The organism is Alkalimonas sp. NCh-2, from assembly GCF_039631345.1.
Classification (GTDB): domain Bacteria; phylum Pseudomonadota; class Gammaproteobacteria; order Enterobacterales; family Alteromonadaceae; genus Alkalimonas; species Alkalimonas mucilaginosa.
Genome location: NZ_JBDIUV010000004.1, coordinates 1 through 57,671, shown reverse-complemented (window position 1 = coordinate 57,671; position 57,671 = coordinate 1). Strand labels below are relative to the sequence as shown.

The 57,671-nt window shown below is 51.4% G+C and carries 52 protein-coding genes, 1 rRNA gene and 1 pseudogene (1 of these 54 running past the window's edge); 26 read left to right on the top strand and 28 right to left on the bottom strand.

Annotated features, from left to right (window positions below; translation table 11 throughout):
* Positions 1-774, top strand: the 3' portion of a protein-coding gene (dbpA, locus tag ABC502_RS11695; RefSeq protein WP_345916012.1) for an ATP-dependent RNA helicase DbpA. The gene continues 606 nt to the left of window position 1, outside the view; the window shows 774 of its 1,380 coding nt (coding positions 607-1,380); its start codon lies beyond the left edge, outside the window; it ends in the stop codon at positions 772-774.
* Between the two features lie 106 nt (positions 775-880).
* Here the strand turns inward: dbpA and ABC502_RS11690 are convergent, their stop codons facing one another.
* A complete protein-coding gene (locus ABC502_RS11690; RefSeq protein WP_345916011.1) occupies positions 881-1,765 on the bottom strand; it encodes a hypothetical protein in 885 nt (294 codons plus the stop codon).
* A 79-nt stretch (positions 1,766-1,844) separates the two neighbouring features.
* Here ABC502_RS11690 and ABC502_RS11685 point away from each other — a divergent pair, with 79 nt between their 5' ends.
* Entirely contained in the window at positions 1,845-2,087 is a 243-nt protein-coding gene (locus tag ABC502_RS11685) for a prolyl oligopeptidase family serine peptidase (protein ID WP_330088807.1), read from the top strand.
* Between the two features lie 45 nt (positions 2,088-2,132).
* Here the strand turns inward: ABC502_RS11685 and ABC502_RS11680 are convergent, their stop codons facing one another.
* On the bottom strand, positions 2,133-3,836 hold the full coding sequence (locus ABC502_RS11680) for a methyl-accepting chemotaxis protein (RefSeq protein WP_330088806.1): 1,704 nt from the start codon (positions 3,834-3,836) through the stop codon (positions 2,133-2,135).
* A gap of 393 nt (positions 3,837-4,229) precedes the next feature.
* Here ABC502_RS11680 and ABC502_RS11675 point away from each other — a divergent pair, with 393 nt between their 5' ends.
* From ABC502_RS11675 to ABC502_RS11665, 3 genes are all read left to right on the top strand, one after another.
* Positions 4,230-4,556 carry an isoamylase early set domain-containing protein gene (locus ABC502_RS11675; RefSeq protein ID WP_330088805.1) on the top strand — a complete coding sequence of 109 codons (327 nt, stop codon included), beginning with the start codon at positions 4,230-4,232 and terminating at the stop codon, positions 4,554-4,556.
* Positions 4,557-4,634: 78 nt separating this feature from the next.
* Entirely contained in the window at positions 4,635-5,540 is a 906-nt protein-coding gene (locus tag ABC502_RS11670) for an alpha/beta hydrolase (protein WP_345916010.1), read from the top strand.
* Positions 5,537-6,670 carry a sigma-70 family RNA polymerase sigma factor gene (locus tag ABC502_RS11665; RefSeq protein WP_330088803.1) on the top strand — a complete coding sequence of 378 codons (1,134 nt, stop codon included), beginning with the start codon at positions 5,537-5,539 and terminating at the stop codon, positions 6,668-6,670. The genes ABC502_RS11670 and ABC502_RS11665 overlap by 4 nt, the downstream gene beginning before the upstream one ends.
* A gap of 18 nt (positions 6,671-6,688) precedes the next feature.
* On the opposite strand, the gene ABC502_RS11660 is transcribed toward ABC502_RS11665, so the two are convergent.
* Positions 6,689-7,810, bottom strand: a complete 1,122-nt coding sequence (locus ABC502_RS11660; RefSeq protein WP_345916009.1) for an HD domain-containing phosphohydrolase — start codon at positions 7,808-7,810, stop codon at positions 6,689-6,691.
* Positions 7,811-7,926: 116 nt separating this feature from the next.
* On the opposite strand from ABC502_RS11660, the gene ABC502_RS11655 reads away from it, so the two are divergent.
* The 4 genes and pseudogenes from ABC502_RS11655 to ABC502_RS11640 form a co-directional block, all read left to right on the top strand.
* Positions 7,927-8,298, top strand: coding sequence for a DUF2237 domain-containing protein (locus ABC502_RS11655; protein ID WP_345916008.1), 372 nt, complete (start codon positions 7,927-7,929; stop codon positions 8,296-8,298).
* 3 nt (positions 8,299-8,301) lie between these two features.
* Complete coding sequence (locus ABC502_RS11650; RefSeq protein WP_345916007.1) at positions 8,302-9,081, top strand: CLCA_X family protein; 780 nt, start codon at positions 8,302-8,304, stop codon at positions 9,079-9,081.
* A 75-nt stretch (positions 9,082-9,156) separates the two neighbouring features.
* Entirely contained in the window at positions 9,157-9,396 is a 240-nt protein-coding gene (locus ABC502_RS11645; RefSeq protein ID WP_330088799.1) for a TIGR02647 family protein, read from the top strand.
* A gap of 288 nt (positions 9,397-9,684) precedes the next feature.
* Positions 9,685-9,828 (top strand): annotated as a pseudogene (locus ABC502_RS11640) (group II intron reverse transcriptase/maturase); the annotation flags it as partial.
* 69 nt (positions 9,829-9,897) lie between these two features.
* Here the strand turns inward: ABC502_RS11640 and fhuF are convergent.
* The 10 genes from fhuF to ABC502_RS11590 form a co-directional block, all read right to left on the bottom strand.
* Positions 9,898-10,728: a siderophore-iron reductase FhuF gene (gene fhuF / locus ABC502_RS11635; protein WP_345916006.1), complete on the bottom strand. Its 831-nt coding sequence runs from the start codon at positions 10,726-10,728 to the stop codon at positions 9,898-9,900.
* Positions 10,719-11,585 carry an ABC transporter ATP-binding protein gene (locus tag ABC502_RS11630; RefSeq protein ID WP_345916005.1) on the bottom strand — a complete coding sequence of 289 codons (867 nt, stop codon included), beginning with the start codon at positions 11,583-11,585 and terminating at the stop codon, positions 10,719-10,721. Before ABC502_RS11630 ends, fhuF begins: the two co-directional genes overlap by 10 nt.
* The gene (locus ABC502_RS11625) at positions 11,585-12,640 is read right to left on the bottom strand and encodes an iron chelate uptake ABC transporter family permease subunit (RefSeq protein ID WP_345916004.1); all 1,056 of its coding nucleotides are present in this window, start codon (positions 12,638-12,640) and stop codon (positions 11,585-11,587) included. The genes ABC502_RS11630 and ABC502_RS11625 overlap by 1 nt, the downstream gene beginning before the upstream one ends.
* Positions 12,637-13,686: an iron ABC transporter permease gene (locus ABC502_RS11620; RefSeq protein WP_345916003.1), complete on the bottom strand. Its 1,050-nt coding sequence runs from the start codon at positions 13,684-13,686 to the stop codon at positions 12,637-12,639. The genes ABC502_RS11625 and ABC502_RS11620 overlap by 4 nt, the downstream gene beginning before the upstream one ends.
* Positions 13,687-13,709: 23 nt before the next feature.
* Positions 13,710-14,765, bottom strand: a complete 1,056-nt coding sequence (locus ABC502_RS11615) for an iron-siderophore ABC transporter substrate-binding protein (RefSeq protein WP_345916002.1) — start codon at positions 14,763-14,765, stop codon at positions 13,710-13,712.
* Positions 14,766-14,830: 65 nt separating this feature from the next.
* Complete coding sequence (locus ABC502_RS11610) at positions 14,831-17,002, bottom strand: TonB-dependent siderophore receptor (RefSeq protein WP_345916001.1); 2,172 nt, start codon at positions 17,000-17,002, stop codon at positions 14,831-14,833.
* A gap of 22 nt (positions 17,003-17,024) precedes the next feature.
* Complete coding sequence (locus ABC502_RS11605; protein WP_345916000.1) at positions 17,025-18,917, bottom strand: IucA/IucC family siderophore biosynthesis protein; 1,893 nt, start codon at positions 18,915-18,917, stop codon at positions 17,025-17,027.
* Complete coding sequence (locus tag ABC502_RS11600; protein ID WP_345915999.1) at positions 18,917-19,522, bottom strand: GNAT family N-acetyltransferase; 606 nt, start codon at positions 19,520-19,522, stop codon at positions 18,917-18,919. Before ABC502_RS11600 ends, ABC502_RS11605 begins: the two co-directional genes overlap by 1 nt.
* Positions 19,522-20,877, bottom strand: coding sequence for a SidA/IucD/PvdA family monooxygenase (locus ABC502_RS11595; RefSeq protein ID WP_345915998.1), 1,356 nt, complete (start codon positions 20,875-20,877; stop codon positions 19,522-19,524). Before ABC502_RS11595 ends, ABC502_RS11600 begins: the two co-directional genes overlap by 1 nt.
* 10 nt (positions 20,878-20,887) lie before the next feature.
* Entirely contained in the window at positions 20,888-22,456 is a 1,569-nt protein-coding gene (locus ABC502_RS11590) for an aspartate aminotransferase family protein (protein ID WP_345915997.1), read from the bottom strand.
* A gap of 632 nt (positions 22,457-23,088) precedes the next feature.
* Here ABC502_RS11590 and ABC502_RS11585 point away from each other — a divergent pair.
* Positions 23,089-23,703 carry an outer membrane beta-barrel protein gene (locus ABC502_RS11585; protein ID WP_345915996.1) on the top strand — a complete coding sequence of 205 codons (615 nt, stop codon included), beginning with the start codon at positions 23,089-23,091 and terminating at the stop codon, positions 23,701-23,703.
* A 53-nt stretch (positions 23,704-23,756) separates the two neighbouring features.
* Here ABC502_RS11585 and ABC502_RS11580 read toward each other — a convergent pair whose 3' ends face one another.
* On the bottom strand, positions 23,757-24,227 hold the full coding sequence (locus ABC502_RS11580) for an Hsp20 family protein (protein WP_345915995.1): 471 nt from the start codon (positions 24,225-24,227) through the stop codon (positions 23,757-23,759).
* A gap of 119 nt (positions 24,228-24,346) precedes the next feature.
* Positions 24,347-24,928, bottom strand: a complete 582-nt coding sequence (locus ABC502_RS11575) for a hypothetical protein (RefSeq protein ID WP_330088792.1) — start codon at positions 24,926-24,928, stop codon at positions 24,347-24,349.
* 129 nt (positions 24,929-25,057) lie between these two features.
* On the opposite strand from ABC502_RS11575, the gene ABC502_RS11570 reads away from it, so the two are divergent.
* From ABC502_RS11570 to ABC502_RS11560, 3 genes are all read left to right on the top strand, one after another.
* Positions 25,058-25,600, top strand: coding sequence for a YaeQ family protein (locus ABC502_RS11570; protein WP_330088791.1), 543 nt, complete (start codon positions 25,058-25,060; stop codon positions 25,598-25,600).
* 117 nt (positions 25,601-25,717) lie between these two features.
* Positions 25,718-26,203, top strand: a complete 486-nt coding sequence (locus ABC502_RS11565; RefSeq protein WP_330088790.1) for a molybdopterin-dependent oxidoreductase — start codon at positions 25,718-25,720, stop codon at positions 26,201-26,203.
* On the top strand, positions 26,203-27,288 hold the full coding sequence (locus ABC502_RS11560; RefSeq protein ID WP_330088789.1) for a GGDEF domain-containing protein: 1,086 nt from the start codon (positions 26,203-26,205) through the stop codon (positions 27,286-27,288). Before ABC502_RS11565 ends, ABC502_RS11560 begins: the two co-directional genes overlap by 1 nt.
* 51 nt (positions 27,289-27,339) lie before the next feature.
* Here the strand turns inward: ABC502_RS11560 and ABC502_RS11555 are convergent, their stop codons facing one another.
* Together ABC502_RS11555 and ABC502_RS11550 are read right to left on the bottom strand one after the other, a co-directional pair.
* A complete protein-coding gene (locus ABC502_RS11555; RefSeq protein WP_345916144.1) occupies positions 27,340-30,213 on the bottom strand; it encodes a TonB-dependent receptor in 2,874 nt (957 codons plus the stop codon).
* Between the two features lie 242 nt (positions 30,214-30,455).
* Positions 30,456-31,628 carry a cystathionine beta-lyase gene (locus tag ABC502_RS11550; RefSeq protein WP_345915994.1) on the bottom strand — a complete coding sequence of 391 codons (1,173 nt, stop codon included), beginning with the start codon at positions 31,626-31,628 and terminating at the stop codon, positions 30,456-30,458.
* Positions 31,629-31,881: 253 nt separating this feature from the next.
* Here ABC502_RS11550 and ABC502_RS11545 point away from each other — a divergent pair, with 253 nt between their 5' ends.
* On the top strand, positions 31,882-34,416 hold the full coding sequence (locus tag ABC502_RS11545) for a TonB-dependent receptor (RefSeq protein ID WP_345915993.1): 2,535 nt from the start codon (positions 31,882-31,884) through the stop codon (positions 34,414-34,416).
* 69 nt (positions 34,417-34,485) lie between these two features.
* Here ABC502_RS11545 and ABC502_RS11540 read toward each other — a convergent pair whose 3' ends face one another.
* On the bottom strand, positions 34,486-35,259 hold the full coding sequence (locus ABC502_RS11540) for an EAL domain-containing protein (protein ID WP_345916143.1): 774 nt from the start codon (positions 35,257-35,259) through the stop codon (positions 34,486-34,488).
* 298 nt (positions 35,260-35,557) lie between these two features.
* Here ABC502_RS11540 and ubiD point away from each other — a divergent pair, with 298 nt between their 5' ends.
* The 4 genes from ubiD (at position 35,558) to ABC502_RS11520 (ending at position 38,521) form a co-directional block, all read left to right on the top strand.
* Positions 35,558-37,039: a 4-hydroxy-3-polyprenylbenzoate decarboxylase gene (gene ubiD / locus ABC502_RS11535; protein ID WP_330088786.1), complete on the top strand. Its 1,482-nt coding sequence runs from the start codon at positions 35,558-35,560 to the stop codon at positions 37,037-37,039.
* On the top strand, positions 37,036-37,317 hold the full coding sequence (locus tag ABC502_RS11530) for a 2Fe-2S iron-sulfur cluster-binding protein (protein ID WP_330088785.1): 282 nt from the start codon (positions 37,036-37,038) through the stop codon (positions 37,315-37,317). The genes ubiD and ABC502_RS11530 overlap by 4 nt, the downstream gene beginning before the upstream one ends.
* A 10-nt stretch (positions 37,318-37,327) precedes the next feature.
* Positions 37,328-38,032, top strand: coding sequence for an NAD(P)H-flavin reductase (gene fre / locus ABC502_RS11525; protein WP_330088784.1), 705 nt, complete (start codon positions 37,328-37,330; stop codon positions 38,030-38,032).
* Between the two features lie 81 nt (positions 38,033-38,113).
* Entirely contained in the window at positions 38,114-38,521 is a 408-nt protein-coding gene (locus ABC502_RS11520) for a thioesterase family protein (protein ID WP_330088783.1), read from the top strand.
* Positions 38,522-38,537: 16 nt separating this feature from the next.
* Here ABC502_RS11520 and ABC502_RS11515 read toward each other — a convergent pair whose 3' ends face one another.
* From ABC502_RS11515 to ABC502_RS11480, 8 genes are all read right to left on the bottom strand, one after another.
* The gene (locus tag ABC502_RS11515; protein ID WP_345915992.1) at positions 38,538-39,296 is read right to left on the bottom strand and encodes a hypothetical protein; all 759 of its coding nucleotides are present in this window, start codon (positions 39,294-39,296) and stop codon (positions 38,538-38,540) included.
* 67 nt (positions 39,297-39,363) lie between these two features.
* Complete coding sequence (locus ABC502_RS11510; protein WP_345915991.1) at positions 39,364-40,434, bottom strand: cyanophycinase; 1,071 nt, start codon at positions 40,432-40,434, stop codon at positions 39,364-39,366.
* Between the two features lie 212 nt (positions 40,435-40,646).
* Positions 40,647-41,189, bottom strand: a complete 543-nt coding sequence (locus ABC502_RS11505; RefSeq protein ID WP_345915990.1) for a DNA-deoxyinosine glycosylase — start codon at positions 41,187-41,189, stop codon at positions 40,647-40,649.
* Positions 41,190-41,194: 5 nt separating this feature from the next.
* Positions 41,195-42,289, bottom strand: coding sequence for a heme biosynthesis HemY N-terminal domain-containing protein (locus tag ABC502_RS11500; protein WP_330088779.1), 1,095 nt, complete (start codon positions 42,287-42,289; stop codon positions 41,195-41,197).
* Positions 42,286-43,476 carry a uroporphyrinogen-III C-methyltransferase gene (locus ABC502_RS11495; protein WP_330088778.1) on the bottom strand — a complete coding sequence of 397 codons (1,191 nt, stop codon included), beginning with the start codon at positions 43,474-43,476 and terminating at the stop codon, positions 42,286-42,288. Before ABC502_RS11495 ends, ABC502_RS11500 begins: the two co-directional genes overlap by 4 nt.
* Positions 43,473-44,219 carry a uroporphyrinogen-III synthase gene (locus ABC502_RS11490; protein WP_330088777.1) on the bottom strand — a complete coding sequence of 249 codons (747 nt, stop codon included), beginning with the start codon at positions 44,217-44,219 and terminating at the stop codon, positions 43,473-43,475. The genes ABC502_RS11495 and ABC502_RS11490 overlap by 4 nt, the downstream gene beginning before the upstream one ends.
* Positions 44,219-45,148: a hydroxymethylbilane synthase gene (hemC, locus tag ABC502_RS11485; RefSeq protein WP_330088776.1), complete on the bottom strand. Its 930-nt coding sequence runs from the start codon at positions 45,146-45,148 to the stop codon at positions 44,219-44,221. The genes ABC502_RS11490 and hemC overlap by 1 nt, the downstream gene beginning before the upstream one ends.
* A 1-nt stretch (position 45,149) precedes the next feature.
* Positions 45,150-45,830, bottom strand: a complete 681-nt coding sequence (locus ABC502_RS11480) for an alpha/beta fold hydrolase (protein ID WP_330088775.1) — start codon at positions 45,828-45,830, stop codon at positions 45,150-45,152.
* A 466-nt stretch (positions 45,831-46,296) separates the two neighbouring features.
* On the opposite strand from ABC502_RS11480, the gene lysA reads away from it, so the two are divergent.
* Genes lysA through ABC502_RS11460 form a run of 4 tightly spaced genes read left to right on the top strand, consistent with a single transcriptional unit; the run spans position 46,297 to position 50,024 of the window.
* Complete coding sequence (gene lysA / locus ABC502_RS11475; RefSeq protein WP_345915989.1) at positions 46,297-47,547, top strand: diaminopimelate decarboxylase; 1,251 nt, start codon at positions 46,297-46,299, stop codon at positions 47,545-47,547.
* Complete coding sequence (gene dapF / locus ABC502_RS11470; protein WP_330088861.1) at positions 47,544-48,404, top strand: diaminopimelate epimerase; 861 nt, start codon at positions 47,544-47,546, stop codon at positions 48,402-48,404. The genes lysA and dapF overlap by 4 nt, the downstream gene beginning before the upstream one ends.
* Positions 48,401-49,099: a DUF484 family protein gene (locus ABC502_RS11465; RefSeq protein ID WP_330088773.1), complete on the top strand. Its 699-nt coding sequence runs from the start codon at positions 48,401-48,403 to the stop codon at positions 49,097-49,099. The genes dapF and ABC502_RS11465 overlap by 4 nt, the downstream gene beginning before the upstream one ends.
* Entirely contained in the window at positions 49,089-50,024 is a 936-nt protein-coding gene (locus ABC502_RS11460; protein WP_345915988.1) for a tyrosine recombinase XerC, read from the top strand. The genes ABC502_RS11465 and ABC502_RS11460 overlap by 11 nt, the downstream gene beginning before the upstream one ends.
* Here ABC502_RS11460 and ABC502_RS11455 read toward each other — a convergent pair.
* Entirely contained in the window at positions 50,021-50,836 is an 816-nt protein-coding gene (locus tag ABC502_RS11455) for a hypothetical protein (RefSeq protein WP_345915987.1), read from the bottom strand. The two genes, ABC502_RS11460 and ABC502_RS11455, sit on opposite strands and share 4 nt — an antisense overlap.
* A gap of 500 nt (positions 50,837-51,336) precedes the next feature.
* Between ABC502_RS11455 and ABC502_RS11450 the strand changes: the two genes are divergently transcribed.
* The 4 genes from ABC502_RS11450 (at position 51,337) to ABC502_RS11435 (ending at position 57,225) form a co-directional block, all read left to right on the top strand.
* On the top strand, positions 51,337-52,038 hold the full coding sequence (locus ABC502_RS11450; RefSeq protein ID WP_330088770.1) for an HAD-IA family hydrolase: 702 nt from the start codon (positions 51,337-51,339) through the stop codon (positions 52,036-52,038).
* Between the two features lie 83 nt (positions 52,039-52,121).
* Positions 52,122-54,293, top strand: coding sequence for a DNA helicase II (uvrD, locus tag ABC502_RS11445; RefSeq protein ID WP_345915986.1), 2,172 nt, complete (start codon positions 52,122-52,124; stop codon positions 54,291-54,293).
* The gene (locus ABC502_RS11440) at positions 54,293-56,362 is read left to right on the top strand and encodes a GNAT family N-acetyltransferase (protein WP_345915985.1); all 2,070 of its coding nucleotides are present in this window, start codon (positions 54,293-54,295) and stop codon (positions 56,360-56,362) included. The genes uvrD and ABC502_RS11440 overlap by 1 nt, the downstream gene beginning before the upstream one ends.
* A gap of 50 nt (positions 56,363-56,412) precedes the next feature.
* On the top strand, positions 56,413-57,225 hold the full coding sequence (locus ABC502_RS11435) for a hypothetical protein (protein WP_345915984.1): 813 nt from the start codon (positions 56,413-56,415) through the stop codon (positions 57,223-57,225).
* 194 nt (positions 57,226-57,419) lie between these two features.
* Here ABC502_RS11435 and rrf read toward each other — a convergent pair.
* A 5S ribosomal RNA gene (rrf, locus tag ABC502_RS11430) occupies positions 57,420-57,534 on the bottom strand.
* Between the last annotated feature and the right edge of the window lie 137 nt (positions 57,535-57,671).

Genomic DNA, 57,671 nt, shown 5'->3' with positions numbered 1-57,671 from the left:
CCGGTAAGGGTGTCGGTCAGCTGCAGCCAGCAGGAAAGCAGCATCACCCAGCAATTTTACGCCCTTGATAACAGCCCCCGTGAGCAAGCGGTGATGCTGGTATTGCAGCAGCTGCAACCTGCCAGCTGCGTGGTGTTCTGCAACACCAAACGGGTGACCCAGCAACTGGCCAATGCCCTACAGCAACAGGGCTTTAGCGCCAAAGCCTTGCATGGCGATTTGGAGCAAAAAGACCGTGATCAAACCCTGCTGCAATTTGCCAATAAAAGCGCCCGTATTCTGGTGGCAACCGATGTGGCCGCCCGTGGCCTGGATATCAGTGAGCTGGACCTGGTGATCAATGCCGAGCTGGCGCACGATACAGACACCCACACCCACCGCATTGGCCGCACCGGCCGCGCCGGGGCTAAAGGCCTGGCCGTTACCCTGGCCGATAACAAAGATGACTACAAATTAAGCCTGCTGCAGGATACGCTGAGCGATGCTATCCAGCTGCAACCTCTGCCGCCCCTGAGCTTACTGGAACAAGCGCCGGCCAAAGCCGAGATGGTGACCATCCAGATCCAGGGTGGTAAAAAGCAAAAACTGCGCCCCGGCGATATTGTCGGTGCTTTAACCCGCGATCAGCAAATCGCCTTTGAGGACGTTGGTAAAATTCAGCTGCATGATTTATGGGCCTATGTGGCAGTCAAGCGCAGTGCAGCGAAAAAAGCGCTGCAGATTCTCAATCACGACAAAATGAAAGGCCGTAATTTCCGCGCCTGGCAGCTGTAAGCACTAATCAGCCGGATGATTTTGCACTACTCAGCAACGTCTGCTTACACTTTACCCTGTACCTGGCGGGGAGGCCGCCAGGCAAACAGCTGCTCGCTTGGCACCTCTAACCAAACGCTTTGGTGACCGGGTAGTCTTCTGCTTTCGGTGGAGGACGGTTGCCATATGGAGGCTCCTTCGTCTCACTTTTGCGTTTACGGTAAAAGTACCAGACAGCAAAAGGAAGATGCACTGCCAGATTAATCAGCCCCCACCACCACAACACTTGCTCATTCATCCAGTTACTGGAATCCATTGTTCTTTCAAAGACATCACTGCAAGCACGCACTAAAAGATGAAATGCAAGGGTGTAAACACGGGCAATGATATAAAGCTCAGGACGCTTTTTCAGGATAGGATACAGCTCCGCAGCGATCAGAATACACATTGAAGCCGCAAAGAACGCTCCCGCCTCTCCGTATACGAAAGCCATATTCCAGGTTGTGTATAGTAGATTCCAGGCCGCGGTTGAGTAAAAAAGAACATCGTTTGGTTTATCTTTCCCGATCACCCAATATACTCGCTTGCCATTTTTGTAGCGCGGAAATGGAATGGTAATACAAAGAATGACACCACAAATTGCGTTAAAGTAGTTTGCGGTTTCAAAATCTTTGAATGTTGCCTCCGCTATATTCAGGAACAAAAAGGCATAAAGAAAGGTAAGAACCCAATCTCCTCTAAAGAATTGCCAAAATGCATGGTTGTTGTCTTTATACAGCCAGGCTACACGGGCAAACCCAACCACCAAAGCGGTAGGCAAAAGCACACTTAATACTTTTACCCAACGAAACCAGCCATCAACATACTCAAACCAAAGCGGAAAAGTAAGCAAAGACAGCAACCAGAACACCATGGCAAACACGGGCTTTTTACGCATGATCTCTACCAGACCAAGCAACAACAGAATGTAAAAGCTCATCGTAAACACATACTGCCAAACAGGTATATCCATCCCGCATCTCCAACAGAAAATTAGTGCAATTACTCTAATGCATAATTGGAGTAATTGCTCTAAATTAATCAAGAGACGCTTGATCCAGATCACAAGACTGTTTCATGCCGATCAGGTGCAAGAGCGGGTACTGGTGGTGCAAGGCCCCAATGTTCCACGGGTGCTGCCAGTTGAAAGCGATGAAATGGTCGAAGCCATCCGCGCTCAGGGAGTTCTGGTCGAGTACTTAGTGCTCCCGGACGGAGGCCATGGTTTCCTGCGCCGGGAAAACGGTATTTCCGCCCAGGAAGCTTATCTGAAATTTATGCAACAGTATTGGTGATGATGCCACAGGCCAGGCTTCGCCTGGCCTGTGCTTGCTGAAGCCTTACAACTTAAAGCCCTGCAATGAGTCTTTCATCCGTGCTGCCATGCTGCGCAATTGTTGGCTGGCACCAGACAGCTCAGTCGATTTGGCGGTGGTATCCTGCACCGCATTGGCAATATGCTCCATATTTTCGTTGATGGTGGCAGATACTGTGGCCAACTCTTCCGTAGCGCTGGCCAGTTGATCATTGACATCGGTAATACTGGACACGGCTTTATTGATTTGTGCCAACGTCTTTCCAGCCTGCTGCGAACGCTCTATGGTTTGCTCGGTTTCCTGCTGACTGGAAGCCATCGACTGCACTGCTTGCTCGGAGTCGTGCTGGATATCCTGAATGCGCTGATTGATGCCTTGTGTTGATTCTTGTGAGCGGCTGGCCAGGGTACGCACTTCATCAGCTACTACCGCAAAGCCGCGGCCCATCTCGCCGGCCCGGGCTGCTTCAATGGCGGCATTTAATGCCAGTAAATTGGTTTGCTCGGCAATGTTGCCAATCACATCGGTGACCGCCCCCACTTCTTCACTGCGCTTGGACAGCTGCTGGATCACTTCACCGACCTGCTCAATTTTCTGTTTTAAGGCCTCAATCGCCAAAATGGTGTCTTCCACCGCTCTGGTGCCGGAGCGGGTCTGCTGATCGGCCTCCCGGGCCGAATGCGCCGCAGTGGCGGCATTGCGTGCCATATCTTCGCAGGTAGCGGTCATTTCACTGACTGCGGTTGCCACCTGCGCCGTCTGGTCCATCACACTTTGCAGGATCTGCTGGCTTTGCTGGCTGGTATCATCCAGCATTTCGGATTGTTCAGCCAATTGCTCCGCCATCTCGGTTTGCTGGCTGATGATTTCCCGCAATCGCTGCACCAGACCACTTAATGCCGCCAACAAGCTGCTGTTATCGCCGGGCTTCAGTGCAAACTCGGCCCGAAAATCACCGCCAGCAACCTGGCGGACCAGGGCCCGGGCGCTGGCCACCTCCCCCCCCAGCTGCGCTAGCAGCCAACGGCGGATATACAGCGACAAACCTACCGTAATCGCAATCACCAGTACCACCACCAGCGCAATGCGCCGCGCCACCGACCAAAAAGCGGCTTTGACATCATCAATGTAAATACCCGAACCCAGCACCCAGCCCCAGTGTGGGTCCCGATCGACAAAGGACAGTTTGGTGTAACGCTCATCGGTCACACCACCTCCAGCCAAAGGTTTAGGCCACTCGTACTCGACAAAACCCGAGCCATAACGATTGATCGCATCCACAAAGCTGACAAAAAGATTGGCATTGTCCAGTCGCTGTGAGCGACTGCCATCTTTGCTGCGCATATGAGTAGCATGCATAAAATTTGGTCGGTCCAAAACAGTACCATCCAGGCTGGGCACGGTTGGATGCATAATCATTCGCGGAATGGGCCGGCCCATATCATTGATCCAGATGTACTCGGTTCCATCATAGCGGATGGCTTTAATAGCCTGCAGTGCCTGCTGCTGTGCCTGCTCTGTGCTGAGCTCACCACTGGCTTCCAACTGCTGGTAATGCTGCACCAGATGCAAGCCCGCTTCAATAACCGCCATCACCCGGGCTTCACGTCCCTGAACCAGGCTGGTATTCAGTGCATTTAACGCCACCACAGCCAGCAGTGAAAAGCCAAGCAATGCCAACAGTGGTATCGTCAATAACCGGCCCGCCACAGTAGAAAAAAAGTTCATCCCCATCTCCTTATCCAAATCGCAACGAGGCCAAATAATTGTTTTTACCTCATGCAGTTAAGCATAGCCGATTTTTTGTTAATACCGCTGTTTTTTTAGTGAGACCATGGTCGCAATCAATCCCTATCCAGGCGATCCAGATCAAACCGCCTCATTTATTCTCTGCTATCTTTATTACAGGCCGCGGTAAAGCCTTTGCCTTGTCATGTCCCTGTCATGTCGAGCTGGCAGGATAGCTGCCAGCTTGTTGCGACCAAACTGGCACAATTTCTGTATTGATTTGCATAGCTGTAAAAAGCAACCTTGCGCCGCTGTCACTGCCTGTTTTGTGCGCATTTCGCACCAAACTAAAGCAGCTGGGCCCAGATGAACTGTTGAAACAAGGAGATCCCGATGCCACTGAAAAAACAATTCCTGAAAAGCCGCCCTGTTGTTAAAGTGACCTTTGAAATTCCGGCCGAAGCTGCCAAAGAAGCCACCAGTGCCTACCTGTTGTGCGAAGCTCAGGGTTGGCAAAAAGAGCCATTAAAACGGCTAAAAAATGGTGGTTTTAAAGCCGTGCTGGAGCTACCCACCGATCAGCAGGACGATTTTGAGTTTCGTTACTGCCTGCTGGATGATGCCGGCAACGAGCAGTACGACAACGACTGGCAAGCCGATGGCTACCGGCCCACCCCACTTGGCGTGGAAAACTCAGTAGTATCAGTGCGAATGAGCTAAGCCACTAAAAAAATTGTCACACTCTGGATGGCTGAGGGTACTTAGTTAGGACACTTGAACTTACTAAGGAACCTCAGCATGAAGAAAACAACCCAACAACCTGGATTCTGGACTTACCTTGTTATCGCGCTAAGTATTGTGATCGGGGTTTTAAGCGCCAACCTCAAAGCCGAACCAACCCACTTCCAGGTGCAGGTGGTAGGTCAGGGCCAGCCGGTACTGATGATCCCTGGCCTGATGTCCGATAGCCGTACCTGGCAGCCATTGCAAGCTGAGCTGGCAGCGTCCTATCAGTTGCACCTGATTACCCTGGCCGGTTTCGCCGGCAATGCCCCTGTGAACGGCCCTTTGCTACCCAAAGTACGTGAGCAATTACAAGCCTACATTCTCTCCGAAAACCTGCAACAACCGGCCATTATTGGCCACAGCCTGGGAGCCTTTGTTGCCTTTGATCTGGCAAGTCATCAGCCGCAGCTGATTGGCCCGGTCATTGCCATTGATGGCCTCCCCTATCTTGCGCCGGTGTTTACCCGGAGCAATCAAACGCAGGTGCGTGATATGCAAGCACAAGCCTCGGCCATTCGCAGCCAATACCAACAGATGTCTGCACAGCAACTGGCTGCTATGGCACAGCATGGGCTGGGTATTCAGGCCAGCAGTCAGCCACATCAACAGTTGGTGCTGGAGATGGCTTCCACCTCAGACCCTGCCAGTGTTGGCCAGGCACTCTACGAGTTACTGACCACCGATCTACGCCAGCAAATCAGTGCCATCCAGTCTCCGGTGTTGCTATTGGGGGCCAGCGGTGCCATCACCGGCGATAAGGAGCGCCAGCAAATTGAACAGCTGTATCGGCAACAGCTGGCTGAGCTCCCCCAGGCCCGGCTTGCATTTCATCCGCAATCACGGCACTTTATGACGCTGGATCAGCCGGAGTGGGTTGCACACCACATTTTGACTGCCCTCAAGGAAGCCAGCCAATGAGCCTCAACCAGACAGAACTGCTGCTTTTACCGGATGTAACAGCCGCGCAAGCGGGCGATATCCAGGCATTTGAGCGTCTGATCCATCAGTGTCAGCGCAGTGTTAGCAGCATTGCTTTGGCCATTGTCCGGGATCTCGATGCCAGTGAAGATATCTGCCAACAGGTGTTTATTCACTTGTGGCAACAGCTGAATACCTTGCAAAACCCGGCCAGCTTTTTGCCCTGGGTTCGGCAAATCACCCGCTACCGCGCCTTGAACTACCTGCGTGATCACAAGCTATCACAGCGCCTCAGCGCTGAAGACACCGAGCAGGCCTTGGCAAGTTTTATCAGCCATGAGGAGCCGGATAGCGAGCTGCTAAGAGCCGAGCAAAGCGCTATTCTGGCCCATTTTATCAGCCAGCTGCCTGAGGAAAGCCGCGAAATTACTCTGCTGTACTACCGTGAAGAGCAAAACAGCCGCCAGGTTGCGCAATTGCTCGGTATCACCGAAGCCAGCGTTCGCAAACAGTTGCAACGGGTTCGGCAAGCTTTGCAAAAGAAATGGTTGCAGCGCTATGGCCACTTGGTGCTAACCAGCGCGCCGGGCCTTGGCTTGTCCAGCCTGATCACGTCCGCACTACTGGCAACCAGCCCACCTGCCAGCGCAGCCGCCGCCAGTACCCTCGCCAGCCAAAGCAGCGGCCTGGCGAAGCTCAGCTGGCTACTGAGTGGCGCTATGCTGGGCGCTCTGGCCGGTGTCATCGGGGTTGTGCTGGGGATGCGCAGTGCCATCAACAGCACCGAGCAGCCCGACAGCCGTAAACAATTGCTGCGCTTAAGGAACCTGGCCATCGGCTGGGTGCTGCTGAATGGCCTGCTGCTTACCGCCGCTTACAGCTTTACTCAGGGCGCCAGCGGCCCGGTTAGCAGCTTTAGCTTCTTTATTGCTGGCCTTGGTTGGCTGCAATGGCGTGTTTGGCGGACGCTGCAGCCTGAGCTGGCAGCCAAAGCCGAACAAAACATGGCAGGGCAAAAGCGCTATCAACGCCAAAAACTCTGGAGCTGGGCCGGGTTGGCCCTTGGCGCCAGCGCTGGCTATGCCGGCCTGATTGCCGGACTGATTCGCAGTCATCGTTGGTTTTGGTAGCAGTGCTGCTAAGCTGCCTTACCCAAACACATTGTCGTTGAAACTCGCCTGGATCTGCGCAACTTCCGCAGCGTTGTCCAAAAGGGCCTGCACACAGCGTCCGTCGAACTTGGTGCCGGACAAACGCTGCAGCTGCGCAAATGCCTGCTGGTTCGTCCAGGCCTCTTTGTAGGGCCGCCTGCTGGTGAGCGCATCAAACACATCCGCTACGGTTACAATACGAGCTTCTATCGGAATAGCATCACCTTGTAAGCCACTGGGATAGCCGCTGCCATCCATGGCTTCATGATGATGCATCACAATATTGCGCAGCACACTCAAATGGCTTAGCCCGGACAGGCCGTAGTTCTCCATCAGTTTATCCACCATCGCCAGGCCGGCCTCAGAGTGCGTTTTCATGACGTTGAACTCCTCTTCGGTCAAAGGGCCAGGCTTAAGCAAAACCTTATCCGGAATCGCCATTTTTCCCAGATCATGCAAAGGTGCAAACAAAAAAACATGCTCAATAAAGTGATCGTCCAAATGAAATGCATCCGCACAATGCCTTGCAATCAGACGGGCGTAACGCGACATTCGCTCCAGATGAGCCCCAGTCTCCGGATCACGGCTGTGGGTTAAATCCAGGGCAGATTTTAGAGTAGCGGATAAGGTTTTTATCTGCGCCCGCTCGTTGTAGAGCATCAGCGTGACCAAATGGCCTGCCACATCCATGTTTTCAATAGCGAAATCATCAAAGGCGTTGATTTGCTGGCTGTTAAAAAATAAAAAACCCAGCAACTCATTGCCCCAAATCATTGGAATGGTGTAACTGCCCCGAAAGCCAGCCGCATAAATTCGCTGCGCATGCAGATGCTGGCTGCCGTTAAAAACCGATAAGTCTTGCTCCAGCCTGGCTTTTCGCTGCACGGCCAGCTGCTGCAGTGAGTAGCAGCCAGACAACCTTGCATGGTAATGATTCAGAGGCGTTTTTTCGCCACTGTAAATAAAGGTGCGCACCATGTCGGTACTGGGATCGTACAAGGCAATGGCAATCCGGGAAATAAAGGCATGATGGCGCTTTAAATAGTCATGTATGTGCTGCAACTTTTCGACTAAACTGGTCGTCTGCCCAAGCACCTTCAGCGCTGCATCATGAAGCATAAGTCGTTCTCACATCGCGGCCGTGTTTTTCAGTATAGCCAATCGATACGCAAAGTGATCGCTTCGATGCACCCATGCATACTCCACAGCATCGAAAGTCAATCAGAGTAACCAGCATGACCTCTAATGCTCTTAACGTATTCGGCCAACCCCTTGAGCCCTGCTGCTCCGAGCCTGCCACCGGCTTTTTCCGCGATGGTTTTTGCCACCATGCTGCGCAGGACAGAGGGCAGCATTTATTGTGTGCCATAGTGACCCAGGCGTTTTTGGATTTCAGCCTGCAGCAAGGCAATGATCTCATCACCCCCAGAGTCTTGTTTCAGTTCCCTGGTTTAAAAGCCGGTGATCGTTGGTGCCTGTGTGTCAGCCGTTGGCTGGAAGCGAAGGATGCCGGTTTGGCACCGCCCTTAGTGCTGGCCAGTTGCCATCAGGAAGCACTGAGCAAGATCCCTCTGGCATTGCTGCAAGCGCACTGCTGGCAACCATAGCCGATGCAGCGACTGGACCAGTCTTTTTACCGCAATGGCCCCAACCACAGAGCCGGGGCCGACGTCAGCTTCACTGATATCGTCAAGTTGTTTGGCTTTCGTGGCATTCGCATTGGCCGCTGGGTGACGGCTGAAGAACAGCAGCGTGCTGCCAACCTGTTTTTTGATGCGCTGTGCGATTTGCAGCAGCTGCTGCAGGTACCCAAGCAGGTGCTGTCTCTGAATCAAACACTCACCCTGACCTTTGGCATTGGCGGCAGGCCCGGTGTCTGTGCCCACTACCAACCGCGTGGCCGCATTTTAGCGCTGGCCAAAAACGCCGGTGCCGGCAGCCTGGCGCATGAATGGTTTCATGCCTTTGATCATTACATTGCCAGCAAGGTGTTCCCAGGTGCCGGCAATCAAGACTTTGCCAGTCGCTGCTTTTTGCACCTACAGCGCATCAATCCGCATCCATTAAACCAATTGCTGCTGGAAGGGTTTAAAACCCTGCTGCTATCCCCCGATGGCAGCCAAGCGAGTGCCTGGTTTTTGCACTGTGCAATGCTGGACCGTCAACGGCAGCAACTGTATCTATCGCAACCGGAAGAACTGTGCGCCCGAGCCTTCGAGGCCATGCTCCAGGCTCAACCGCTGAAAAACCACTTTCTGGTCAGCGGTACCCGTCAAAGCAAGCTGGCAAAAGCCGGAGCCTACCCGGATACAGCCCTGCTGCAGCAACTTAGTGCTCATTGGTTGCAGTACTTTACCGCGCTGGGTCAGGCGCTGACAGCACAGCCCTGATTTTTTTCATCACTGCATGGTAAAACCGCCAAAAACAGCTAAGGTTGGATTAAGAATAAGAACGAAGGAAGCGCTATGCCTATAACACCCGAACTGAATGCCGAAATCCGTATTCTGAACCTGTACAACCTCGACAGCGTGCGTGAAGGCTTAAAAGCGCACAAAGAGGCCGACGAAGCCACCAAAGCCGCCATCGCCCGGTTGCACCAAAAGGGCTTATTAACCCAACCAGATGGCGGCTACCTCACCGATCTGGGTGTGCACTGCGCCGAGCACCTGCAAATGGCACTGCGGATTTTGGAGGTGCCGGGGTAATTGCCGCCCACCAAACCCGTAGAATTCGGCGGGTTTGACTTGCTCACAGCCGAAAACGCAAGTGCCCTAACCCCATCGAATTCGATGGGGTTGCTTATACCCGAAGCTAATCTAAAGTCCTCGAATACAATGAGTTTAAGCTCAAATTAGCTGTTTGAAGTTGGACTCTTAGTATAAATTAACACCCAAAATCTTTGCGCTGACTTGCCAGTAGCTTAATTTATTTCAATCCACTCCCCCGCGTAGTGTGCAACACCAACAGTACGGGATAGAGTTGCCCTACAAACCCTGAATGATCTCCTAACGCCGATCTTCGAAGAGCAGTTCCATCCATCGGGCTTTGGAAACTGACCACATCGAAGTTGTCACCACGCCATCAATAAAGCCACGATGTTTATCCGTCGATACGGATTAGAGCATGTCGTGGATATGGCCTGTCCAACCATGAGGTTTTTGTAAAAAGCATCCCAAAACGAGCCACAACCCTTCTTAAGCCACAAACTAACCACAAGCTTTTTGGGCAGCATGCATGCGAGGCTTCTTATCTAGCGGACAATCTGCGCACATTTGAGTACAAGGAAGCTTGTGGCGCAGGCAACATACTATACGCGCGCTTTGCTGATCTTTAAGTCTTAATTTTCGCCAAAAGGGATTGATTGTCGGCTGATCATTTACCCGTAATGATAACTCTGGACGAGCGAATATTTCTTTTATCCGTTGATCACGCCAGCTATCAGGGAGTGACAGCTCCCCCAGATACCAATGCACAATATAAGCTTGATGACTAAAATGAAGCTTTGCAGCCACAGGGCTAAGGCAAGTTAAACGCTCGACGATCGGGATGAGCAATCGTTCGAGTAGCTGCTCCCAACTGGCAAGCTGACTGACGGAAGCGAGATAATTCGCCTCTGGACTAAGCAATAAATAAAAAGTTTCTACTCGACCACTTTCGTGCGCTTCAAAGTACCAATTATCCCAACTGGATGCCGCAGCAATGGCACGCTGAAGCTCACTACCGGGCGGACAACAAAACAGCCACAATAATAAAGGAGGCAGTTGCAGACCAAAAAACCACTGACTCCACATTGAATGTAATGCCCTCGCATCGACTTCTCGCGTTGCCTCTCCAGCAATGCTCCCTTTTACTCGATAGCTAAGAGCAAACTGTTCCAACCATGGTCTGTAATGTGTCGCACTGAGCACCGAGTTTAAACAATGGACATTTGGAGGTAACTGCTGCAAGTTATCGATGGCTTTGAAATGTTCAGCATAAAAAGTCGCTTTTTGGCTGAGTAAATGGTTGAGCTGGTTAGCTAGGGTGATTATTCCCATGATGGTAGCCCCCCATTGACTTCATTATGTTCATCACTTCGGTGATAACTACTCGCCATTCTCACCCGAGGGATGATCATTGGACACAGCGCTTCAGGGTCGGTAATGATGCTGGCATTAATGCCAAATACTTGTTCAAGTAAAGCTTCATTGAGCAAGGTTTGAGGAGAACCATGTGCAATTAGCTTTCCATCACGCATTAATAGTAAATGTTCGCCGTAACGCAAAGCCTGATTAATATCGTGTAATACCAGCACCAAGGTTCGCCCCTGCGCCACCAGCGCTTGACAAAAGTCGAGTACCGCCAGTTGGGCACGAATATCAAGAAACGAGGTTGGCTCATCCAGTAACAGCACCTCCGTTTGCTGCGCCAGAACCATTGCCAGCCAAACTCGCTGTTGCTGACCACCAGAAAGTTCGGCTACTGGCCTTTGTGCCAGATGGGTTAGCCCCGTTGCATTCAGCGCTTGGTTAACTGCTTTTTCATCTTGTTCTGACCATTGACGCCATAAGCTCTGATGAGGATAACGGCCGCGACTAACCAGCTCTTGTACATCAATACCTTCTGGCAGTTCAGGCTTTTGTATCAGCAGCGCTAATTCTCTGGCTCTCGCCTTGTTATTCAAGGTTACCAATGGGGTTTCACCAAGCATAACGTGACCACGAGTAGGCGGCAGCACGTGACTTAAGCACTTGAGCAAGGTGGATTTACCGCAACCGTTAGGCCCCAAAATTACGCTTAACTTGCCCTTAGGGATCGTCAGATCCATGGCATTAATGATGGTTCTCTGCCCATACTTTAGAGCAAGATCATGCCCACTAAGCGCAATATCATCATCTGTGTATAAGCTCATCATTACTTTCCTGTTCGGTTTTTTATCAATGGTGCTTGTGCCCATAATTCACGAGTCAAAAGCAATGCTAGATAGAGACCACCTATCAGGGCGGTCAAGACTCCAACGGGCAACCTTTGGTTACTGGGCAATAGTAAGGTCAAGGTGTCAGCGCCAAGTAACAAGAGTGCACCAATCAACGCTGAACGTAACAGGGCCAGTTGACGATGACCAAAACGAGCCAAATGAGGGGCGACCAAAGCAACAAAGGCAACGGGGCCTGCGCAAAGTACAGCCCCTAAAGCGAGCAAGGTGGCAAGCAGTAGTGCCACTGTCTGCGTTTGGCGTACAGGGTTACCCAAAGCTTGCGCTAACTCTCGACCCAAAGACAAGATCGCCAAACGACGAGAGAGCAATAGAATACTTGGAAGTACGAGTAATAAAACGCTGCTGATTAACAACACGTCATACCAAGTACGGTGCGCCAAACTCCCCGAAAGATACCCCAACATTTGCTGAGCCTGCTCTCTTTGTACTAGTGTCAGCGCAAACTGCACCAAGGCTATAGCAAAAGCATTAATAGCAATCCCCATCAATATCAAATTGCGTGAAAACTGCCATTGACGTCCAAGTCCAACAAAAAACAATGACAGTACAGCCACGACACCTAAAAGAGCACCGAATAATAAGGGTAATGCGGGTAGCCATAATAGCCACAGAACGGCACCAGCACTGGCCCCAGCGTTAATACCGAGAATGTCTGGGCTGCCTAAAGGGTTACGAGTCAGACTCTGAAACACCGCGCCAGAAAGCCCCAAAGCCATTCCGGCGCCAACAGCACATAGCGCTCTTGGTAGCCGTGATTGCCAAAGTAACCAATGCTCATAGTCTGACGCCCTACCGAATAAAGCCTTAACAAGGCTCATGGGTGACAGCCCTTGGTGTCCCAACAGCAAACTCAGCAAGAGTGCAGCAATAAGCAAAATGATGGCGAATAAAGCCCCCTTAATTGTACGGGATGTAGGTGCTCGTAAGGTGATCAATCTCCATTGCCAAATGGGGAAACGAGTGTAATTCATAAGGTCTCCTTCACATGTTGCCCTCGAGCCATAACATAAAGAAAAGGAGCGCCTAGTATGGCCACCATGATTCCAGTCAGCAGCTCAGTGGGGGGCATCAATACCCGAGCCAAGAGATCGGCAAGCAACACCATAATCCCTCCGATTAACGCCGAAGCCGGTAATAATAGTCTCAAGTTCAGTGTTAAATAACGTCTAGCGAGATGGGCACTGGCCAAGCCGACAAAAGCCAATGGCCCGACAATCGCGGTCGTAGCAGCGCATAACAAAGTAGCAGCCAACCAAGCTAGCAAGTTTTGCCAGCGTTGAGATGAACCGAGCGCTTTAGAAGTATGGGCATCCAATAGCATCAGATTCAGCGCTGGAGTCAATAGCCACAACAACACACTGGCGGATAGCACGTAAGGCCAGAGCAGATGAACATCTTGCCAAGTCAGTCCAGACAAAGAGCCTGCCATCCAATATCTAAAACCCTCAAATAACTGCGGATTCAGTAATACTCGAGCTTGGACATAAGCTCCAAGAACCGCGCTAATGGCAGCACCAGCTAAAATCAGCCGAATTGGAGAAGATGACGCCAGAGATTGTTGAGCACGAGATAATAAATAAATGAGACTACTCGCCAGTAGTGCTCCAGGTAAAGCTTGCCATAACAAACTTAAGCCAGCCGTTGCAGGCAAAAGGCTCAACGTGACTAAAGAGGCACTCGCGCCAGCATTAACACCCAGAAGACCGGGATCGGCTAGAGGATTGCGGCACAGAACCTGAATAACACAACCCGCCATGGCCAAAGCCATACCGGCTAACATGCCGCATAATAACCTAGGTAGCCTTGCTTGCAGCACCAGAGAAAGATGGTCATCAGCGGTCGGTTGCCAAAGCTTGCCTAGCATTGACAATGGCAGTGTGCGGGCTCCGAAAAGTAAGTTCGCTAAAATGAGCAATATCAACACCGAAAACAAGCCAGCAAATATCATTGCGTTACGGTTAAATCGATGGTGATTTCTTGTGCTTGTATTTGCCAAGCAGAGCTCTGGTTCCATCATCCTGACCTCCTATTACTATCCCACTACAGGTCTGGTACCGTGGTGCTGGTTTGTGAGGATAGTGCTTTTTGTGTAGACAGAACCTGTTGCAACTTAGGCACCAACTTAGGAATCGTCCATTCCAGACTGAGTAATGATCCGTATGAGCTCGCCATGACCAAAGTAGGATCGGTGATCGCCAAATATTGACCACGTTGCATCGCAGGTAAGCGGTGGATAACTGGCATAGTCTCCATGTCTTCTCTCGCTTTTTCTGAGCTGTACCAGCTGAGCAACAGCTCAGCATCATCGAGTATATCTGCACTCTCTAGACCAATATGAGCGGTAAAATGACCACGACTGGCATTCAGATTGGCAATACTTGGCGGTAAAACAAAGCCTAACTCTAAAAATAAATCGACTCTGGGATCGCCTGAGACATAAACCGAAAGATTTCCTACTCGACTAGCTGCATTGATATAGGCGAAACTGACCCCCTTAAATTCAGGATGGCCAGAGGCGACTTGTGCGAGATAAGCCTGCTTTTTTCTCAGCAACTCCTTGCCCTTCTGCTCTTTACCTAGAGCCTTAGCAATAAGCTCTACCTGCTGTTGTACCGGTGTTAACCACGGTTCACCTGGGTAGCCGATAACAGGAGCTAACGCGCTCAGTTGCAAAAAACTTTCACGAGTAATCCCTGATTGTGGAGCTAAGATGAGATCGGGTTTCAGCGCAAGTAACCGTTCCACATCCAATTCTGGATAGCTACTAATAATGCTCGGTAACGGCAGGTTTTGTGCCTCAATCGCTTCACGAAACCAAGGGAGATAACCTTGCTTATCGCCCCCCCAATAGTGTGGTTCAATCGCGATAGGAACAACACCAAGCGATAAAACCCAGTCTTCGGCGCCAGCGCCAAGCGTTACTACACGCTGGGGAGGAGCCTTAATACAACTTGTCCCGTGCGCGGTAGTAATACAAACTGGAAATCCGTCTTGCTGAGTGGTCTCAAATTCTGGTTGCTGAAAATCATAACAGCCGATTAAACCCATGATTAGAAACACGACCCACGGAAATCGCTGCCTTGCTTCATAGAGCATAAATATTGTTCGCTCCGCACTGCGGAGCGCTCCTAATAATGGATAGTTTCCCCATGTCACGGCGTTCAAAAACGATAATCTAAAGTGACACTAAAGTTACGTGGCGCGCCATACTGAAACTGATTATAAAAACCGAGTTGGCTGTAATAACTTTTGTCTAACGCATTATCCAAATTGGCTTGTAAAGTCAGCTGCTTATTCAGGCTGTATTTCGCCATCAACCGCACTAAAGCGTAACTGTCCTGTTCTACCTCAACTTTAGTTTGATCCGGCTTGGAAACTTGACTATAAATTCGGCTTTGCCAGTTAACTCCCGCTCCCAGTTGCAGACCGTTGATCCAATCATTGAGCGCATAGGTAGTAAAGAGTTTAAGTTGCTGCTTAGGATTATTGGTATTGACCTTGTTACCTTCAGGATCTTTCGTTTCAAACTGGGTATAACCTAAATAAATATCCCAGTTGGCGTTAATGGAACCATTAACTTCAAACTCAAAACCACGAGTCTTAGTACCATCCACACCTCGATAAATAGGAATAGTACTGTTAGGAAGAGTTTCACCAGTGGACTCACCAACATTATCCTGACGAATCTCAAATGCCGAGAGTGATAAGTCTAGCGACTCATTAAATAAACTTGCTTTTACTCCCGCCTCGTAGTTAATACCTTTGATAGGATCAAGATAGCGACCATCACTTTTCACCTTACTTTGCGGAGTAAAGACATCCGTGTAGTTAGCATAAAGGGAGTATTCGTCACTCAACGCATAGGTCAGCCCTAAGTAACCTGTAAATTCACCATTCACTTTGTAGTTATGTTTAGCTCCAAAATTATCCTGATCCGTCTCCCAGTTATCTAAACGGCCACCGAGCACCATCGACAAATCATCGTTCAACTCAAGTTGAGAAGCGATGTAAATAGCCTGCTGCTTAGTTGTTCCCCAAGAACCATAAAGCACATTATCGCTCCATTGAGGCCGTGGATAATCATAGTTCGGTTGCTGAAAATCGCCCAAAGGTGGTTGAGAGCCTATTGCTCCGTAATAGGGATTCGCAAAGTCCTGTTTCTGTTGATTAGCACCAGCGACGAGCTGGTGGCTGCGCCCGAAAGCTTCAAAGCGTCCATTCAGTTTTAAATCAAAAGTATGTTGAGTACGATTACCATCGATAAAAGCCAGAGAGCCAGGGACCATCCCCTCATTGCTAATCGGGTCAGGGTTCCCTGTTGGCCAGAGCACATCAAACTCTAGGCTGTTATCACCATAGATATAACTCCCTTTAACACTCCAATCTGGGTTGAAATGATGTTCTAGCGTTAAAAAGCTATTCAGGGCTTCTGTTTTAGCTGACGCCCAACTTGGAGCGGTGGAGACATGTCGATCGTAATCAGTACGATTGCCGTCGCTATCAAACAACGGTAAACCACCAGACATCGTTCCTTTAGGCTTCGTATGCTGAAAATCACTCCCTAAAGTGAGCAGCGTATTATCACTCAAATCAGCTTCAAAAATGCCATAAAGCGTTTGTTTTTGTTGTTCATATCGATCCTGCCAGCTCTCTCTATCTTGATAAACCACTATCATCCGGCCCCGCAGAGTCGCATCATGATTAAGGCCACCAGAAAGGTCGACCACCCCACGTCGCATATCCCAAGATCCGCTGCTCAAACTGACTCGTCCTTGAAAATCTGTCGTGGGACGCTTTCGTACCAAATTGATAGCAGCCGAAGGGCTGCCAGCACCTAACATTAACCCCGTAGCACCACGAACCACTTCAATACGCTCATAAAGAGCTGTATCCATTAGATTATCGCCATAATTAAAACGAGTATCATAGGTCGTTGCTACACCGTCATAGAGGATACTGTTGACCGAGATCCCACGGGCACTGATCGAATATCTATCATTATCAGCGGGACGAGCGTTGATCCCTACAACACTGGTCATCACATCATTAACCGAGTTGAGTTGCTGATCTTCGATGGCTTTTTCAGTAACAGTAGTGACAGATTGTGGTGTTTCAAGAAACGAGAGCTGCATTCCAGTAGCGGTATTCATGTCGCTGACTTTATAACTCACATGGTTACCTTTCTTTCCAACGATGGTCATTACTTCAATCTCTTTCTCCTGCGCTTCACTATTCGCGGTAGCCAGTACTGGAGTACTCAGCAAGATTGAACAAAATAGAGCAATAAGTGTCGGTCTAAAAAGATTAATCGTGGGGGTGCTGCTTATGTTCATTTTTAGTTAATTCCTCTATGGTTTACACGGCTGAATGTTCAAGATGTTCAGTCAAGGCTGACACTAATTCAACGCTGTGACTGCTAGCAAAGGGGTAAAGCGGATTGTCTATATCACCAGCAAAACGCAGATTCTTTTCTCGGTCTTCAAGATCGATCATCTGCTGATTATTATTAAGCTGGATGCGATTCAAACAGGTGCGCACAAACGTTGGTTTGAACAGATCGTAGCGACGGTATTTATCGACGAACTGAGGATGAGATTGTTGATAATCACGTACCTTATCAGCGACTAACGCCCAGAACTTCTGTTCATTCAGGCTGGTATAACTATCGAGCAGTGGTACTATAAAACGGAAAATACAATCGAAAATATCCAGCAATATATAATTAAGCTTCATCTCATCGTCGAGTGAAACGGCCAATTGTGCTACCCGCCCAGGTAGAGGCTTACTACCATTGAGAATAGCGACCTCTTCACCAATATCTTTCATCAGTATGGTGACTGGCACTTTTTCATCGAGTACGAGAATAAGGTTCTCACCATGGGGCATGAAAACGAGATCGTAAGCAAAGAAAGCATGCAACAGAGGCTGAAGATAAAGATCCAACAAGCGGCTCATCCAGTCGTAAGCATTCAACGGCGAAGCATCAATCAGCGCCGCCAGTAAGCTATGTTGCTCGCTGTCCTGATGCAGTAGAGCGGCCAAAGTCATTAATTGTTGACCCGGTTTTATCAAAGGCTCACCTTGATAACTCAAGTCATACGGACTTTCACGCCACAGTGCCGACAGCATCTTCTTATAGGGAGTATCTTTCTCTAACGCCTGCTCATAATATCGATGATGATAGCCAATCGCGGCAATCTCCCGAAGTAGGAAGAATCGTTGTCCAGCAAAGAAGGAATCGCTATCAATGAGTTCAGCAATGAAGGCATTAATCTCTGGGGTACGACTCATATAATAAGGCGATAACCCTCGCATAAAGCCCATATTAAGAATCGATAATGCCGTCTTCACATAGCAACGCTTAGATTGGCTCAAATTAAAGAAGGTTCGTATCGATTGCTGAACTTGATATTTATCATGGCTTTGCCCTAGATAAATCAAACAACCTCGTGCTAAATCAGCGGCAAAAATCCGGCTGATTTTCTCGCGCCACTGCCATGGATGAACAGGCATCATAAAATAGTCGTCTGGGTCTTTGCCTTGTTGCTGAATTTTCTGTTTAAACCTGTGTAATAAAGCATCACCTAATTCATTTTCTAGTAACCGGCAATAATCGAGTCCCTCGATAAGGGCTAAGCTGGTGTTTTCACGGCTGACAGCTAGCCACTCTAGTTGTAGAGGCTGGCCACTTTCAGGAGTAAAAGCGTACCAGTCATCGATATCAAAACCTATGCGCCCGTTATTGGCGACAAATACGGGATGACCTTCTGTCATAGCCGCTTCTATCTGTTGATAATCGCAATCCAATAACTCCTGCACTGATTTATCCTGATACAAGAGTTTGAAGGCTTTGCTATAAAGCGTACTGGTGACCTCTTCAAGATAGGTCGGTAACAAAGCATCACTTATTCCAAGACGATCCTTGATAGCAAGGATCAGTGACATGGCGTCCGGTAGCTGGTACTCTCCGTTTTTAAAACACTCAATAGACTGAGGCTGTATTTGTAAGTGATCCAGTTGATAATGTTTGGCTGTAAAGCGGTAACAAAGCTGACCATCGGGGATATCCAGTTTAAGTTGCCACTCAGCTTGCCCACTTATACCGGCTTGTCGTACAAGCTCCGGTGTTATCAACTTCTCATGACTAAATTCACTAATGATCTTTGCTAACAAATGGTTGCTTGCCTGATTCCAGATAGCCGGAGTGAGATGACTAAGGCGAGTTTGTTCGATGAGGAATTCTGTCATTATAAAGCTCCTATTGCTTGTGCGGCATTGAACTCAGGCAAGGTACAAAAGCCTAACATGGCCTGTTTATTTTCGAGTTGAATTGCATGGCTGTAGTTGATACCCACAGCACGGTTAAGACGGTGTATCTTATGATTATTGATATCGGGTTCTACCACGAGGCGGTTAAATCCTAAGTGCTCTAATATCAGTGAAGCCACCGCTGTGATAGCTTGGCGACTAAAACCATTTTGTGGTTTTTCTACAGGAGCTAAGATCAAATGCATGCCACAATCGCCATGCTGATAGTCAAAGTGCTTACCTATTTCATTGTATTGAGGATCATACAATTCGATATAGAGCACAGCTTTACCGCCGCGATAAGCCACAAGGCCAAACTTATCTACCGTCGGCGCTAGCTCAGCTCGCCGCTCATCAGACGTTAAGGACTGCATTCCCCAAAATGTGGCATAGTCGCGACTCAGCCAGTCATTGAGAATGTCAAAGTGCTCATCTTCGCAATAGGGACAAAAATTGAAGTCGTTAACCTTGATATATTGGTCTGACACAAAACCATATCGGGTCGCAAACCTAGTGGAATTGAGAGAAGAATGAATGGGTGTCATCAACTCGCTTCCTGCTGTAACTGTGACTGAAAACTTACCAATGGTTTTGTCATATCGACCACCATCGAGGCTTGCTTAGGAAGTCCAAAATTCTGGAAGGCGATGCTTTGCTCTACCTCATAGGGCGCTTCACCAAGGATCTCTCGTAAAATGGTCGCGTTACGATAGCAACCCATACCCAAATCCGGAGAGCAAATGCCATGAGTATGCAGTCCAACATTTTGAACAAAAATCCGCCCAGCCTTATCTATATGGTAATGACGCTGGACATCGGGACAACCCGCCTGATCAAACAGTAGCTGTGAACGGAGCGGATCCAGAAAATCCGGTAACTGATAGCTATAACCAGTGGCCATCACTAGTACTGAGCTGGTTAATTCAAAGTTCTGTTTAAGCTCGGTATGTTGACAGGTCAGACGCAATGGTTGCTCGTCGCTATTAACACTTTGCAACGCAGTATTGGTCAGTAACTGCACATCCACATCACCATGTAGCTGTTTTTGATAAAGCAAATCATAAATGTTATTGATCAGATCGGCGTTGATTCCCTTATAAAGGCTTTTCTGCGCAGCAATAAGCTCGCGACGCTTCTCCTCCGGTAGAGCATGGAAATAATCGATATATTCCGGCGAGGTCATTTCTAATGTCAGCTTGGTATACTCAAGTGGAAAGAATCTTGATGAACGGGTAAGCCAGCGCAGACGATAGCCATGCTTATCGATATCCATCAGCAGATCTTCAAAAATTTCTGCCGCGCTTTGACCGCTACCAACAATAGTAATTTCACTCTGATTTTGTAGCGCCTGCTTATTGTGCAGATAGCGGGCTGAATGAACGATCCGCTTATCAGCACCTGAGCAGAAATCCGGCACCCAAGGCTGAGTCCCAGTCCCTAAAACTAGGTAACGAGCCCGAAGAGTTATCTCTTTCTCACTGGCCCTATCTTGTCCTTTAACCAAATAAACGTCTGCATCACCATCAAAACTAATCTGAGTGACCTTAAAGTTAAACCTCAGGTTGCTTAGCTCAGCACAGACCCATTGACAATAAAGATTATATTCCTGTCGAGGTAGGAAGAAGTTTTCTCGAATATAAAAACGGTATAGTCGACCAGTTTCTTTGGCAAAATTAAGGTAGCTGTAACGACTAGTAGGATCGGCTAGGGTCACTAGATCCGACATGAAAGGCGTCTGCAATCGAGAGGATTCCAACAACATTCCAGGATGCCAATTGAAACCAGAATTAGCATCGACAAACAAACATTCAAGATCCTCTAACGGTTCCGCAAGCGCTGCCAGACTCAAATTAAATGGACCTATGCCTATGCCCAGAATATCGTAAACTTTGGTTTGCATCGTATCCTCCTTAAACACTATAAATCGCCCTAGTCTTGTATTGATGGGACAACTCGTGACCAATTTTACAAATATCAGTCAGCACAGCCTCAATATCCTTAAGACGTGTATGCGGATTCAGCAGAGTAAATTTTAGATATTGATGACCTTGTACTTTAGTTGCAGCAATCATAGCGCGCCCTTCTCGAGCGAGACGGGCACGGATATGACGATTGCATTCATCGAGATCGTCGCAACTCAATTCGGGATCGTTAAAACGAAACACCAAGGTGGTTAGCGAAGGTCGTTGCACCGTCTGAAGTTCTGGAAAATGGCTAAACCGGTCATAAAGCTCAGCCGTAGTAGTGACGAGAGAGTCAAACATCTTACCTATGGCATCCGGTCCAGCCGCTCGCAGGCTTAGCCATAACTTCAGAGCATCAAATCGGCGCGTAGTTTGAAGACTCTTATTGACGAGATCTGGCACGCCAGCTCGGGCCTGAGATTCAGGGTTGAGGTAGTCAGCATGATAAGTCAGATAGCCGAGCATGCGTTTATCTTTCACTAATAAGGCAGAGCAGCATACGGGCTGGAAGAAGGACTTATGAAAATCCAGACTAACTGAATCAGCTAACTCAATTCCCTCAAGACGTTGACGCTGAGTAGATGACAGTAACAGAGCACCACCGTAAGCGGCATCAACATGCAAATAGCAATCAAACTCTCGGCATAGTTCGGCAATTGGAACGATAGGATCTATCGCACCAAAATCGGTGGTTCCTGCGGTAGCTACCACCGCAATAGGAATAAGCCCTGCTACTTTTAAGTGTGCGAGTTTGCCCTTCAGCGCCCTAGGGTCGATACACCGATTAACATCACAATCAACACTTACCACCGCTTGATGCCCAAGCCCCAGAAGCGCGGCGGCCTTTTGAATACTAAAATGGCTAAATTCAGAGCAAAGGATACGATAACGACTCGCATTAGGAGTCAGCCCCGCTACAATATTACCTTGATGATTTGGCTCGCGATTACCAGCTCGATCTCTAGCAAATAATAATGCCATCAGATTAGACTGAGTACCGCCCGTGGTGAAAACTCCATCAGCACAATCCTGAAAACCTACACGTTCGCAGGCCCAATCGATAACTTTTTGCTCAATAAGCGTTCCTCCAGCACTCTGATCCCAAGTTTCTACAGCGGTATTAATAGCGGAGCTTAATTGCTCAGCCAACAGAGATGTGATCATAACTGGGCAGTTAAGATGCGCTAGATAATCAGGATGTTGGAAATAGATTGCATGCCTCAGATAGAGTTCATCAAGTTCAGTCAGAACCAGAGCCATGTCCTCAAGAGGACAATTGAGATCGATATTGGCAAAGGCTTTTTGTAGCTCTTCAGGACGAATACCACTACTGGGACCATCAAGCCTTTTAAGACAATGTTGCAAAGTCTCTACTCCCAACTTCATCAAATAGGCGTAGTGATGCTTAGGGGCTATACCAAAGAGTTCAGTGTGAGGTGCGGATGGCGGATGACCGGCGGCATCGTAGTGAGAGTCATTGCTTGCCTTTTCAGGCACTAGACTGGAATGTGTCACTTTTACCTCCTTTGAGACGGATTACAATTCTCTCAGAGACAAAACGATAACATTCTCTCCCCAAGTGATGCTTTTTTGGCTGTGATTCTTGCAACCAACAAATTAACACAAACAATAATACAAATGCAAATGATTATCAATCAAGAAGCTTGGAATTATAACTGTTCTGATTAGAATACGGGGTGATGAATAAGAGGGAAGTGTCCCCGAGTAATGAGATGTAATCTTGAACTAGCAGCCCCACAACCGCGCAGGCTTAATCAAACACTTCAAGCTTACGATTGTTCTTATCCAATACCATCAGTTTGACTCCCGCACTTATTCATCATCATCGCCCTTCAACAAATCATCCAAGTGACAAGACGTCGACACGGTTTTGCGCCTGTTCGCCCACGGAAAAATCAGCTAAACCATTAGGGTTTCACGTCATGAGGTGCCGCCAGAGTTGTTACTTCCATGTCCCTTTACCACCCGGGTGTATGCATGCCAATTGCGGTATTGCGCCCCTGAAACCACTTTACGGCAGTTACCAGCAATAGCAACTCCCTGAGTAGTATGCAAAACTTTTTCCTTGTAAATGTTTTGTGATACCATGATTTTTATTTGTAGTTCATAACCGAGGACATAACAACATGCGATGTAAACAAGCTTTGTGTGCTACTTTATTTTTGATGGCATCTGGAGTGGCAGCGGCTAACACTGCGGATATTAGCTGGAACTATGTGTCGGCGGGTTATGCGAAAGCCAGTATCAAAACCGATGCGGATCGGCTAAAGCCTGATGGCTGGCAGTTGCAAGGCAGCTTTTTGCTTAATGAGTATTTGTATGTTCGGGCACGTCATGACCGGGTCACCGACATTTGGCAAGACGTAAGCATCAAAGCTGAGCAAAGCTGGCTTAGTCTGGGTTTACGTCGCCCTTCGCTGCCAGGTGTGGATGCTTTTTTTGAGGCCGGTTATGCCAGCGCCAAGACATCAACAGGCGTCGTCTTCGTGGATGATGTGGCGTTCAGGATCAACGATTCCAGCAATGGTTACCAACTTGCTGCTGGTTTCCGGTATCAGGCCACACCAGCGCTTGAGCTGGGTATTGCTTTGCGCCATGTGGATTTATCCGATCAAGATCGCTCCAATCTGGGTGAGTTAAGCGGCCGTTACCGCTTGAATCATCAGATTGATCTGTACAGTGACTATGTTTTTGACAGTGACGACTCTATTTGGGGTCTTGGTATCAGCGTTCGTTTCTGATACTAACAGTAGGGGCTGCCGAAGCAGCCTCTACTGTTCAACCTACGGCGCGATTAAGCGACTTTCTCCGCTTTGTGCTCAATGGCTGTGCTGCCAGTAGCCGTGTTTATCGCAATTTGCTTTGGCTTCATTTTCTCTGGAATTTCTTTTACCAGACTCACGGTTAATAAGCCGTGATCCATCGAGGCGTCGACCACTTCGACAAACTCGGCCAGGTTAAATTTGCGCTCGAAGGAACGGGTGGCGATGCCGCGATGCAGGAATTGACGTTTTTCCTTGCTGTCACTGTCTTTGCTGCCTTTGATGGTCAGCACGCCTTGCTCGACTTCAATGCTAAGGTCGTCCTGGGTAAAACCAGCCACAGCCAGGGTGATGGCATAGCGGTTTTCATCCAGCACTTCAATGTTGTAAGGAGGGTAGCTGTTGTTGCTTTGATCCGAACGCAGCGCGTGATCCAGCAAAGAGGCAAAACGGTCGAAACCGATGCTGCTACGGTACAATGGGCTAAAATCGATGGTGTTCATAACATATTCTCCGAAAAGCAATACGAGTTGTGATTAAGGGCACTCTCATAGAGACCTGCCCCGTCATTACTGTATGTATGGTTTTGCGGAAAATTTTCAAGCAAGCTGCGGCAAATTTTTTACTGCATCTGCTGCATCATCTGTTCCATTTGTTGCATCGTCTCATGATCCATCTGCATCATCTGTTGCATCATGTCTGCCACTAAAGCCGTAACTGTTGCTTTTTCTGCATCGCTCATGCAGCGGTCCAGCAGGGCTTTCATTTGTTCCAGACTGCGCATTTCTGCTTCCTGCTCTGCCCGCTCCTCTTCCGGCAAGTGCTGCAGCATTTGTTGCATCATTTCGTACATCGGCGCCATCAACTGAAAGCTACCCCAGCTAAATTTAAAGCTAAGCTCAGTAAATTCTGCCGGGCTAAAGTTGTGCCTTTTTAAGATGCTTTCCAGTTCCTGCCGGTAGCCTGCCGGAGCCAGTCTTACCACAGTACTGTCGTAATGCCGTTGCCAATTGCAGTGTTGTTGCAGTTCAAGTTCTTGCTCAAAGGCATTGCTCTGCTCCGGAAAGCGATCATCCAGCGCTTCCATCTCTGGCATCATGGCAACAAACCGCTGCAAATTCTGCTCTGTCATCGCACTGCTGGCCTGAGCAGCTCCGATAACAAGGCTTAAAAGACAGCCTGCAGCCAAACCTATTACTTTCATCTGATATCTCCTTAACCTTTATGACTTGCTGGTATCGCTGTTATAGCTGCTTTTGCTGCTTTACTGCAACTTTTATTGAGCCAGTAAGCTGCAACAGCTACACTGCCCTTTTGATTGACAGAGACTGGCATGGCACTGAAATCGACCATCTACAAAGTGACATTGAATATTGCCGATATGGATCGGGGCTATTATGGCGATCATCAGCTAACGCTGGCGCAGCATCCTTCGGAAACCGACTTACGACTGATGGTGCGCATTCTGGCCTTTGCATTGAACGCAAGTGACAGCCTGACCTTCACCAAAGGGCTTAGCTCAGAAGACGATGAACCGGAACTATGGGATCGCTCGCTGTCTGGTGACGTAAATGTATGGGTGGAGTTTGGCCAACCGGATGAGAAGTGGCTGCGTAAAGCCTGTGGCCGGGCAAAACAGGTGCACCTGTATTGTTATGGTGGCCGCAGCACCGATGTTTGGTGGCAGCAACAGCAAACGGTGCTGCAGCGTTACCAGAACTTGTCGGTTTGGCAATTGCCGGAAGATGCTTTGCAACAGTGCCTGCCCCTGGTACAAAGGCACATGACGTTGCAGTGCACCATTACCGAAGCACAGATCTGGCTGAGCGATGCCAGTCATAATGTTCATCTGATCCCACTGCCGTTAAAAGCATAGGCCCCGGCATGGGGTCTATACGACCAACTGAGCATTGAAAAACCACCAAGCCGCGCTATGATCAGCATTAGGGGTCGGTGGACAGGACTTACCTTATTAGCTGAAAAGGGAGATTTTGTGGTGCATCTTACTGAGTTTCGGTGGCTCTGTTGCTTACTGCTGTTCATTACCACAACACTGGTGGCAGACGAAGTAACCCAAAGCCCTGTTCTGCTGATACGTTCTGCGGAGCTGGAGCAAAAACTGTGGCTGCATGATCTTGATAACCTGCCGCAACAGCAAGCCCGCTTTCAAGCCGCCTGGGGCCCGGATGGGCTGTGGCAGGGCGTTTATTTGCATGATTTATTAGCCCATTTCCAGCTGGACGGCCATCAGGATATCCGGTTAAACGCCCTGAATGATTACCGCATTCGCATTACACAAAACGATATAGCAAAGGGGCAGCCTGTGCTGGCGACCCGCTTTAATGGGGAGCCTATCCCTTTGGAGCGCAATGGTCCGGTGATTTTAATCTGGCCCGAACAAGCGCAACAGGCGTTGGATGGTACCTCGCCGTTAGCACTGTGGATTTGGAGCCTGGCTGAGATAAGGGTGCTGCGCTGATGCCTGCGGCAACGCCGAAGTCACGTCAGCTGGCAATCTTGCTGTTGCTTAGTTATGCCATCCTTGCAGTGTTATCCTGCATTTGGATTTGGCAGACCAAACAAAGCATGCAGGCACGGCCGCCCATGCGGGTAGTCGATGTTGCACGCCAGATTGAAATGCTGAACCGGGAGGTTGCAGCCTATGTACAGGAGTTATCAAGCACCAACAATATCGAGAAAGCACGACCACTGTGGATCCGCGTAGTTGCGCGCCAACATACCATTGAAGGGCTTTTGCAGCAATTTGTTGATTTAGAGAGTAATTTCAAAGTATTGGAGCTGCAGATAGCGCAGTTGCGCCAGATGATTGAGCATGATCCCAAGCACCTTGATCAAGGAGCACTGCACGAGCTGGTAGAAATTATTCAGGAAGATATGGAAATTTTTGCCAGCGATGTGCACCGCACCATGCAGGAAATTGTTGCTGAGCAAACCCGGCAATTGCACCGTTACAGCAGTGCTGTGGCCTGGTTGAGCATGGCGGTCTTTAGTATTGGCTTTATCTTGTTGGCAGTGTTTCTTTTACTAAGCAGGAAAAATAAACAACTGGTAAGGCTGGCCACCGAAGATGGGTTGACCCATTTGTTAAATCGTCGCAGTGCTTTTTTGCAAGGCAAGTTGCTTTGCTCCATGGCACAACGTAATCAGCAGCCGCTTGCTTTAGCGCTGCTGGATGTGGATCACTTCAAACAAATCAATGATGTGTATGGCCACCCGGCCGGGGATGCGGCCTTGAAAATGCTGGCGCAGATACTTCGCACTTATGCCCGCAGGGATAGCGATGTTCTGGCCAGAATTGGCGGTGAAGAGTTTATGCTGATTATGCCCGATACCAGCGAAGAGGTAGCCGAGCAATTATGTAAAGTACTGCTGAATGCATTGGCCGATACCAAAATCAGCGATGACTATGCCTTTCATATTACCGCCAGCATGGGCCTGACGATCAGCGAGCAGGGCATGAGCTTCGAACAATTATACCGTTTAGCCGATAAAGCCTTGTATCAGGCCAAAGCAGCCGGCCGAAATCAGCTGAAACTATTGTGACCATAAAAAAGCCCGCAACGAACTGTGCGGGCTTGGCAAATCACGCTCGGATTAGAAGCTGTACGACACCGAGGTGTAGTAGAAGCGACCGATGTTGTTGTATGCCGCTGTCGTTCCGGTAGTGCCCGTAGTCACCCCTGGCAAGCCACGATCAAACACATTATCTACTCCGAATGCCAACTGCACACCACTGGCAAACTCGTAACCCAGTCGCAAGTCAGTCACAAAATAACTGCCATAGCTCATAAGATCTCTTGGATCCGGGTTAATGGCCAGCTCCTGCTGACGATACAAAGATACGCTGTCAATAAAGCGGGTTTTCCAACTGGCACTCCATGCCTGATAGCGGTAATTGATACTAAGGTTGGTCTGCCAGCGGGCATCACCCACAGTACCAGCGTATTGATCAAACTCCTCAGGGCTATCCTGGAATGAGTAGGTTTTTCTGGAATCCAGGTAAGTCCCGATCAGCTTGGTGTTAAAACGACCACCCAGTGCATCAAAGGCATAGCCCAGCTCAAAATCCACCCCTTCAGCGGTCAAAGCTGCCACGTTTTGCGTGATCGAAGTGATCAGCACCAACTCGCTCTGGTTGTTTCGCTCAATCAGAGCACAGAACTGATTGTTAATGCCTGCTTCTGAGTCTACGCACTTATTCAGAATGTTTTGCGCCGATACCGAGGAAATAGCGTCGTCGATTTCAATCGACCAGTAATCCACAGTGGCGCTAAAACCTGGCAGCCAATCAGGTTGATACACCAGACCAAGCGTATAACTGGTAGATTTCTCTTCTGTTAAATCCGGATTGCCACCACTTAAACCTTCAATGGTGGATGCAGTCGCCTGCGGATCAAAATCGACCGGAATGCCTAGCGCTTGACAATTGACACGGCGGGTTTCACTTTGCACTTGATCCAAGCCACAAGGGTCGGTAACCCGGAAGAAGGTTTGGTTTTGCGGACCGTACAACTCGCCAATATTAGGTGCGCGCAGTGCTTCTGAATAGGTAGCACGGGCCCGTAATTGCGAGTTCAAATGCCAGTCTAAGCCAACTTTCCAGCTAACGGCACTGCCGATGGTGCTGTAATCAGCGTAACGGACAGCGGTATCAAACACCAAATCCTGGATCAGCGGTAAATCGGCCAATAAAGGAATAGAAACTTCAGCAAATACTTCGTTTACCTCAAAGCTGCCTTTTTCGTACTGCAATGAGTTCAGGAAGGTTGCTCCGGTAGCCGCAAAGCTGTCAGGCACACTTTCACTTTCTTCTTTGCGGTATTCAGCACCAAAGGATACACCCACAAAACCAGCAGGCAATTCAAACAAGCCACTGTTGTTCAAATGACCGCTCAGTACGGTCTGACGAATGGTGCTGTTGCTGTAGGAATTGGTATTAAACCAGTTACGGGCCTCAGCATTGATGGCATTGTCACCAAAGATACTGGTAGGTACACAGCCATTGGCCCGCGCCAGCTCATCCCGACAGACAATCTCATCATTTACCACGATGGCATCAATGGATTGCGCAAAATTGGTGCGGATCAGGTTGTTACGATTGATCTGCTCCAGCTTGGTTTCGCCAAAAACACCATAGAGTTCATAGTTCCAGTCCAGCCCAAGGCTGCCCTCGATACCGGCAACAAAACGGGATGTGGTACGGGTATTGTTTTCCAGACGACGACCTGCATCTTCCTGAAAGCGGTGTACCGCAATCGCATCAATGCCGTAGGTATCCATCAGTTGAACCAGGCTTGGATCCAGATAAGCATTATCACGACCTACCATCAGGGCAGTGTCATACTCGAAGAAAGATGGCTGGCCTTCGCTGTCACCTTTGCTGCGGACAAACTTGGCTTCCGCGTAAATCAGAGTATCAGGTGTCAGCTCAAAGTTGACCTTGCCATTCACATTAAAGCGATTAAAAGCTGGTTGCAAATCAGTGTAACGACGCAGGTCCAGGAACTCGCAATCAGAACAACGGCCCCACTGACCGTAGGTGGTGCCCAAATCCTGAGGGCGGACACTGCCATCCGGGTTGAAAATAAACCAATCGACGCCGCCGTCAGCCGCATCCAGGTAAAAATTACCTGCTGTCGAACTATCGTACCAGCCGGCATTAGCAACGGTGATGGTATCCGGAATACCATCGTGCACCCAGTTGCCATCGGCATCGCGATAATCACCATCATTCGGGTTGCGCACTTCCATATAGGAAGTCCGCGTCTGGCGGCGCTGAGTCGCATTCATGCCACGCTGGCCGGAAACTTCAGCCGAGATAGCGAAGTTACCACGATCCTGCGCAAAGTTCGTACCAAAAGAGCCTGTTAATTTGTGGTTCCGGTAAGGGCTGTCTTCCGCTGTCCCCAGCATAGCATTCACATCAAAGCCTTCGATGTTGCGCTTTAACTTAAAGTTGACCACACCGGTCACCGCATCGGCACCATACACGGCAGAGGCGCCACCAGTGATGATTTCTACCGACTCAATCCAGGCGGTTGGAATTGCATTGGTATCCACAGCGGCAGAGCCGGCACTGCTGGAAACATGACGTTTACCATCTACCAATACCAGTGTACGGGATGACCCCATGCCACGAAGATCCAGCAGGCTCAAACCGGCCGTGCCAATAAAGCGACCTGAGTTTGCCAGCGAGTATGTAGCCGCCAGCGAAGGCAGTACATTCAGTACCTCACCAATGTTCATGGCGCCGGTTTCTACCAGCTCCTGACCACTGATCACCGTAACTGGTGATGGTGCCACAGCACCTTCACGCAAAATACGCGAGCCCGTCACCTGAATGCGCTCTGGGGTCACCGTATCGGCCAGAGTCACTGCATCGGACCCGGCATGAGCCGTCATAATCATCGCGCTGCTGCCAAGCAGGCCAAGCTGAATAGCACGGCATAACCGGCTGGTAGAATACATCTGAGACATATGTGCTCCCTGGAAAAGTGCGACCTTAGGGTCTTTCTATAGTTCAAAGACCTTGCTCAATGAAAGAGCAAGGATGATTTACCCAAAATTGGGGCGCATTGTAGGGAAAGGTGGCGTAAAATCCAGCACTAATGGCGAAACAGGATGCGTTTGATGAATTATTATGCAGATTTAGTCGTATAATTATACAAAGTGATGGCGTTTCCACCGCCATCACCTCGTTATGGGATAGCTTAGAGTGCTGCCTGATAGCGGCTAAAAGCAAGCTCCAAATCAGCGATTAAATCATCCGGATCTTCCAGGCCAATGTGCAACCGGATCAAAGGCCCGCTATAGGGCCATTGGCTGGCCGTACGCAACTTTTGCACATTCAGTGTGGGAGAGATCAAGCTTTCATAACCGCCCCAGGAAAAACCCATTTTAAAGTACTGCATCCCCTCAACAAAAGCGGCTACAGCTTTGGCTCCTCCCTCTTTCAGCACAAAAGAAAACAGGCCATTGCTGCCACTGAAATCACGTGCAAAGTACTGATGCCCCGGATTGCTGGCAAAGGCCGGATGGCGTACGGTTTCCACTTCAGGCCGCTGAGCAATCCAGTGAGCAACTTTCAGGGTATTCTGCTGATGCTGAGCCAGCCGCACCCCCAAGGTTCGTAAGCCACGACTCGCCTGATACACATCATCGGCCGACGCGCAGTACCCCAGGATATAACTGTGCTCACGCAGCTGCGGCCAGTACTTTTCGTTGGCGCTGGCCGTACCCAGCATCACATCGGAGTGACCAACAATGTATTTGGTAGCCGCCTGAATGGAAATATCCACCCCTAACTCAAACGGCCGGCATAAAATGGGGGAAGCCCAGGTATTATCCAGCACAGTGATCACACCTTTGGCACGGGCTAGTTCGCAGATAGCAGGCACATCCTGCACTTCCATGGTGAGCGAACCAGGGGACTCCAGAAAGATGGCTTTGGTGTTTGGCCGGAGCAGGGCTTCAATCCCTGTGCCAATCATTGGATCGTAATACTCCGTTTCCACCCCCATAGGCCGCAGCACTTTTTCACACAGCGCTCTGGTTGGCTCGTACACCGAGTCCACCATCAGCAAATGGTCGCCTTGCTGCAAAAATGACAACAAAGCCCCACTAACGGCAGCAGCCCCACATGGATAGAGCGCACAGCCGGCGCCACCTTCCAGTTCGCAGATAGCCTCCTGAAAGGCAAAGTGAGTAGCCGTACCCCGCCGACCATAGTAAGGCACCCGCTCACCTTTGTGCTGGCTGGCATGCGCCAGCTCGGCCATGGTATCGAAGGTAATAGTGGAGGCGCGAACCACTGGTGGATTAACCGCCTGGCCGGTCCACTTTTTGCCACGCCCAGCCTGGATCAATTTGGTATTTTGTTTCATGCCACAACTCCATGGAAGCGATAGTGTTGCCATGGTACTGCTTTTACCGTTTTAAATCATCTGTCAGACCATAGTTGAAAGGACAATCAAGCACTTATGGTCTATGCTTAGCGGTAGCATCCAACAAAAGTAACTCAATGCAGTCTGTTGTTGCGAAAGCAAGAAGCCGCAAAGGCCAGCAACCTCACAATAACAAGAACCACCAAGGATAGAACGGATAACAAGAAACTCGACATCCATTAGGAGAAACTGTATGCGTCACTTTCGATTTACCCCTTTGGCTCTGGCCATCTCGTCGTTGTTAGCCTCCCCCTTGCTGCTTGCCGATAACGATGATGGTGCCGACAGGGTTGAAACCATTGTTGTCACTGGCACCCGGGTCGCTGGCCGCACTATTTCTGATACCGCAGTACCGGTCGACCTGGTTCGCTCCGATGTACTGGAGCGCTCTGGCACCACCGAGCTCAACCAGGCCCTGTCGGTTGCGCTACCATCCTTTAACTTTCCAAGACCCGGCCTGGCCGATGGGACTGATACCATCCGCCCTGCCACCTTACGTGGCTTGTCGCCAGATCAATCCCTGGTGCTGGTGAACTCCAAGCGACGTCATGCGGCTGCTCTGGTGAACGTGAATGGCACTATTGGCCGGGGTGCTTCAGCGGTAGATTTAAACACCATTCCGATGGGGGCCATCAGCGCCATTGAGGTGCTACGGGATGGTGCCTCAGCCCAGTATGGCTCCGATGCCATTGCCGGTGTAATGAACGTACGGCTGCGCGAAGCCAGTGATGGTGGCTCAGTGACACTGGGTTACAGTTTCCGTGATACAAGTTACAAGATCCCTACGACCGACCCGACCAATCCATTTCTCGCTAGCCAGACCGAACCGGATGCCACCTGGGGAATTCCAGGCAACACCATTAAACGTTCAAGAACGGATGGAAAAACATACACCCTCTCAGGCTGGAAAGGCTTTGAACTGGGTGATAATGGTTTTTTAACCCTTTCGGCCGAATACAAAGACCAAGACCGCACCGAGCGCGGCGGCTGGGACCATCGACGCCAATATCCACGCCTGTCAGACGGCAGCCTGGATCCACGCGAACTGACCTTTGACCGTTTTAATGCCTGGTATGGCGAACCCGAGCTGGAGCAGTGGACCTTATTTGCCAACGCCGGCATCACCACCGATCACGGCAAGTGGTATGGCTGGGCCAGCTACCAAAACCGCCAGGCCACCTCGGCTGGTTTTTACCGCCCGGCCAATGATGCCAGGAACGTGCCTGAAATCTACCCGGATGGTTTTTTGCCGCTGATTTCGCCGGATGTGGATGATTTTAGCGCCGCCTTTGGCTACGAGTGGGACTGGGGCGAATGGCAACTGGATAGCTCTTTGGTGTATGGCTACAATAAAATGGCCTTCACCATTGAAAACACCTTAAACCGCTCGTTAGGCCCGGCCAGCAAAACCGAATTTGATGCCGGTGGCTACAAATACAATCAATGGGTGTATAACCTCTCGGGTGTTAAAGCCATTGATGTCGATGGCCTGGCCTCGGCGCTGAACATTGCGCTTGGCGTGGAAGCCCGCCGTGAGGGCTATTCCATCTTCGCCGGTGAGCCGGACTCTTATCGCAATGGCGGTGTGCTGCTACCCAATGGCAACCCTGCTGCCTCCGGCTCCCAAGTATTTGCCGGCTTCCGCCCCTCGAATGAAGTCAATGAAAGCCGGACAGCCATCGGGGCTTATGTTGATCTGGAAGCCAATATTACCGAGCAATGGCTGGCATCGGCCGCCCTGCGCGCCGAGCGTTATTCCGACTTTGGTAGCAATTTATCTGGTAAACTGGCGAGCCGCTATGACTTTACCGATACTTTTGCAGTACGCGGCTCGGTGCAAAATGGCTTTAGGGCTCCCTCGTTACAACAACAGAACTTTACCGCTACCTCCACCAACTTTGTAAATGGCATCCCCTATGACATCACGACATTTCCGGTCAGTGATCCGGTTGCCATTGCCATGGGCGCGAAAGAACTGGATGCAGAAAAGTCGATTAATTTCTCACTGGGTGCTGTGATGCGCTTTGATAACGTCACTATCACCGTTGATGCTTACCGTATCGATATTGATGATCGCATTGTCTTGTCTGAGAATTTGCTTGCCAATGATTCCGCTCAAGGTGAAGCGTTACGGCAGTTCTTTGATGAGCGGGGCTTTACCGATGTGGGCGGCGGCCGTTTCTTTATCAATGGCGTGGATACCGAAACACAAGGGGTCGATGTAGTAGTGAATTGGTCCACCATCACCGATACCATGGGCAACTTTGACTTTACCCTGGTGGGCAACTACAACAAAACCAAGGTGACCCGGTTACCGGAAACCGCCGAGCTGGCCGCGCTGGATCCAGCACCCACTCTGTTTGGCCGGGTGAATGTGCTTACCTTTGAAAAAGGCAATCCGAAGGATAAGCTGGGTGCCATTGTCAACTGGACTCAGGATCGTTTCGGCGCCACTTTCAAAGCCACCCGTTACGGTGAAGTACTGGCACCAGGTACCAGCGCAGCCAACGATTTCACCCTAAGCTCGAAAGTTCTGGTGGATGTGGAGGGTCGCTATCAAATGACCGACAGCATGCGGATTGCCTTTGGTGCCGATAACCTGTTCGATACCTACCCGGATGCATTCCCTATCAACCTGAATACCACCGGAGCGACGTCTTTCTCCAACTATTCACCCTTTGGCCGTTCCGGCCGAATGCTGTATGCCCGTATCAGCTACGATTTTTAAGCCATCGGTTCACTAACAGCACCAAGGCGCCACCCGGCGCCTTTTATCTTCGCGTGGAAGGAGATCCGCTTATTGCTGCAAAGTATCAATATCCGACCAGGGCGTCAGGCTTTCCAGTGCCGGCCGGGCAAAATAATAACCTTGCAGGTAACGCACCCCGGCCGCAACCAGCCAGTTAAGCTCAGCGGCAGTTTCAATGCCTTCTGCCAGCACTGTGGTGCCCTGTAGCTCACACTGAGCGATGGTGCTGCGCACTATCGCTTGCTTAGCCGGGCTTTGCTCTATATCCCGGATCAGTGCCATATCCAACTTCAATATATTGGGTTTTAGTGCCTGCAGCCACTCCAGATTGGCAAAGCCGGCTCCGTAGTCATCGATGGCCGTTAAAAAGCCATGCCGGGCATAGCTTTGAAAAATCCGTGTCAGGTGACCTTTGTCCGGAATTTCCTCCGTTTCGATCACCTCAAAAATAATTTTTTCTTTGCAAAATCCATAAAGCTCACTGGCTTCCAGCGTGGCTTGAATGCAGGTTTCCGGGTTATAAACTGCATTGGGCATAAAATTGATACTTAAATAGCTGCTGCAACCAAGACGAGCAGCGGTTTCAATGGCTTTTACCCGGCATGCTTGATCAAAGTAGTAGCGGTTGTCTTTGTTAACCTGGGCAAACACCCAGGCAGCCCCCTGCCCCTCTGGCCCCCGCACCAAAGCTTCATACGCAAATATCGACTGCTGCTGCCAATCAATAATAGGTTGAAATGCCATTTTTATGGCAAATCCCAACTCCTGGCCACTTAAACAATCGCTACAGGTCTGCTGTTTAATCCTGGCAGGAAAATCCATGCTCACGGCTCTCTTTTACGGCTATTACAAACAGTATAGTCACAGTTTTCAGCAGATTACAGCGCACGCTCCAAAGCTTTATCCGAATCTAAGCACCGTTTGACGAATCATAACCGGATTTTAGCAGCCATAACTTTGCTCAGGCTGTCTGCGCCAGGTTCAGCGACAAAAGCCAGTGGCTTCGCAGCCGTCTACACTGACAGCAGTACAGACTCCATGTATACTGGCACCCTTTAACGCTGGCTGATCCTGCCAAGGAAGAGCCCCGTATTTTGACGCTTTGCAGTGAGCAGAACCCATGAAATACAAAGATCTGCGAGATTTTATCGCGCAACTGGAGCAGCGCGGTCAATTAAAACGCATTGCGGTGGAAGTTGACCCTGTGCTGGAAATGACTGAAATCGCCGACCGCACCCTGCGGGCAGGTGGCCCCGCCTTGTTGTTTGAAAACCCCAAAGGCTCTACCATCCCGGTGCTGGCCAACTTATTCGGCACCCCGGAACGGGTCGCGCTTGGCATGGGGCAAGAAGAAGTTAGTGCGCTGCGCGAAGTGGGCAAGCTGCTGGCATTCTTAAAAGAGCCAGAGCCGCCAAAAGGGTTAAAAGATGCCTTTAGCAAACTGCCGATCTTTAAGCAGGTGCTGAATATGTCACCGAAAAAAGTACGCAAAGCCGCTTGTCAGCAGGTGGTACTGCAAGGTGATGAGGTGGACCTCACCAAGCTGCCTATTATGACCTGCTGGCCCGGTGATGCTGCTCCTTTGATTACCTGGGGCCTGACCGTAACCAAAGGACCGCACAAAGAACGGCAAAACCTTGGCATTTACCGCCAGCAATTGCTTGGAAAGAATAAAGTCATTATGCGCTGGTTATCGCATCGCGGTGGTGCATTGGACTTTTTTGAATGGCAAAAAGCCCACCCCGGCGAACGCTTCCCGGTTGCAGTGGCACTGGGTGCTGATCCCGCCACCATTTTAGGCGCCGTCACACCGGTGCCGGATACTTTGTCCGAATACGGTTTTGCCGGCCTGCTGCGCGGCGACAACACCGAAGTGGTGCAATGCATCAGTAACGAGTTGCAGGTACCCGCCAGTGCCGAGTTTGTGTTGGAGGGCTACATTGAAGCGGGTGAAATGGCACCGGAAGGTCCTTACGGTGATCATACCGGTTACTACAACGAAGTGGATGAGTTTCCGGTGTTTACCGTGACCCATATCACCCATCGCGAAGACCCTATTTACCACAGCACCTACACCGGCCGGCCACCGGATGAACCTGCCATTTTAGGTGTAGCACTGAACGAAGTCTTTGTACCCATTTTGCAAAAGCAGTTCCCGGAGATTGTCGATTTCTATCTGCCACCGGAGGGCTGCTCTTACCGCCTGGCCGTAGTGACGATGAAAAAGCAGTACCCTGGCCACGCCAAGCGGGTGATGATGGGGGTATGGTCCTTCTTGCGGCAATTTATGTACACCAAGTTTGTCATTGTCTGCGACGACGACATCAATGCCCGTGACTGGCAAGATGTGATCTGGGCCATCACCACCCGGATGGATCCGGCTCGTGATACCACGCTGGTCGAGAATACCCCGATCGACTACCTGGACTTTGCGTCGCCAGTCTCCGGCCTGGGCTCCAAGATGGGCATGGATGCTACCAACAAGTGGCCGGGTGAAACCGACCGTGAGTGGGGCGAGCCTATTGTGATGGACCCGGCAGTGAAGGAGCGGATCGATGCACTCTGGCCAAGCCTTGGCATCGAGTTACCCGACCAGCCATGACGACCTGTCGTATCCGCATTCAGCCGTCAGGCCTGACCTTTGAGGCCGAAGCTGGCGAAACCATCCTGCAAGCCGCGTTGCGGCATGGCATCGACTTTCCAAACCGATGCCGCCAGGGTGTTTGTACCAGTTGTGTCTGCCGGCTGCAAAGTGGTGAAGTGCGTTACGACTCGCCTTCACCCTTGACCGACATCGACAAAGCGCAAAAATTTACCTATGGTTGTTTAGCCTATCCGTTAACGGATCTGGTACTGCAACATCCATTTATACAAGCCTAAAGAGACCAGCATGATCCAAACCCAGTGCACCGTAGATGCCATCACCCCGCTCACTCCCTTTGTGCAACAGGTACTGCTAAGCCCACTGCAAGCAGTCGATTTTTTGCCGGGCCAGTACCTGCAATTGTGCTTAACGGAGCACGATAAACGGCCTTTCTCACTAGCCTGTTTACCCAATGGCAAGCAATTAGAGCTGCACATTGGCGCCTCCAAAGCGGATGAGTACAGCAGCCAGGCACTGAATTATCTGCAGCAACAGCTCCATACCAACCAACCAGTGATGGTTGAAGCAGGTCTGGGCCAGGCGCATCTGCGACCCAGCGACAACCCGGTACTGCTGCTGGCTGGTGGCACAGGATTTTCCTATGTGTACAGCATAGCGAAAGCACTGCAGCTGCAGCCACAGAAACGGCCGGTTTTTTTGTACTGGGGCGTGCAACAACAAAGCAGCTTGTACCTGCTCGAAGAATTGCAGCAATGGGCCAACAGTCACAACAGCTTCCGATTTATTCCGGTGGTGCAACAAGCCGATAACCAGTGGCAAGGCCGCACTGGCCTGGTGCACGAAGCGGTGCTGAATGACTTTATTTCACTGGATGCTTATGACATATACATCGCAGGCCCCTTCCCTATGGTTGGGGTGGTGCGTGATGCGTTTTTAAAACAAGGCGCGCATCGAGAACAGATGTTCGCCGATGCCTTTGCTTATATCTAGTATTACAGCCCGACAGCCACACTGGTCTAGCCAGTTCGGCTATGGCACAATGTGGTTCTCTTTGTTGACTGTGAGCTCACTATGACCCACCTGACTGAAATTAAAGTTCGGGGATATCACCTTGATATCTACCAGCATGTAAACAATGCCCGTTATCTGGAGTTTCTGGAAGAAGCGCGCTGGGGCTATCTGGAAGATAATGGTGATATTGAATTTTTTCGTGAACTTGGCCTGGCCTGGGTCATTGTCAACATCAACATCAATTACCGCGAAGCCGCTACTATGGGGCATACCCTGCAAATCAGCACTCAATTTAGTAAAATTGGTAGTAAAAGTGCGATGGTACGTCAGGAAGTACGGATAAAAGGCAGCGATCGTATTGCCGCCGATGCCGACATTACGTTTGTTTGCCTGGATCAGAAAACCGGCAAAGCGGTGCCCATCGAAGGAGCTTTAAAAGAGCGGCTGGAGCAGCAGTTACAAGGCTAATCCGGACACGCAAAGTTTAATTTGATCGGCCCGAATGCCTGGAGCGGCGTTGCAGGATTTCCTGCAATTGCTGAGCTGCACTTATCTCATCGCCACAGGGCACATACTTTGCTGCCATTAAGGCATCAAAGCCGTCTTTGCTCGGATCACTGGTGAGGCAGCCACGAGCGTTACGTATCGGCTGACTGCCATCCTGGATTTCCTGATAGCGCTTCTCTACGGTAATGCTGGGTTGCGCATGCCGTTGTATTTGCTGCGCCCGATGTGCACTGGCCAAATCATCCGTGTTTTGCAGCTGCTGCAAAGCACGATCCATCAGACTGCCTCTGCTTTGTGCAAAAGCCCGCCCCACTGCCTGGTTGCCTTGGGCGGTTTCAAGCGAAGGCTCAGGTACCTCAGCAGTTGACACTCCAGCATCCGCCGCTGTTTCGTTTGGCAGCGGCGGCATAGCAGCGGCCTCCTCGACAACCTGCAGCGCAGCAGCCAATTCTTCAGGTGTTGCTGGCTCAGGCTCATCGTGCGATATCGCCGGTTCGGCTACAGCGACTACAGGCGGCTGATAAAAATACGCCTCGATGGCCCGAGGTGACTCCAGGGTTGTAACCGGGCGTTGCCAACTGTGTTGCACCAGCAGCAAGCCGATAGCCGCATGCACCAGCACCGCCAGCAGCAGCGGAAAGCGCCAGCTCTGCCAGTAAGAGACCGAAATGAACTGCGCAGGCTCGGGCTCAGCGTCAAGCGGTATCTCCAACCATGGAGAGGGCTGTGATATCAAGCGCGGCTCCGCCTGCAATGTGAACGTGCTGTATAGACCGCGCTTAATTTAAAAGATTCATTAACAATTAATAAGGGTTGCCGGGCTGGTAAGCAGGGATCTGCCGACCATCGATTGAAATGCGCATCGGCTGCACGCTGCTCTGATGACTTTGCAGCTGATACTGATCGCCCGCTACCAGGCGATAACGCAGCAGATGATCAATAATCACCGGCTTTCCACACTCTGTTTGCCGAAAACGGCTTGCTGCATCCGCCCGCAGCAGATACACCTCGTGCGATCCATACACCTCGGTTTGGCCATCGCGCGCCACCCAGAGCGCGGTTTGCTCTGAAACGGCAATCCCTGTCAGATTGCGATGGGCAGGATGAGCCAGAAATACCATCAAACGCCCCATACGATCACGCTGTTTAAAGTGGGTGTCAGTAATAGTGCCCCTTAGCATCGGCGCCTGCAAAAAATCGCCACTGAATTTAATGTTCGGATCACAAAAATCCTGCACCACCTCGCTGGAAACGGCACTGCCCACACCATCCGGGTTGTACACCACTTCGCCCAGAATCGTATTACCCGCCGAAGTACCACCAATAATGGCCCCTTTTTGGTAGGCGTAGTGCAGCTTTTGCTGCAAGCGGGTATCCTGCCAGTAGCGGATGTATTCGGACTGGTCACCACCGGCAAACCAGATAAACTCGGCAGTTTGAACCGCCCAGGCGACATAGTCACTGTTGGCTTTATCCCGGCTGTCAACAATCAAAGTTTCCACCGAGGCGGCCTGGGTCAGCTGTTGCAAATAGTCGTTGTAGCCAGCCCCACCGCGGGTGCGCAGCACCAGCACATTGCCACTCTGAATATGCGGGCGCACTTTCTGTACAAAGATATCGTCCACATCGGTACTGCCGCCCATCAGAATCACCCCGGCCCGCTCTTTATCCAGTTCCACACAGACATCCCCTGTGTAACCAACCGCATAGCGGGTAAGGCTGCCTGGCTTATCAGGTCTGGGGCCATAACCACAGGCTGCGGCATTGGCAAGAGCCTCTATACTATGTAGTAATTCGGACTGGTTATACTGGCTGCTGCAACCCCAAAGAGCGCACAGCATAGAAATGGAGAATAAAACACCTTTGATAGTCATAGCTTGACTCCACATTGACAGACAAGACTTCAAGCCGCGATGGCTTGCAGCACACAACTTGGTCAAAAGGATAGGCTATTCGTCAAACCATTCAGAGAGATGATAATCCGAGGCGCAGGCATGCAACCTGCTAGAGGCATAGCTCAGGCGAGACATATTGGTTGCTGGGTGAGCGTCATTCACTCGGTTACCAGAAAGTACCATGCCATCTACTATTCACTAATGCGGCTAATGTTGTCAAGTGGTTCAACTTGCTCACTGCTTGTTGTAAGTTGCCGCCATGCCTGCAATCGAACGGACCTGGACATACCGGCATTGGCCGGGCTGCTGGAGGGCAAAGCTAGCAGACTGCAGGCTTTTGGCAATGCTGTCGTCGGCAGCACCAGCTTGCGGAAACTGGCTTCAGCTTTTTTGCCATTAAAGGCGATCAATTGTAGTTGCCGGTGCTGTTGGAAAAAGCCGGCAAAATCATTCGGACTTTCATGGCGAATGGCACTGTCTAAACTGCCTTGCCGCTCACAATGCTGCAGCACATCCCACAGCGCAACCTGGTTGTTAAGCAACGCCTGCAAGCGCTCTGGATAAGATAAAGCCACCTCAAAGCCAAACAGCTCGGCCATGATGGACCAAAAGTGATTGCGGGGGTGGCCATAATACTGCTGCTGAGCCAGGGACACAGCACCCGGCATGCTGCCAAGCAGCAGCACACGCGCATCCGGGCGGCTGACCGGCGCCAGGCCGGTGAGTTGACTCATTGGACTTAGCGCTTACTGGCAGCCAGCTCAGGCTGGTACTGCAGTGCTTTCTTCCAGGCCAGGCGCGCTTGTTCCAGCTCCCCTTCTTGCTCCGCCAGCCAGCTAAGCAGTGCATACAGATAACCGTTGCCGGCGTGATCACGCAACCAATGCTGTACTTGCTTACGCAGTTGCAGTACGGATTTTCCCAGTGGGATTTGGCGTAAATACGGCCAGGCCAGCTCAATATCGGCCAGTGCCAGGGTGTTGACCAGCAAACGCTCTGCCTGCTCAGTCTGGCCCTGATTGGCTTTGGCCCAGGCTCGGCCAATGACCGCAGCGACCGATTTGCGCTCGCGCCCTGGTAAGGCTTGCCAGTATTCTGCCTGCTCGGAAAACTGCCCGCTTTGCACCAGACTGCTGATGGCTTTCGGGTAAATTTGATAGCGTTGTACCGCCCATTGCGACTTACTAAACCAGCGATGCTTCAGTGCAGCAGGCACCTGCTCCAGCAATTGCTGCCACTGCCCGGCCTGCTGCAGGCTGAACAAATACAACTGCCCCAGACCACAGGCTTTGGGCTGCTGGTCCACTTTGGCCTGCAGCAAATGCGCGGCTTGTGCAGCCTGCCCTTGCTGGATCAATAGATCGGCCTGCACGAACCAGGTATTTGGGTCCTCTGCTGCCAGTTGCTGGATCAGTTGCTCGGCCTGAGGCGTTTGACCGGCATAAAAGGCGGCATAACCTGCCAGCATGCGTTTTTCATCCTGATACTGCGAGTGCGCCAGCGATTGCTGCAGCAAGTTCGCCGCATCCTGCCACTGCTGCCGGGCAAACGCCCGCAACCCCTCCTGAAAAGCCTGCTCTGCTTTTTGCCGCCGGCGCCATTGCCAGAAACGCCAGGAGCGACTTGGCAGACGCCAGAGGGCCCGCAGCAGCTTGGCTGTCAGCCATAACAACAGGCCACTGACGAGCACAAGCACCACCAGACCCACCACTGTCATTTCCAGCGTATAGCCCGCCAACACAATGCGCACATAACCCGGCTCGGCCAGCACCAGAGGGCCCAGCCACATCGCTGCTGCCAGCAGCAGTATGATCAGCAGCAAACGTATCATCATAGCGCGTCTCCTGCATCCTCACCCAAGAGCTGTATGGTGCGCTGATAGCGTTGCAAGGCTTCCAGACTTTGCAGTGGAGCAATGTAGCCCGGGTGCAATTCCAGCCGGGCCAGCTCAACCAGGCGGGCTGACAGCTGCTGAGTGCCTGCATCGGAGGCCTCAAAATAGCGCTGCACTAAATCAGCAGCTTCGCGTAAACTGGCCTGAAGCAAAGCACTTTGCTGCTGCATGGCTGCCAGTTCGGCTTGCACCAGTTGTTGCTGCAAACGCTGCCGTAACAGGAATTGCTGCTCGCGGCTCAGGCTAAAATCATCTTCTGCCACACTGCGACGCACCTGCACCAGTTGTTTCAAGCCCTGTTGCCACAACCGCTGCCAGCGCTCACCCCAGCTGGAATCAGTGCCTTCTGCAGGCGTTGACAGTGCCTGCTGCTGATCTTTAAATGGCAGTTGCCGCGCCAGCTCCCGCAGTGATCGGATACTGAGCTGGATTTCGATCGGGTCTGGAATACGCAATCTGGACAAGGCTTGCTCGTCCTGACGAATGGCTTCACGCACGGTCAATAAAGCAGGCTCACCCAGACGGGCCAAACGGCTATCAGCACTTTTTAACAGTTGCAGACTGGTTGCTACATCCAACTCCAACCAGATTTTCTGGCTGGCCATCCGCAGCAGGTAATCCACCTCTGCCAGCAACCAGATACTGGGCGCAGCCCCTTGTTGTTGCTCTAAGCGCTGTTCAATAAAACGCAACTGCTGCTGAAATTGCGTTTGCTGCTGTTGCAGTTGGCGCCTTAGCTCATCCTGCTGCTGGCGTTGTTGCTGCTGCCATTGTGACAGCTGATCCTGTTGCTCATCTCTAAGCCGTTGCTGGCTGCGCTGCAGTTCAGTACGCTCATCATCCAACTGACGCTCCAGGACCAGTTGCTGGCGCTGCTGGCTCTCCGTCAATTGCAGCCACTGTGGGTAAAGCCAGTAGCCTGCAGCAACCAAAGCGCCCGTCAGTAGCAGGCTAACCAGTAAAGCCAGCCAGGCTATACCTCGCCCGGTTTTCACCACAGGATCGTGCAAGTCCGCTTCAGACAAATAACGCATCTCATCGCCGGACTGCGTCGCCTTAGCGGCATTTGCCGGTGGCTGCTCAGTTACCTTATCTGCTTCGCTGGCTTTGCTTGGCTCACTGCTCATAAATAATCCCTCTTGTAATGACATATCGCTGCCATAAGCGCAGTATCGTTGGCATTATCTGCCAGTATAATCTTGCTGACCGGGATGCCAAGTGCCAGCGCCGAATCGTGCATGCGCGGACTGACCAAAATCCAGTGCCGACTGCGCAACCAGTCATGGCCGGCAACCGGCAGCAATGAGAATAACCGGCGCAGAATTTCTTCACTGGTGACCAGAATGCAACTGACCTGCTGCTGCCAGAGAGCAAACAGCGCCTCACCATCCAGCTCAATCGGCACCCGATGATAGCTTTGCACATAACGCACCCGGGCACCGCGTTGCTGCAATCCTTGTTTCATCAGCTCGCGGCCACTCTGACCACGCACGATCACAATGTTCTGACCATCGACCTGCTGCATGCAGGGCATCGACAACACTCCTTCACTGCGCTGATCGTCCGGGTACACTACCTCCCGCCCGGTCCATTGCTGCAAAACCGATGCGGTGGTCTGGCCAACCGCACGCAGTGGAGCTTTGAGCTCACTGGCGTCCAGTTGTTGCTGCAACGATGTCACCGCGCTGACGCTGACAAACACCAGCTGATCGGCCTGCTGCAACCACTGCAGCTCCTTTGGCTTAACGGGTACCAGTTGGGTGGCAATCAGCGGCTGGTACAGATAAACCAGACCAAGTTCATCCAGGCCGGCCAATAAGGCATCCGCTTTGCCTGCCGGCCGGGTGATTAACAGTGTCTGAGCACTCATCACCGCTCCTGGTAGGCAGCAGCCAACAGTGCAGCCGCCCCCTGTGCCAGCAGCGCTTCCGCCACCTGTACACCCAAAGCTTCCGCTTGCTGACGTGGCGCTTTGGCTTCGGCCTGTAAAATCTGCCCACCATCCAGCGAGCCGACCAGACCACGTAACCAAAGGGTATCGCCGTCAAGTTCGGCATAAGCGCCAATCGGTACCTGACAACCGCCTTGTAAACGCCGATTCATTGCCCGCTCGGCCAGCACCCGATCCGCCGTATCGGCATCATGCAGTGCCGCCAGCAATTGCTGAATACGCGGGTCGTCGGCCCGGCATTCAATGCCGACAGCACCCTGGCCATTGGCAGGTAAGCTTTGCTCCGGTGCCAGCCAGCCGGCAATGCGCTGTTGAAAACCCAACCGAATCAAACCGGCCGCAGCCAGGATAATGGCATCAAAGTCGCCCTGATCCAGTTTGGCCAAACGGGTATTGACGTTGCCACGTAAATCTTTGATCACCAAATCCGGTCGCCGGGCTTTTAACTGACACTGCCGGCGCAGGCTGGAGGTGCCAACCACAGCCCCAGCCGGTAACTCCGCCAGACTGGCGTAACGATTGGAAACAAAGGCATCGCGCGGATCTTCACGCGGGCAAATGGTTTGCAACGCCAGGCCTTCAGGGAAAGCCACCGGCACGTCTTTCATGCTGTGCACGGCAATATCAGCCCGGCCATCCAGCAAAGCCGTTTCCAGCTCTTTGACAAAGAGGCCTTTACCGCCGATTTTAGCCAGCGGCGTATCCAGGATTTTATCGCCCTGGGTCGACATCGGCACCAGTTGGACCATTATTCCAGGATGGTGCTTTTCCAACTCGGCCTTGACATACTCGGCCTGCCACAACGCCAGCGCGCTTTTGCGGGTGGCAATTCGTACCATCTGGCTCATGTCAATTATCCTTGTCTGTCAGCAACAGCCGCTGCAAAAAACTGCTGATATCAGCGACTTCCTGCGCGCAGACACTGTGCTCCATCCGGTAGTCGTGCCAACTGACCGCAAAGCCCTGCTTTTTAAGCGCATGAAACGCCTGCTGGCCACCTGCGATGGGTACCACCGGATCCTGCACGCCATGGCCAAAAAAGACCGGGGTTGCTTTGTTGTGAGGCAGGGCTTCATCTGACAGTTTTTCTGGTGCACACATATAGGTGGATAAGGCCATCACACCAGCCAGCTTATAAGGCAAGCGCGCCAGCAAATGCAGCGCTATCACGCCACCCTGGCTAAAGCCGGCCAGCACAATCCGCTCGGAGGGCATGCCTTGCGCGATCAGTTGATCCAGCAACTGCTGCACTTTAGCCGCAGAGTCACGCACTCCGGCTTCATCGGCCCGGCTTAATAAGTCCATGCTTTTAATATCGTACCAGGAGCGCATTTCCATGCCACCATTGATGGTGACCGGCTGCACCGGCGCATGAGGGAAAATAAAGCGAATGCCGGCACCGGCGGGTAACCGAAGTTCAGGCACTATGGGGGCAAAACCATGGCCGGAGTCGCCGAGGCCATGCAACCAGACGACTACGGCCTTGCAAGGCCCCTGGGCTGGCGTATCAACAAAAGGAAGTACTGTCATGCTATTGCTCTAATTGAATGACAACACCAGCTTACTTACTGGCGGCATCGTTAATCAAGGCCAAAAATTTCAGGCCGGTACGGTTCTCTATTTCATACTCTGCCGCCACTTGCAGTAACGGCGTTACACTTGGTAGCTACCCACAACGGATGCAGGGTGGCATCGGCTAATTCGTCATATTCACGATCATTCGCTGCGTCACCTGTTTGCTTTTGCTGCTAAGGATGCGATTATAGAGCCTCTGGCAATTTATGAAATACATCACCATGCATCCAAGCTATCGCTTTTGTTCGTTGCGTACTCGCATCCTGCTTGTGTCAGTTACCCTGCTGGCCCTGTCAGCCTGTGGTCAGAAAGGCCCCCTTACCTTACCACAACCGCCGGAAGCTGTCGCAGAAGAGCCGGTTACCGGGCCAGAAAATCCCGCTGTCGTTATACCAACTCGTCGTACCACAGAGTAAACCACATGGACCATTTTAATTACCGCGAGCAGCAACTTTTTGCCGAAGAAGTGTCACTTAGTGACATTGCTGCTCATTATGGCACACCTTGCTATGTCTATTCCCGCGCCACCATAGAGCGGCATTACCATGCCTTTGCCGACGCCGCCCAACATCATCCGCACCTGATTTGCTATGCGGTGAAAGCCAACAGCAATATTGCCGTACTGGACCTGCTGGCCCGGCTTGGTTCTGGCTTTGATATCGTCTCCGAGGGTGAACTACGCCGGGTGATAGCCGCCGGCGGTGACCCTAAAAAAGTGGTTTTTTCCGGTGTGGCCAAAACCGCCGATGAAATGCGTTATGCCCTGCAGCTCGGTATTAAGTGCTTTAATGTCGAGTCTGAAGCCGAATTAAACCGGCTGCAGCAGGTTGCTCAAGAGCTGGATCTATCTGCCCCTGTCTCCATCCGGGTCAATCCGGACATAGACGCCAAAACTCATCCCTATATTTCTACCGGCTTAAAAGCCAATAAATTCGGCATTGATATCAACGACGCTGAACGCATTTATCAGCAAGCAGCGGCCGCCTCGCATTTGCAGGTGGTCGGTGTCGATTGCCATATCGGCTCGCAACTGACCGAAACCCAACCTTTCTTGGATGCATTGGATAAGTTGCTAGCCTTAATCGATCGGCTAAAAAGCCACGGCATTCAGTTACAACACATCGATGTCGGCGGTGGCCTCGGGGTGCGCTATCAGGATGAAACCCCGCCGCACCCCAGTGAATATGCTGCCGCTGTGGTAGAGCGGTTAAAACCTTACCCGGAACTGACGCTGATTTTCGAGCCAGGACGCGCCATTATGGCCAATGCCGGTGTGCTGCTGACCAGAGTGGAGTACTTAAAACCAGGTCAGGAGAAAAACTTCGCCATTGTCGATGCCGCCATGAACGATTTAATCCGGCCAGCGCTTTACAGTGCCTGGCAGGCCATTGTACCGGTGCAGCAACAAGTTGCTGGCAAACCGCAGTTGTACGATGTAGTGGGCCCGGTCTGCGAAACCGGTGATTTCCTCGGTAAAGATCGGCTTTTAACCATTGCTGAAGGCGATTTACTGGCAGTGCGCTCCGCAGGCGCCTATGGTTTTACCATGAGCTCCAATTACAATAGCCGGCCTAGAGCGGCCGAAGTGCTGGTGGATGGCAGTAAGAGCTACCTGATCCGGCAGCGTGAATTATGGCAGGATCTATGGCGCGGCGAACACACTCTCCCATGAATGCACAGCGACCCGATAAGCGTGGTACCTTGTTGCAGTTTTCCAAAATGCACGGCCTTGGCAACGACTTTATGGTGGTGGACAATGTCAGCAACAATGTGTACATCACACCGGAACAAATCCGCCGGCTGGCCGATCGCAATTTTGGCATCGGCTTTGATCAACTGCTGATGGTAGAGCCACCCTATGATCCGGATCTGGACTTTCATTACCGCATTTTTAATGCCGATGGCTCCGAAGTCGAGCAATGCGGCAATGGCGCCCGCTGCTTTGCCCGTTTTGTCCGCGCCCGCGGTCTGACCAACAAGCACAAAATTGGTGTTAGCACCAAGTCGGGCACCATTCAGCTACTGGTGGAGCAGGATGGTCAGGTCACCGTCAATATGGGGGTGCCACAACTGGAGCCGGATCGCATTCCCTTTAAAGCCCAGAAGCAGGAAACCACCTATATTCTGCGGGCCGATGATCAAACGCTGTTGGCCGGTGTAGTTTCAATGGGCAACCCTCATGCTGTCACCATTGTCGAGCAACTGGAAGCAGCCCCGGTCGATATTCTCGGGCCGTTATTTGAACTGCACGAGCGCTTTCCTGAGCGGGCCAATATTGGCTTTATGCAAATTCTTAATCCACAACATATTAAACTGCGAGTCTGGGAGCGCGGCGTTGGCGAAACCCTGGCTTGTGGCACCGGTGCCTGCGCAGCTGTGGTGATAGGTGCGATGCAAAAGAAACTTCAACAACAGGTGCGGGTGGATTTACCCGGTGGCAGCCTGACCATTCGCTGGCAAGGTCCGGGGCAACCAGTACGGATGACCGGCCCGGCCACCCATGTGTACGATGGACAAATTGTATTATGAGCAAGAGCAAGGACAACAAACCCCTGACCGCAGCCGAGCTGCAGGCCGATGAGCAACTGATGCAGGCAGCCCTGGTGATTGATCATCTGCAGCAGCATCCGGACTTCTTTTTGCAGCACCCGGGGCTGCTAACAGAGCTGCGCCTGCCGCACCAGCAAAAAGGTAGCATCTCGCTGGTCGAGCGCAAGCTGGAGTTGCAGCGCGAAAAAATTAACGCGCTGGAAGAAGAAATTACCCGCTTAATGAGCATTGCCCGTCACAATGAGCTGATTTTCAAAGCGCTGAACCAGCTGCATGTCGATTTGATGCAGTGCCAACATGCAGAAGAGCTGCAACAACATCTACAGAGCTTTACTGCCGCCATGCCCGGTGTGCACGCCTGCAAACTGTTTTCCTTTGTCGATAGCAGTAACCAGCCCGATTTTAACCAGTTTGAACTGCTGCTAAATCGCCGGCTCAATGGCCGTAAGCTCTATTTGGGCCGGCTCAATCATGAAGAGCAGCAGCATATTTTCCCGGCCAGTATTCATTCGGTAGCACTGCAATTGATCCAGGTGCAAGACAAGCCACTGGCTTTGCTGGCTTTTGGCAGTGAGCAGGACGACCATTTCCAACCGGACATGGACAATTTATTCCTCGCCCATCTGGCTGAGCTGGTAGTGCGGGTGCTCTCTCCGGCCCATCATGCCGCCTAAAACCGGACAAACCGCTTTGCCAGCCAGCCTGGCAGAGCCGCTGGAAAAATTCCTGGCGAACTTGCGCAACGAGCGCAATTACAGCCGGGCCACGCTAAGCAGCTACCGCCAACAGCTGGAAACCATAGCATTGAAGTTGCCGGTCCACAGCTGGCAGGACGTCACCCAAACCATGCTGCAACACCTGCTGATGCAGGATTTTCAGCAAGGTCTGGCGCCCCGTTCACTGGCACTGCGCGCCGCCAGCCTGCGCAGCCTGTTTCGGTTTTTACAGGCAGAAAATCCACAGGCCATCAACCCGGCACAACATCTGAAAGTGCCCAAAGCCACGAAAACCCTGCCGAAACAGCTTGATGTTGATCAAATGCGTCACCTGCTGGATGTAGAGCCGGATGATACTTTGGGGTATCGCGATCGCGCCATGCTGGAACTGTTTTACTCGTCTGGCTTACGCTTAGAAGAGCTGGTCAATATCAATCTGCCGGATATCAGTTGGACGGAGCAGCAGTTACGGGTGCGCGGCAAGGGCAGCAAAGAACGTATGGTGCCGATTGGCCGCTACGCCATCAGAGCCTTACAAGCCTGGTTGCAGCACCGACCTGAACTGGCAGGGCCTAAGCTTCCAGCAGAGGACAGCCAGGCGCTGTTTTTAAGCCTGCAACAGCAGCGCATTTCCACCCGCCAGGTACGGCAGCGGGTCGAGCGCTGGGCCAAACTGCAGGGGCTGCCACAATCGCTGCACCCGCATATGCTGCGCCATTCCTTTGCCAGCCACTTGCTGGAATCCAGTGGCGACTTGCGCGCCGTGCAAGAGTTGCTTGGCCACGCCAACTTAAGCACCACCCAAGTCTATACCCACCTGGATTTCCAGCATCTAGCCAAGGTGTACGATGGCGCGCACCCCAGAGCAAGGAAGAAAAGTTAATTGCACTTCATGTTCGGAAACACGTAAAGTAACTCGCCTCTTGAATCATAAAAATAAACAGTGCAGCTGTCTACGTGAGCATGTCCTAAACCAATTCTATCTGGCGAAATCGGGACAGAATTCCCGCCACCAGCTGGACGTTTACTGAAGCTACCTCCCGTTTTAGCCAAAGCACTAACAAAAGCCATTTTCGCACAGTCGCTCAACAGAGCGGACGCATCATCAGAAAATTGCCCTCCCCCAGCCATAATATCCTGAAAAAAAAGTCCTTCTATATAGGTTTGCTGCGCTGCCAGGTTAACTACTAGATTGCCATTTTCATCAGGATTCACAAAGAAAGCCACTTCATTCCAAGGGCCATCACTACTAGGTGGTACCTCATGCTCAAACACATAGCGTTGTGTCGCCCCCTGCACCCTTCTTTCCCAGGTTACACTCAAGCCTAGGCCACCTTTGCTGGCCTGGGCACCAACACTGGTGATACTTAACCGCTCAAATGCACCCTGTACGCTGCGATAGCGGCCTGAAGCCAAAGCCTGATTAAAACGCTGTTGAACACCGTACTGCAATTGAGCCCGAACTCTGTGAGATAGTGCTGCCTCTATGGCTCTTTCGGTTGGATTACCAGCAGGGCATCCTCCTGCGCTAGCAGTCGTCACCTGATGCAAGGGTGAGCTTTGCAAAGTATCCAGTCGTGCTTCATGGCTGATTTCACGCAGTAATAGGGTGTATCGGCCAACGCTGTCGCTAAAGTCCTTAAGTAACTGTCGTAAACCAGCCGCAACCGGCCGTGCCTGAATATGCAGTTGCAAGTCACCAGCCTCCCCACCCTGACCGCTGTGGTAATGATAAAAGGCATAACTTTGGCCTGAGTGCAGGTTCAGCACATACAGCTCCCCGGGCTGGCTATAGCAAGCTCGACTGCCCCGCTCTAAGTGATGGCCAGGCAGGGCCTCGCATGAAATGGATAATGTTGCTTTGCGATTGACTAAAGCCCGGGCAGCCGACTCACTGCAATTGTCACAAGCAATCACCTGATGCCACTCCGTTGCCCCGCCCCTGAAAGAAAGCAGCAATAAACCAAAGCTCAAGAAAAAAATTCGTACAATCACTCATTGCACTCCAAGAAAAAAACAGGTTGCATACTATCGAGCAAAACAAAAAAAACACAAGAAATACAGCACTTAGTTTACATCAATCGCGCAAATAAAAAGCATTCAGACGGATAATTTGACGTGTTTTTCCATGCCATACACGTAATACTAACCACTGGTTCAGTCCAAGCATTGAAGCTCACAGAGTACAAAAAGACATGCATATCTTTAAAAAACTTTACACGATTAAGATCTTATCATTCGATTTGGACGATACCCTGTACGACAACCGGCCGGTCTTGCTGGCGGCCGAACAAGCGATGCTGCACAGCTTACAGCAACAACTGGCGCCTGAGCTGCACAAACCGCTGGATTACTGGAGTCAGCAGCGCTGGCATCTGGGCCAGCAAACACCGGACATTCGGCACGATATTGGCCGTTGGCGCTTGCTGGGACTGGAAGCAGGGTTAATTCAGCTTGGGCTGGCAGCGTGCGAAGCCGGCGAGGTAGCCGAAACTGCTTATCAGGCCTTTTGGCAGGCCCGCACCAAGATCACCATAGCACCAGAGGTGCGCCAGTTGCTGGTGCAATTAGCCAGCCGCTATCAACTGATCGCCATCACCAATGGCAATGCCTGCATTCAGCGCATGGGGCTTGATGATCTCTTTCAGTTTAGTCTGCAGGCTGGTCCGGATGGCCGGATGAAACCCTTTCCGGATCTATTTCTGGCCGCCGCCAAAAAGCTGCAGCTTCCACCACAACAGATCCTGCATATCGGCGACAGCCACCGTGCCGATGTGATGGGCGCATTAAACGCCGGTTGCCAGGCCGCCTGGCTGGATCACCAGCAAAGCTCAGTCCCTGTATTGCCGCATATCCGGCTCACCGAGCTGTCGCAATTAACCAAACTGCTGGGCTAAACACTGGATATTCATCCACCCAAGTCTTGGCCTGCTGCTTAGGCCTGTTATAATGGCTTTTTCTGCAATCAATGAGTGCCCCGATGGATGTATCAAGCCTGCTGGATGATCTGAACGACCCCCAACGCGAAGCTGTGGCAGCGCCGCCACAGCATATGCTGGTGCTGGCAGGGGCTGGCAGTGGCAAGACCCGGGTATTGATCCATCGCTTGGCCTGGTTGATGCAGGTCGAGCGGGTGGCACCATACAGCTTGCTGGCGGTGACTTTTACCAACAAAGCAGCGCAGGAAATGCGTGGCCGTATTGAGCACACCGTGGGCGTCAGCTTGCACAACCTCTGGATGGGCACCTTTCATGGGTTGTCGCACCGGCTATTGCGCACCCACTATCAACAAGTGGGCTTGCCGCAGGGCTTTCAAATTCTGGACTCTGACGATCAGTACCGGTTGATCCGCCGGGTCCTGAAAAGCCTGAACCTGGATGAAAAACACTGGCCGGCCAAACAAATCCAATGGTTTATCAATGCCCGCAAAGACGAAGGCGAGCGGCCCGGCCAGATTGAAGCCGGTGGTGATTTCAGCCTGCAAACCATGGTGAAGATTTATACCGCCTATCAGGATGTCTGCGATCGGGCCGGTCTGGTCGATTTTGCCGAGATCTTGCTGCGATCGGTCGAGTTATTGCAGCAACACCCTGAAGTACGGGCACACTATCAGCAGCGCTTTCGGCATGTGCTGGTGGATGAGTTTCAGGATACCAACGCCATTCAGTACCGCTGGCTAAAACTGCTGGCAGGGCCGGACAGCAAAGTGATGATTGTCGGCGATGACGATCAATCGATTTATGGCTGGCGTGGCGCCAGGGTCGAGAACATTCAGAGCTTTCTGCGCGATTTCAATGAGCCTGTCACCATCCGGCTGGAGCAAAACTACCGCTCCACCGCCACCATTTTAAAAGCGGCCAATGCGGTGATTGCCAACAACAGCGATCGGCTGGGCAAAGACTTATGGACCGATGGCCGTGAAGGCGAAGCGATTTCCGTCTATACCGCTTTCAATGAACTGGATGAAGCCCGCTTTATCGTTGGCCGTATCAAAGACTGGCAGCAGCAGGGCAATACCCTGACCGATACAGCGATTTTGTACCGCAACAATGCCCAGTCCCGTATTCTGGAAGAAGCGTTGATCCAGGCGGGGTTAAATTACCGCATCTACGGCGGGCTGCGCTTTTATGAGCGCCAGGAGATCAAAGATGCCTTGGCGTATCTGCGACTGATTGCCAACCGCAACGACGATGCCGCTATTGAGCGGGTGATCAACACCCCGGCCCGCGGTATTGGCGAAACGACCTTGGCCAAGGTCCGGGCCGAGGCTCGTGAGCAGCAACTGACGCTCTGGCAAACGCTGCAACAGCTGCTTGCCACCAAACAGCTCTCTGGCCGGGCAGCCAATGCCATTGGCCAGTTTATCGAATTAATTGAGCAGCTTAGCCAAGCCTGCGACGACTTGCCGCTGCACGAACAAGCCGAGCATGCCATCAAGCGCTCTGGCCTCTATGCCATGTATCAGGCAGAAAAAGGTGAAAAAGCCCAAACCCGGCTGGAAAACTTAAACGAGCTGATCACCGCTTGTCAGACCGCCCCCTACCAAGCCGACGAGCAAATGACTCCACTGGAGTCCTTTCTGGCCCAAGCTGCGCTGGATGCCGGTGATTATCAGGCCGACAAGCATGCCGATGCGGTCCAGTTGATGACACTGCACAGTGCCAAGGGATTGGAGTTTCCACTGGTGTTTATCAACGGCCTGGAAGAGGGCATGTTCCCCAGCCAGCAAAGCGCCGATGAGCCCGGCCGGTTGGAAGAAGAGCGGCGGCTGTGTTACGTCGGCATGACCCGGGCGATGCAAAAGCTGTACCTTTGCCATGCCGAAAGCCGGCGGGTTTATGGCCAGGAACATCATCAATTGCCTTCGCGTTTTTTACGCGAAATCCCCGAACAATACCTGGAGCCTATCCGTCTGACGACCCGGGTGGTGCAGCCGGTAAGTAGCGGTCGCTTTAGTCAGCAAGCCAGCCATGTTGCCTTTGAGAACACCGGCTACAAACTGGGCCAGCGGGTGCTGCACAGTAAGTTTGGCGAAGGTACTGTGCTGAATTACGAAGGCAGCGGCCCTCAGTCGCGTATTCAAATCAACTTTGATGAAGTCGGCAGCAAGTGGCTGGTCACGGCCTATGCCCGGCTGGAGGCCATCGCCTGATGTTGGGGCAGCAGCTGCCTGACTGGCTCAGAGCCGCCAGCGCGGCGCATTGCCGGCTGCCGGTGGTATTCAGTGGCAGCAACAGCCGCTTATTGCCCCAAGTACAACAGCTGCTGCAACACTACCAACCGGACAAGCTATGCTGGATTGGCCCAGATGCACCGGCTGGTGCACTGGTACCTAGCCGGCAACACAAGCAGCTCGGCACCGAGTGCGACTGGCTGATCATTAATGCAGAGCAAGGCTTCCCAGCCGATTTGGTTGCTGCCGTCAGCGGCAGCCTGAAAGCGGGCGGTCTTTGGTTGCTGCTGACACCAGAGCCTGAGCAGTGGATGCAACAACCGAACCCTGACCATCGCCATCTGCTGCCCTATCCACTGGATGCAAGCAAACATCAGGGTGATTTTCTGCGGTTTTTCTGTCAGCGCTTGCAGCAATGCGAACTGGCCTGGCTGACACCCGATGAAGTGCTGCAAGCCCCCATCTTTCCGAAAATTACCACCCGTGAACCAGCACCGGTACCTTATGCCAGCCTCGAGCAGCAAGCTGCGGTTGCCGCCATTCATAAAGTGGCGCAGGGCCATCGCAAACGGCCCTTGGTGCTGACAGCCCATCGTGGACGGGGTAAATCAGCGGCACTGGGCCTGGCCGGCGCTGAATTAGCGCAACACGATAAACAAATCCTGCTGACTGCGCCCAATGAGTCAGCTGCCGCTATCTGTCAGCAGCACTTTCGTGCTCATGTCAGCACAGAGCAGCAATCGCAGCTGCGTTACCTGCCGATTGATGTACTGCTAAAACAGCAGCCGCACGCCGACTTGGTGCTTGTGGATGAAGCAGCCGCCATTCCCACCCCTTTGTTGCAGCAGCTGGTGCAGGCCTATCCCAGAGTCGTTTTTGCTACCACCGAACATGGTTATGAAGGTACCGGCCGCGGCTTTCAGTTGCGTTTTCAGGCCTATTTGCAGCAGCACTTTGCTGGTTATAAACAGCTGCAGCTCAAGCAACCCATTCGTTATGCGGATGGCGATCCACTCGAGCAACTGTTGTTTCATAGCTTGCTGTTAAATCTATCGGAACAGGATCCGCTATGGGATGGCGCTATCAATGCATTGCAGTTGCAACAACTAAACTCCGGCCAGCTGCTTAAGCAGCCTGAGCTGCTGCAATCTTTGTTTCATTTGCTGTCTTTGGCGCATTACCAAACCAGAGTCGATGATCTGGCTGCACTACTGGACAACCCTCAACTGGAAGTTTTTGCCCTGCTGCATGATGATAGCCTGCTAGCCTGCGCTCTGGTTAGTCTGGAAGGCGAGTTGCCGGAGTTACTCAGCAAAGAAATTTTGCTTGGTAAGCGGCGGGTACAGGGGCACCTGCTGGCCCAAAGTCTGGCGTTTCACCTGCAACAACCCGAACTAACCCAACAGCAAATGGCCCGTATCCAGCGCATCGTAGTGCACCCCAAGTTGCAGGGGCAAGGCCTTGGTACTGAGCTGCTAAGACGTATCAGTACGCACTATCAACCCACCCAACATTTGCTCGGTACCAGTTTCGCTTTATCAACACAAGTGCTGAGCTTCTGGTCAAAAGCTGACTTTGTGCCGGTGCGGCTTGGTGTTAAAGCCGATCAGGCCAGCGGTGAACATTCACTGCTGATGCTGCAGCAAAGCACTAAGCACCAAAGTACCATCAGGCAACTTGAAAGCTGTTTTCGCCGCCAGCTCTATGATCAGGTCCCGGCCCTATACCCGCAGCTTTGCCCTGAACTACTTCGACAATTAGTCACACCACCACAGCAAGCACTCAGTCAATTGGATTACCAGGCACTGATCCTGTTTGCCGATCAGCAGCGCCCTTTCGAGCTGGTGTATAGCCAATTGTTGTATTGGTTTAATCAGCATCTGCAGGAACTTGCAGCCGCAGATGCCGAGCTCTGCATAGCGCTGTTGTGGCAAAAGAAAAGCTTTGAGAATTTAGCGAACACCTGTGGTTTGACCGGAAAAAAACAAATCATCGACCGATTACGGCGCATTGTAGCAGCAGCATTGGCAACACCCGGCTCTCAGTAGCGTATCAGCCAAACTAATGTTAATCTGGCGTTTTAGCTGATGACCTTACTATGCTCTCGATTGCTGCTTTTACACTCTTCGCAAGCCTTACTGCTGAGGACTTTACGGCACAACAAGTGCGTTTGCTTCAGGTTGCGCTCGATACCGAAACGCTTAGTCAACAGCTGACAAAAGCTTATAGCAACTGTCAGCATGGTGAGTCAGCGATTCAATGGAACGCCTTGACCCAAGAGCTTGAAAGCTTGCCTGCTCTCAATGTGATCGAACAAACACTGGAACTGCCTATGGAGTCGTACCGGGACTTTGTCCAGACTCTAGCGCTGCTACCCTCCCGAAATGTCCGCCTTTGGCAAAACCGGGAGTTAGCCTGTGATGATGAGGATGGCAGGGAGCAACTATTCAGAGAGTACCGCGAGGCGTATTTTGCTTTAGAGCTCAGCCCACCACTGGATCTAAGCTTTGCAGATACTCTGGTACTCAGACAACAAAACCAGGTTCTGCAACAACAGCGTTATCAACAATTGATTGCTAGCAGCAACAGCATAACTATTGCGAACATTGTGCATAAGAGTGAGCTTTCCGCCATTGAACAAGCCAATTACCTGCACCTGGATTACCAAAGCGATTATATCTTTCGCAGCCAAAAAGGCTGGAAACACTATCCGCCTCTCTTTCTTGGGATGCACCGTTACTTATCTGCAGCAGAGCTGGCCGACGATAGCCAGCAATGGCTCATCTTCCTCAACCATCAGCAACACTTTATCAGCGCCGTACCTCTTACAGAAGCCAGATCGTATCTGGAGTTACTTGGCCCAGAGCATTGGAGCTTTGATCGACACGGCAACCTGAAACGCAATCCTTGAAGTCAATTCTCGTTTCTAGTGGCTCCAGGCTGAGACGCTCGTTCAGATCGACATCAACATGTTTGACTGAGCGACTAGCGAGGGAGTTGTTGTGGCGAGCCTGAAGGAGCGTCTCAGCCTTCGCGGATAGATGTGAGTCAGGCGCATAAAGCAAAAAGCCCACTCAAATGAGTGGGCTCTTGGCTTTATTGGGTGCCTGGCGGTGTACTACTCTCGCATGGCGAATGCCACACTACCATCGTCGCAGCTGCGTTTCACTTCTGAGTTCGGAATGGAGTCAGGTGGTTCCACAGCGCTATTGCCACCAGGCAAAAACTGTTTGTCTGTCTTTAACTAGCAAGCTGATTTCGATAGCGTGCATACAAGCCACTTGGGCGTTGTATGGTTAAGCCTCTCGGGCAATTAGTACAGGTTAGCTTAACGTGTCGCCACGCTTCCACACCCTG

Excerpts from the sequence above, each read along its gene's own strand:
- fhuF (WP_345916006.1), bottom strand. The coding sequence starts at position 10,728 with ATGGGAATAATCACCCTAGCTAACCAGCTCAACCATTTACTCAGCCAA.
- ABC502_RS11580 (WP_345915995.1), bottom strand. The coding sequence starts at position 24,227 with ATGAACACCATCGATTTTAGCCCATTGTACCGTAGCAGCATCGGTTTC.
- ABC502_RS11690 (WP_345916011.1), bottom strand. The coding sequence starts at position 1,765 with ATGGATATACCTGTTTGGCAGTATGTGTTTACGATGAGCTTTTACATT.
- ABC502_RS11520 (WP_330088783.1), top strand. The coding sequence starts at position 38,114 with ATGACCCACCTGACTGAAATTAAAGTTCGGGGATATCACCTTGATATC.
- ABC502_RS11575 (WP_330088792.1), bottom strand. The coding sequence starts at position 24,928 with ATGAAAGTAATAGGTTTGGCTGCAGGCTGTCTTTTAAGCCTTGTTATC.
- ABC502_RS11505 (WP_345915990.1), bottom strand. The coding sequence starts at position 41,189 with ATGAGTCAACTCACCGGCCTGGCGCCGGTCAGCCGCCCGGATGCGCGT.
- ABC502_RS11435 (WP_345915984.1), top strand. The coding sequence starts at position 56,413 with ATGCTCTCGATTGCTGCTTTTACACTCTTCGCAAGCCTTACTGCTGAG.
- ABC502_RS11460 (WP_345915988.1), top strand. The coding sequence starts at position 49,089 with ATGCCGCCTAAAACCGGACAAACCGCTTTGCCAGCCAGCCTGGCAGAG.
- ABC502_RS11480 (WP_330088775.1), bottom strand. The coding sequence starts at position 45,830 with ATGACAGTACTTCCTTTTGTTGATACGCCAGCCCAGGGGCCTTGCAAG.
- ABC502_RS11665 (WP_330088803.1), top strand. The coding sequence starts at position 5,537 with ATGAGCCTCAACCAGACAGAACTGCTGCTTTTACCGGATGTAACAGCC.
- ABC502_RS11615 (WP_345916002.1), bottom strand. The coding sequence starts at position 14,765 with ATGCTCTATGAAGCAAGGCAGCGATTTCCGTGGGTCGTGTTTCTAATC.
- uvrD (WP_345915986.1), top strand. The coding sequence starts at position 52,122 with ATGGATGTATCAAGCCTGCTGGATGATCTGAACGACCCCCAACGCGAA.
- ABC502_RS11540 (WP_345916143.1), bottom strand. The coding sequence starts at position 35,259 with ATGGATTTTCCTGCCAGGATTAAACAGCAGACCTGTAGCGATTGTTTA.
- ABC502_RS11560 (WP_330088789.1), top strand. The coding sequence starts at position 26,203 with ATGCCTGCGGCAACGCCGAAGTCACGTCAGCTGGCAATCTTGCTGTTG.
- ABC502_RS11555 (WP_345916144.1), bottom strand. The coding sequence starts at position 30,213 with ATGTATTCTACCAGCCGGTTATGCCGTGCTATTCAGCTTGGCCTGCTT.
- ABC502_RS11595 (WP_345915998.1), bottom strand. The coding sequence starts at position 20,877 with ATGCAAACCAAAGTTTACGATATTCTGGGCATAGGCATAGGTCCATTT.
- ABC502_RS11500 (WP_330088779.1), bottom strand. The coding sequence starts at position 42,289 with ATGATGATACGTTTGCTGCTGATCATACTGCTGCTGGCAGCAGCGATG.
- ABC502_RS11620 (WP_345916003.1), bottom strand. The coding sequence starts at position 13,686 with ATGATGGAACCAGAGCTCTGCTTGGCAAATACAAGCACAAGAAATCAC.
- ABC502_RS11440 (WP_345915985.1), top strand. The coding sequence starts at position 54,293 with ATGTTGGGGCAGCAGCTGCCTGACTGGCTCAGAGCCGCCAGCGCGGCG.
- ABC502_RS11585 (WP_345915996.1), top strand. The coding sequence starts at position 23,089 with ATGCGATGTAAACAAGCTTTGTGTGCTACTTTATTTTTGATGGCATCT.
- ABC502_RS11655 (WP_345916008.1), top strand. The coding sequence starts at position 7,927 with ATGACCTCTAATGCTCTTAACGTATTCGGCCAACCCCTTGAGCCCTGC.
- ABC502_RS11670 (WP_345916010.1), top strand. The coding sequence starts at position 4,635 with ATGAAGAAAACAACCCAACAACCTGGATTCTGGACTTACCTTGTTATC.
- ABC502_RS11545 (WP_345915993.1), top strand. The coding sequence starts at position 31,882 with ATGCGTCACTTTCGATTTACCCCTTTGGCTCTGGCCATCTCGTCGTTG.
- ABC502_RS11450 (WP_330088770.1), top strand. The coding sequence starts at position 51,337 with ATGCATATCTTTAAAAAACTTTACACGATTAAGATCTTATCATTCGAT.
- ABC502_RS11630 (WP_345916005.1), bottom strand. The coding sequence starts at position 11,585 with ATGATGAGCTTATACACAGATGATGATATTGCGCTTAGTGGGCATGAT.
- ABC502_RS11680 (WP_330088806.1), bottom strand. The coding sequence starts at position 3,836 with ATGAACTTTTTTTCTACTGTGGCGGGCCGGTTATTGACGATACCACTG.
- ABC502_RS11570 (WP_330088791.1), top strand. The coding sequence starts at position 25,058 with ATGGCACTGAAATCGACCATCTACAAAGTGACATTGAATATTGCCGAT.
- ABC502_RS11600 (WP_345915999.1), bottom strand. The coding sequence starts at position 19,522 with ATGACACCCATTCATTCTTCTCTCAATTCCACTAGGTTTGCGACCCGA.
- ABC502_RS11610 (WP_345916001.1), bottom strand. The coding sequence starts at position 17,002 with ATGAACATAAGCAGCACCCCCACGATTAATCTTTTTAGACCGACACTT.
- ABC502_RS11660 (WP_345916009.1), bottom strand. The coding sequence starts at position 7,810 with ATGCTTCATGATGCAGCGCTGAAGGTGCTTGGGCAGACGACCAGTTTA.
- ABC502_RS11625 (WP_345916004.1), bottom strand. The coding sequence starts at position 12,640 with ATGAATTACACTCGTTTCCCCATTTGGCAATGGAGATTGATCACCTTA.
- ABC502_RS11605 (WP_345916000.1), bottom strand. The coding sequence starts at position 18,917 with ATGACAGAATTCCTCATCGAACAAACTCGCCTTAGTCATCTCACTCCG.
- ABC502_RS11510 (WP_345915991.1), bottom strand. The coding sequence starts at position 40,434 with ATGACTATCAAAGGTGTTTTATTCTCCATTTCTATGCTGTGCGCTCTT.
- ABC502_RS11465 (WP_330088773.1), top strand. The coding sequence starts at position 48,401 with ATGAGCAAGAGCAAGGACAACAAACCCCTGACCGCAGCCGAGCTGCAG.
- ABC502_RS11550 (WP_345915994.1), bottom strand. The coding sequence starts at position 31,628 with ATGAAACAAAATACCAAATTGATCCAGGCTGGGCGTGGCAAAAAGTGG.
- hemC (WP_330088776.1), bottom strand. The coding sequence starts at position 45,148 with ATGAGCCAGATGGTACGAATTGCCACCCGCAAAAGCGCGCTGGCGTTG.
- ABC502_RS11675 (WP_330088805.1), top strand. The coding sequence starts at position 4,230 with ATGCCACTGAAAAAACAATTCCTGAAAAGCCGCCCTGTTGTTAAAGTG.
- lysA (WP_345915989.1), top strand. The coding sequence starts at position 46,297 with ATGGACCATTTTAATTACCGCGAGCAGCAACTTTTTGCCGAAGAAGTG.
- fre (WP_330088784.1), top strand. The coding sequence starts at position 37,328 with ATGATCCAAACCCAGTGCACCGTAGATGCCATCACCCCGCTCACTCCC.
- ubiD (WP_330088786.1), top strand. The coding sequence starts at position 35,558 with ATGAAATACAAAGATCTGCGAGATTTTATCGCGCAACTGGAGCAGCGC.
- ABC502_RS11530 (WP_330088785.1), top strand. The coding sequence starts at position 37,036 with ATGACGACCTGTCGTATCCGCATTCAGCCGTCAGGCCTGACCTTTGAG.
- ABC502_RS11645 (WP_330088799.1), top strand. The coding sequence starts at position 9,157 with ATGCCTATAACACCCGAACTGAATGCCGAAATCCGTATTCTGAACCTG.
- ABC502_RS11495 (WP_330088778.1), bottom strand. The coding sequence starts at position 43,476 with ATGAGCAGTGAGCCAAGCAAAGCCAGCGAAGCAGATAAGGTAACTGAG.
- ABC502_RS11650 (WP_345916007.1), top strand. The coding sequence starts at position 8,302 with ATGCAGCGACTGGACCAGTCTTTTTACCGCAATGGCCCCAACCACAGA.
- ABC502_RS11490 (WP_330088777.1), bottom strand. The coding sequence starts at position 44,219 with ATGAGTGCTCAGACACTGTTAATCACCCGGCCGGCAGGCAAAGCGGAT.
- dapF (WP_330088861.1), top strand. The coding sequence starts at position 47,544 with ATGAATGCACAGCGACCCGATAAGCGTGGTACCTTGTTGCAGTTTTCC.